54 protein-coding genes and 2 tRNA genes (1 of these 56 cut by a window edge) are annotated in these 56,674 nt (G+C 54.2%); 38 read left to right on the forward strand and 18 right to left on the reverse strand.

Annotated features, from left to right (window positions below; all coding sequences use genetic code 11):
* The first annotated feature begins 206 nt into the window (after positions 1-206).
* The 9 genes from C8N36_RS16010 (at position 207) to C8N36_RS16050 (ending at position 14,793) form a co-directional block, all read left to right on the forward strand.
* Entirely contained in the window at positions 207-1,136 is a 930-nt protein-coding gene (locus C8N36_RS16010) for a carbohydrate kinase family protein (RefSeq protein ID WP_097805955.1), read from the forward strand.
* 127 nt (positions 1,137-1,263) lie between these two features.
* Entirely contained in the window at positions 1,264-1,557 is a 294-nt protein-coding gene (locus tag C8N36_RS16015; RefSeq protein ID WP_097805954.1) for a DUF2934 domain-containing protein, read from the forward strand.
* Between the two features lie 161 nt (positions 1,558-1,718).
* Complete coding sequence (locus C8N36_RS16020; RefSeq protein WP_097805953.1) at positions 1,719-4,112, forward strand: glycogen/starch/alpha-glucan phosphorylase; 2,394 nt, start codon at positions 1,719-1,721, stop codon at positions 4,110-4,112.
* Between the two features lie 46 nt (positions 4,113-4,158).
* Entirely contained in the window at positions 4,159-6,363 is a 2,205-nt protein-coding gene (gene glgB, locus C8N36_RS16025; protein ID WP_097805952.1) for a 1,4-alpha-glucan branching protein GlgB, read from the forward strand.
* A gap of 35 nt (positions 6,364-6,398) precedes the next feature.
* The gene (glgC, locus tag C8N36_RS16030) at positions 6,399-7,658 is read left to right on the forward strand and encodes a glucose-1-phosphate adenylyltransferase (protein WP_097805951.1); all 1,260 of its coding nucleotides are present in this window, start codon (positions 6,399-6,401) and stop codon (positions 7,656-7,658) included.
* A gap of 1 nt (position 7,659) precedes the next feature.
* Positions 7,660-9,096: a glycogen synthase GlgA gene (gene glgA, locus C8N36_RS16035; protein WP_097805950.1), complete on the forward strand. Its 1,437-nt coding sequence runs from the start codon at positions 7,660-7,662 to the stop codon at positions 9,094-9,096.
* Between the two features lie 9 nt (positions 9,097-9,105).
* Complete coding sequence (gene glgX, locus C8N36_RS16040; protein ID WP_097805949.1) at positions 9,106-11,208, forward strand: glycogen debranching protein GlgX; 2,103 nt, start codon at positions 9,106-9,108, stop codon at positions 11,206-11,208.
* Positions 11,205-13,187 (forward strand): 4-alpha-glucanotransferase, encoded by a 1,983-nt coding sequence (malQ, locus tag C8N36_RS16045; RefSeq protein ID WP_097805948.1) that lies wholly within the window; start codon positions 11,205-11,207, stop codon positions 13,185-13,187. The genes glgX and malQ overlap by 4 nt, the downstream gene beginning before the upstream one ends.
* A complete protein-coding gene (locus C8N36_RS16050) occupies positions 13,177-14,793 on the forward strand; it encodes an alpha-D-glucose phosphate-specific phosphoglucomutase (protein ID WP_097805973.1) in 1,617 nt (538 codons plus the stop codon). Before malQ ends, C8N36_RS16050 begins: the two co-directional genes overlap by 11 nt.
* Positions 14,794-14,878: 85 nt before the next feature.
* Here C8N36_RS16050 and C8N36_RS16055 read toward each other — a convergent pair whose 3' ends face one another.
* Complete coding sequence (locus C8N36_RS16055; protein ID WP_097805947.1) at positions 14,879-15,937, reverse strand: LacI family transcriptional regulator; 1,059 nt, start codon at positions 15,935-15,937, stop codon at positions 14,879-14,881.
* Positions 15,938-16,125: 188 nt separating this feature from the next.
* Between C8N36_RS16055 and C8N36_RS16060 the strand changes: the two genes are divergently transcribed.
* The 6 genes from C8N36_RS16060 (at position 16,126) to C8N36_RS16085 (ending at position 22,270) form a co-directional block, all read left to right on the forward strand.
* On the forward strand, positions 16,126-17,352 hold the full coding sequence (locus C8N36_RS16060) for an ABC transporter substrate-binding protein (RefSeq protein ID WP_245910871.1): 1,227 nt from the start codon (positions 16,126-16,128) through the stop codon (positions 17,350-17,352).
* 96 nt (positions 17,353-17,448) lie between these two features.
* On the forward strand, positions 17,449-18,342 hold the full coding sequence (locus tag C8N36_RS16065; protein WP_097805945.1) for a carbohydrate ABC transporter permease: 894 nt from the start codon (positions 17,449-17,451) through the stop codon (positions 18,340-18,342).
* On the forward strand, positions 18,335-19,240 hold the full coding sequence (locus tag C8N36_RS16070) for a carbohydrate ABC transporter permease (protein WP_097805944.1): 906 nt from the start codon (positions 18,335-18,337) through the stop codon (positions 19,238-19,240). The genes C8N36_RS16065 and C8N36_RS16070 overlap by 8 nt, the downstream gene beginning before the upstream one ends.
* A 4-nt stretch (positions 19,241-19,244) precedes the next feature.
* Positions 19,245-20,327: an ABC transporter ATP-binding protein gene (locus C8N36_RS16075; RefSeq protein WP_097805943.1), complete on the forward strand. Its 1,083-nt coding sequence runs from the start codon at positions 19,245-19,247 to the stop codon at positions 20,325-20,327.
* Between the two features lie 54 nt (positions 20,328-20,381).
* Positions 20,382-21,122, forward strand: a complete 741-nt coding sequence (locus tag C8N36_RS16080; protein WP_097805972.1) for a sugar phosphate isomerase/epimerase family protein — start codon at positions 20,382-20,384, stop codon at positions 21,120-21,122.
* 11 nt (positions 21,123-21,133) lie between these two features.
* The gene (locus C8N36_RS16085) at positions 21,134-22,270 is read left to right on the forward strand and encodes a Gfo/Idh/MocA family protein (protein WP_097805942.1); all 1,137 of its coding nucleotides are present in this window, start codon (positions 21,134-21,136) and stop codon (positions 22,268-22,270) included.
* A gap of 439 nt (positions 22,271-22,709) precedes the next feature.
* On the opposite strand, the gene C8N36_RS24195 is transcribed toward C8N36_RS16085, so the two are convergent.
* Positions 22,710-22,793, reverse strand: a tRNA-Tyr gene (locus tag C8N36_RS24195).
* Positions 22,794-22,924: 131 nt separating this feature from the next.
* On the opposite strand from C8N36_RS24195, the gene rlmB reads away from it, so the two are divergent.
* From rlmB to nusB, 5 genes are all read left to right on the forward strand, one after another.
* A complete protein-coding gene (gene rlmB, locus C8N36_RS16090) occupies positions 22,925-23,704 on the forward strand; it encodes a 23S rRNA (guanosine(2251)-2'-O)-methyltransferase RlmB (RefSeq protein ID WP_097805941.1) in 780 nt (259 codons plus the stop codon).
* Positions 23,705-24,030: 326 nt separating this feature from the next.
* A complete protein-coding gene (locus C8N36_RS16095; protein WP_097805940.1) occupies positions 24,031-24,363 on the forward strand; it encodes a hypothetical protein in 333 nt (110 codons plus the stop codon).
* Between the two features lie 86 nt (positions 24,364-24,449).
* Positions 24,450-25,577: a 3,4-dihydroxy-2-butanone-4-phosphate synthase gene (ribB, locus tag C8N36_RS16100; protein ID WP_097805939.1), complete on the forward strand. Its 1,128-nt coding sequence runs from the start codon at positions 24,450-24,452 to the stop codon at positions 25,575-25,577.
* Positions 25,577-26,128: a 6,7-dimethyl-8-ribityllumazine synthase gene (locus C8N36_RS16105; protein ID WP_097805938.1), complete on the forward strand. Its 552-nt coding sequence runs from the start codon at positions 25,577-25,579 to the stop codon at positions 26,126-26,128. The genes ribB and C8N36_RS16105 overlap by 1 nt, the downstream gene beginning before the upstream one ends.
* Positions 26,125-26,610: a transcription antitermination factor NusB gene (nusB, locus tag C8N36_RS16110; protein ID WP_097805937.1), complete on the forward strand. Its 486-nt coding sequence runs from the start codon at positions 26,125-26,127 to the stop codon at positions 26,608-26,610. Before C8N36_RS16105 ends, nusB begins: the two co-directional genes overlap by 4 nt.
* Positions 26,611-26,695: 85 nt before the next feature.
* Here nusB and C8N36_RS16115 read toward each other — a convergent pair whose 3' ends face one another.
* Positions 26,696-28,336, reverse strand: a complete 1,641-nt coding sequence (locus C8N36_RS16115) for an ATP-binding protein (protein ID WP_245910873.1) — start codon at positions 28,334-28,336, stop codon at positions 26,696-26,698.
* 284 nt (positions 28,337-28,620) lie between these two features.
* On the opposite strand from C8N36_RS16115, the gene C8N36_RS16120 reads away from it, so the two are divergent.
* Positions 28,621-28,941 carry a hypothetical protein gene (locus C8N36_RS16120; protein ID WP_097805936.1) on the forward strand — a complete coding sequence of 107 codons (321 nt, stop codon included), beginning with the start codon at positions 28,621-28,623 and terminating at the stop codon, positions 28,939-28,941.
* A gap of 310 nt (positions 28,942-29,251) precedes the next feature.
* Here C8N36_RS16120 and C8N36_RS16125 read toward each other — a convergent pair whose 3' ends face one another.
* The 4 genes from C8N36_RS16125 to C8N36_RS16140 are packed head-to-tail and all read right to left on the reverse strand — an operon-like array spanning position 29,252 to position 32,525.
* Complete coding sequence (locus C8N36_RS16125) at positions 29,252-30,091, reverse strand: SRPBCC family protein (protein WP_097805935.1); 840 nt, start codon at positions 30,089-30,091, stop codon at positions 29,252-29,254.
* Complete coding sequence (locus C8N36_RS16130; protein WP_245910892.1) at positions 30,088-30,444, reverse strand: ArsR/SmtB family transcription factor; 357 nt, start codon at positions 30,442-30,444, stop codon at positions 30,088-30,090. The genes C8N36_RS16125 and C8N36_RS16130 overlap by 4 nt, the downstream gene beginning before the upstream one ends.
* 60 nt (positions 30,445-30,504) lie before the next feature.
* Positions 30,505-31,248, reverse strand: coding sequence for a COG3904 family protein (locus C8N36_RS16135; protein ID WP_097805934.1), 744 nt, complete (start codon positions 31,246-31,248; stop codon positions 30,505-30,507).
* Positions 31,245-32,525: a hypothetical protein gene (locus C8N36_RS16140; RefSeq protein WP_245910894.1), complete on the reverse strand. Its 1,281-nt coding sequence runs from the start codon at positions 32,523-32,525 to the stop codon at positions 31,245-31,247. Before C8N36_RS16140 ends, C8N36_RS16135 begins: the two co-directional genes overlap by 4 nt.
* A gap of 95 nt (positions 32,526-32,620) precedes the next feature.
* Between C8N36_RS16140 and C8N36_RS16145 the strand changes: the two genes are divergently transcribed.
* A complete protein-coding gene (locus tag C8N36_RS16145) occupies positions 32,621-33,094 on the forward strand; it encodes an MmcB family DNA repair protein (protein WP_245910896.1) in 474 nt (157 codons plus the stop codon).
* A 31-nt stretch (positions 33,095-33,125) separates the two neighbouring features.
* Here C8N36_RS16145 and C8N36_RS16150 read toward each other — a convergent pair whose 3' ends face one another.
* Positions 33,126-33,314, reverse strand: a complete 189-nt coding sequence (locus C8N36_RS16150) for a DUF6324 family protein (RefSeq protein ID WP_097805969.1) — start codon at positions 33,312-33,314, stop codon at positions 33,126-33,128.
* A gap of 223 nt (positions 33,315-33,537) precedes the next feature.
* Between C8N36_RS16150 and C8N36_RS16155 the strand changes: the two genes are divergently transcribed.
* From C8N36_RS16155 to C8N36_RS16175, 4 genes are all read left to right on the forward strand, one after another.
* Positions 33,538-33,614: transfer RNA gene (locus C8N36_RS16155), tRNA-His, on the forward strand.
* Between the two features lie 856 nt (positions 33,615-34,470).
* A complete protein-coding gene (locus C8N36_RS16165) occupies positions 34,471-34,704 on the forward strand; it encodes a hypothetical protein (RefSeq protein WP_097805933.1) in 234 nt (77 codons plus the stop codon).
* A 158-nt stretch (positions 34,705-34,862) separates the two neighbouring features.
* A complete protein-coding gene (locus tag C8N36_RS16170; protein WP_097805932.1) occupies positions 34,863-35,135 on the forward strand; it encodes a hypothetical protein in 273 nt (90 codons plus the stop codon).
* A gap of 9 nt (positions 35,136-35,144) precedes the next feature.
* Complete coding sequence (locus C8N36_RS16175; RefSeq protein ID WP_097805931.1) at positions 35,145-35,606, forward strand: phage holin family protein; 462 nt, start codon at positions 35,145-35,147, stop codon at positions 35,604-35,606.
* A gap of 13 nt (positions 35,607-35,619) precedes the next feature.
* On the opposite strand, the gene C8N36_RS16180 is transcribed toward C8N36_RS16175, so the two are convergent.
* From C8N36_RS16180 to C8N36_RS16200, 5 genes are all read right to left on the reverse strand, one after another.
* The gene (locus C8N36_RS16180) at positions 35,620-36,738 is read right to left on the reverse strand and encodes a mechanosensitive ion channel family protein (protein ID WP_097805930.1); all 1,119 of its coding nucleotides are present in this window, start codon (positions 36,736-36,738) and stop codon (positions 35,620-35,622) included.
* A 162-nt stretch (positions 36,739-36,900) separates the two neighbouring features.
* Positions 36,901-38,313, reverse strand: coding sequence for a cardiolipin synthase (gene cls, locus C8N36_RS16185; protein ID WP_097805929.1), 1,413 nt, complete (start codon positions 38,311-38,313; stop codon positions 36,901-36,903).
* Positions 38,314-38,416: 103 nt separating this feature from the next.
* The gene (locus tag C8N36_RS16190; RefSeq protein WP_097805928.1) at positions 38,417-39,166 is read right to left on the reverse strand and encodes an endonuclease/exonuclease/phosphatase family protein; all 750 of its coding nucleotides are present in this window, start codon (positions 39,164-39,166) and stop codon (positions 38,417-38,419) included.
* Positions 39,167-39,243: 77 nt separating this feature from the next.
* Positions 39,244-40,122 carry a YihY/virulence factor BrkB family protein gene (locus C8N36_RS16195; RefSeq protein ID WP_097805927.1) on the reverse strand — a complete coding sequence of 293 codons (879 nt, stop codon included), beginning with the start codon at positions 40,120-40,122 and terminating at the stop codon, positions 39,244-39,246.
* On the reverse strand, positions 40,115-41,371 hold the full coding sequence (locus C8N36_RS16200; protein WP_170125891.1) for an AI-2E family transporter: 1,257 nt from the start codon (positions 41,369-41,371) through the stop codon (positions 40,115-40,117). The genes C8N36_RS16195 and C8N36_RS16200 overlap by 8 nt, the downstream gene beginning before the upstream one ends.
* A gap of 275 nt (positions 41,372-41,646) precedes the next feature.
* On the opposite strand from C8N36_RS16200, the gene C8N36_RS16205 reads away from it, so the two are divergent.
* Both C8N36_RS16205 and C8N36_RS16210 read left to right on the forward strand, forming a co-directional pair.
* Positions 41,647-41,925 carry a DUF3302 domain-containing protein gene (locus C8N36_RS16205; RefSeq protein WP_097805925.1) on the forward strand — a complete coding sequence of 93 codons (279 nt, stop codon included), beginning with the start codon at positions 41,647-41,649 and terminating at the stop codon, positions 41,923-41,925.
* Positions 41,922-43,049 (forward strand): HlyD family secretion protein, encoded by a 1,128-nt coding sequence (locus tag C8N36_RS16210; RefSeq protein WP_097805924.1) that lies wholly within the window; start codon positions 41,922-41,924, stop codon positions 43,047-43,049. Before C8N36_RS16205 ends, C8N36_RS16210 begins: the two co-directional genes overlap by 4 nt.
* 118 nt (positions 43,050-43,167) lie before the next feature.
* On the opposite strand, the gene C8N36_RS16215 is transcribed toward C8N36_RS16210, so the two are convergent.
* Together C8N36_RS16215 and C8N36_RS16220 are read right to left on the reverse strand one after the other, a co-directional pair.
* The gene (locus C8N36_RS16215; protein WP_097805923.1) at positions 43,168-44,019 is read right to left on the reverse strand and encodes a hypothetical protein; all 852 of its coding nucleotides are present in this window, start codon (positions 44,017-44,019) and stop codon (positions 43,168-43,170) included.
* 68 nt (positions 44,020-44,087) lie between these two features.
* Positions 44,088-44,615, reverse strand: coding sequence for a hypothetical protein (locus tag C8N36_RS16220; protein ID WP_141468150.1), 528 nt, complete (start codon positions 44,613-44,615; stop codon positions 44,088-44,090).
* A 390-nt stretch (positions 44,616-45,005) separates the two neighbouring features.
* Here C8N36_RS16220 and C8N36_RS16230 point away from each other — a divergent pair, with 390 nt between their 5' ends.
* A complete protein-coding gene (locus tag C8N36_RS16230) occupies positions 45,006-45,848 on the forward strand; it encodes a 2OG-Fe(II) oxygenase (RefSeq protein ID WP_097805920.1) in 843 nt (280 codons plus the stop codon).
* 64 nt (positions 45,849-45,912) lie between these two features.
* On the opposite strand, the gene C8N36_RS16235 is transcribed toward C8N36_RS16230, so the two are convergent.
* A complete protein-coding gene (locus C8N36_RS16235; RefSeq protein ID WP_097805919.1) occupies positions 45,913-46,221 on the reverse strand; it encodes a DUF6476 family protein in 309 nt (102 codons plus the stop codon).
* On the opposite strand from C8N36_RS16235, the gene C8N36_RS16240 reads away from it, so the two are divergent.
* From C8N36_RS16240 to C8N36_RS16255, 4 genes are all read left to right on the forward strand, one after another.
* A complete protein-coding gene (locus C8N36_RS16240; protein ID WP_097805918.1) occupies positions 46,220-47,239 on the forward strand; it encodes an RluA family pseudouridine synthase in 1,020 nt (339 codons plus the stop codon). The genes C8N36_RS16235 and C8N36_RS16240 overlap by 2 nt on opposite strands.
* A gap of 84 nt (positions 47,240-47,323) precedes the next feature.
* A complete protein-coding gene (locus tag C8N36_RS24525) occupies positions 47,324-47,599 on the forward strand; it encodes a DUF6525 family protein (RefSeq protein WP_097805917.1) in 276 nt (91 codons plus the stop codon).
* 191 nt (positions 47,600-47,790) lie between these two features.
* Positions 47,791-48,687 (forward strand): RNA polymerase sigma factor RpoH, encoded by an 897-nt coding sequence (gene rpoH, locus C8N36_RS16250; RefSeq protein WP_097805916.1) that lies wholly within the window; start codon positions 47,791-47,793, stop codon positions 48,685-48,687.
* Between the two features lie 112 nt (positions 48,688-48,799).
* The gene (locus C8N36_RS16255) at positions 48,800-49,783 is read left to right on the forward strand and encodes a Gfo/Idh/MocA family protein (protein ID WP_097805915.1); all 984 of its coding nucleotides are present in this window, start codon (positions 48,800-48,802) and stop codon (positions 49,781-49,783) included.
* Between the two features lie 37 nt (positions 49,784-49,820).
* Here C8N36_RS16255 and C8N36_RS16260 read toward each other — a convergent pair whose 3' ends face one another.
* Positions 49,821-50,789: an NADPH:quinone oxidoreductase family protein gene (locus tag C8N36_RS16260; RefSeq protein WP_097805914.1), complete on the reverse strand. Its 969-nt coding sequence runs from the start codon at positions 50,787-50,789 to the stop codon at positions 49,821-49,823.
* A 289-nt stretch (positions 50,790-51,078) separates the two neighbouring features.
* Here C8N36_RS16260 and C8N36_RS16265 point away from each other — a divergent pair, with 289 nt between their 5' ends.
* The 4 genes from C8N36_RS16265 to C8N36_RS16280 all read left to right on the forward strand — a co-directional run bounded on the left by C8N36_RS16265 (position 51,079) and on the right by C8N36_RS16280 (position 54,175).
* Positions 51,079-51,450 carry a helix-turn-helix domain-containing protein gene (locus C8N36_RS16265; RefSeq protein WP_097805967.1) on the forward strand — a complete coding sequence of 124 codons (372 nt, stop codon included), beginning with the start codon at positions 51,079-51,081 and terminating at the stop codon, positions 51,448-51,450.
* A gap of 57 nt (positions 51,451-51,507) precedes the next feature.
* Positions 51,508-52,305 carry a histidinol-phosphatase gene (gene hisN / locus C8N36_RS16270; protein WP_370739166.1) on the forward strand — a complete coding sequence of 266 codons (798 nt, stop codon included), beginning with the start codon at positions 51,508-51,510 and terminating at the stop codon, positions 52,303-52,305.
* Positions 52,306-52,384: 79 nt separating this feature from the next.
* Positions 52,385-53,719, forward strand: coding sequence for an 8-oxoguanine deaminase (locus C8N36_RS16275; RefSeq protein ID WP_097805912.1), 1,335 nt, complete (start codon positions 52,385-52,387; stop codon positions 53,717-53,719).
* A gap of 27 nt (positions 53,720-53,746) precedes the next feature.
* Entirely contained in the window at positions 53,747-54,175 is a 429-nt protein-coding gene (locus C8N36_RS16280; protein ID WP_245910897.1) for a CAP domain-containing protein, read from the forward strand.
* A 16-nt stretch (positions 54,176-54,191) separates the two neighbouring features.
* On the opposite strand, the gene guaD is transcribed toward C8N36_RS16280, so the two are convergent.
* Positions 54,192-55,493, reverse strand: a complete 1,302-nt coding sequence (guaD, locus tag C8N36_RS16285; protein WP_097805911.1) for a guanine deaminase — start codon at positions 55,491-55,493, stop codon at positions 54,192-54,194.
* 134 nt (positions 55,494-55,627) lie between these two features.
* Between guaD and mgtE the strand changes: the two genes are divergently transcribed.
* On the forward strand, positions 55,628-56,674 hold the 5' portion of the coding sequence (gene mgtE, locus C8N36_RS16290; RefSeq protein ID WP_097805910.1) for a magnesium transporter. It continues 339 nt past the right edge of the window; only the first 1,047 of its 1,386 coding nucleotides appear in the window; the start codon lies at positions 55,628-55,630; the stop codon falls past the right edge of the window.

A 56,674-nucleotide genomic window follows, 5' to 3' on the forward strand; every position in this document is an offset into this window, starting at 1 on the left:
TCGCTGACGCCTTCCAAAACGCCCTAAATTCCGTCTGGGAAAAAGGCGCAACCAGCACAATACAAAACTATATCGAATGAGTTCTGAACAACGATTGGCGGGCTGCGGCTCTCAGAGGTTTCCTCAAATTCCAGTATCGCGGTTGGCGCTACGTTTCTCGCGGATGCGGGGACGGCTGTTGCGGGTAGATCGAAAAGGGCAATGAAATGATTGTTTGTTGTGGTGAAGCGTTGATTGATATGATCCCGCAGGCGGATCCAAACGGTGGCCAAAGTCTAAAGCCGCATGCAGGCGGGGCAGTGTTCAATACGGCCATTGCCTTGGGGCGTCTTGGTGTGTCGTCCTATTTCCTGTCTGGCGTGTCGACGGACATGTTCGGCAAAATGCTGTTGCAAGAGTTGCACGGCAGTCGGGTGGATACCGGTTTGGTGATCCGTTCGGACCGGCCAACGACTTTGGCATTTGTTGAGCTGACAGATGGCCATGCCAGCTATGTTTTTTATGATGAAAACACAGCAGGCCGGATGCTGGACCCCAATGAGTTGCCCGAAATTCCACAAGTTGCCCAAGCGATGTATTTTGGCGGTATCAGTCTGATCAATGAACCGGCAGCCGACTTTTACCTTGCGCTGGCTCTGCGCGAATCCAAGCGCCGGGTGATTGTTGCCGATCCCAATATCCGGGCAAACTTTGTCACGGATGAAGCGCGTTATCGTGCACGGCTTAATCAGCTGATTGCCTGTGTCGATATTCTGAAAGTGTCGGATGAAGATCTTGATTGGATTGTTCCCGGCCCTCTTACCCAAATCGAAAAAGCCGACGTGCTGCGCGAACGCGGACCAAAGGTGATTGTCTTGACCAGAGGTGGAGACGGCGCGTGCGCCTTTTTTGGCAATGACCTGATGGTCGAAGTGCCGGTCGAAAAAGTCGAGGTGGCAGACACCGTGGGGGCGGGTGACACGTTTAATGCGGGATTTCTGGCCAGCTTGTCGCAGAACGGTTTGTTGGCAAAAACGTCGATTGAAACACTTTTGCCGGCTGATCTGAAAGCGGCTCTCGAACTTGGTGCGAAAGTCGCAGCCATCACCGTGTCCAGACCGGGGGCAAATCCGCCGTGGCACAGAGAGCTGTCATGATCGATCGTGCAAATGGGCAAAGCGATGCACGAAAAGCGCAGTCGGGAACTTGTTGGGTTTGCGGCGATTGTGCAGGTGCAGCATTTGTGAAATGATAGCGCTAACCTAAGCGCCGAAAGGGCGTGAAATGAGTAACCAAGAAGAGAAAGACACGGCCATGAACACGGCAACATCCAATGAATCACAGATCCGCGAAGCAGCATATCTTTTCTGGCTGGACGAGGGACAACCACAAGGGCGCGATCAAGAACATTGGCTGCGCGCAGTCGATGCGTTGAGCCCGCCAGCCGCCACGCCCGCCGCTCCGGCGAAACCCAAACGCAAAGCGGCTGCCAAGCCGCGCGCCGCTAGTGCCGCAGCGAAAAAAGTGACCAAACCGCGGGCCAAGTCCAAGGCAAAGCCCAAGGTTGCCGCGAAATAATCCGACCTGTGGCGGGCCTCGATACCAAAAGGGCCGTTGCAGTGAAAACACGGAAAAGAAGGCTGGTTTGATCTCGCCTTCTTTTGTTTAAAGCATAGGCGCATGACGCGCCAAAACAACACGTTGAGACGGGCCAGTGGCCGGAACGGAAGAAGTTAAAGATGACAGCCCAAAACCAAACGCCCGTGACAGCCGAAAGCCTGCAAAGTGAAATCACCCGGCACTTGAAACTGTCCCTTGGCAAAGACCCCAAACATGCCAGCCTTTATGACTGGCGGATGTCTTTGTCGCTGGCCCTGCGCGATCAGGTCGTGGAACCTTGGTTTGCATCCACCCGTCAAACATATGAGGGCAAACACAAACGGGTCTATTATCTGTCTATGGAATTCCTGATTGGCCGCCTGATCGAGGACGTCACAATCAACCTTGATGTCGAAGGAGTCGCAGTCGAAGCGATGTCGGCACTTGGGCAAGATTACTACACCGTTGTTGCGAATGAACCGGACGCAGCCTTGGGCAACGGCGGCCTTGGCCGTTTGGCGGCCTGTTTCATGGACAGTCTGGCGACGCTTGCAATTCCGGCCTATGGCTATGGCATCCGCTATGAACACGGGCTGTTTGAACAGCATTTTGAAAACGGCCAGCAAACCGAAACCGCCGAAGGTTGGCTTGCCCAGCGTCACGTTTGGGAATTCGAACGCCCTGAAGTTGCTTATAACATTCACTTCGGTGGCTATGTCAGCGACGAGGGTGGCAAAGCGCATTGGCATCCCGCTGAAACGGTTCTTGCTTCGGCCTATGATACTCCGGTCGTTGGGTGGAAAGGCAAGTGGGCCAATACGTTGCGTCTGTGGGCAGCCAAGCCAGTCAAACTGTTCGATCTCGATAGCTTTAACCGTGGCGACTATGTCGGTGCAAACGCACCCGAACGTCTGGCGCGGACAATTTCGCGTGTGCTTTACCCTGATGATACCACGCAGGACGGCAAAGAGCTTCGCTTGAAGCAGGAGTACTTCTTTACCTCGGCTTCGATCAAAGACCTATTGCGCCGGTTTTTGTCCGAAGGAAACAAGATTGAAGACCTGCCCAATCATGTTGCAATTCAGCTGAACGACACACATCCGGCAATAGCTGGGCCCGAACTGGTCCGTCTTTTGATCGACAAACATGATCTGAGCGAAGAGGCGGCGATTGATACCGCGCGTCAGTGTTTGGCATATACGAACCACACTTTGTTGCCCGAAGCCCTAGAAAGCTGGCCCGAAGATCTGTTCGCCCGCATTTTGCCGCGTCACCACCGTATCATCCAGATGATTCAAGAACGGCACCTGCAGCAAACCGGATCGCATGTGCGAATTATCGAGCATGGCAATGTCAAAATGGGCGAACTGGCCTTTGTGATGGCGCACCACGTCAATGGCGTATCGGCCTTGCACTCGGAACTGGTGAAAGAGACGGTATTTTCCGATCTTCACGCCGCATATCCCGACCGGATTTTGAACCAAACCAACGGTATCACACCGCGCCGCTGGTTGTACTCATGTAACCCTGCGCTGCGCGGGTTGATCAACGACACAATCGGTACCGCTTGGCACACGGATCTGGAACAACTGCAAGATTTGAACGCGCATCTTGATGATGCATCCTTTCAGCAAGCGTTCCGCGCAGCCAAAGCAACCAACAAAGACCGCATGGCCAAATGGCTTAAGGATCGCAACGGCATCACGCTGGACACATCGGCAATGTTCGACATCCAGATCAAACGCATCCACGAATACAAACGCCAGCACATGAATATTCTAGAGACAATCGCGCTTTGGAATGAAATCCGCGACAACCCGACAGCGAACTGGACACCGCGCGTCAAGATTTTTGGCGGCAAAGCGGCACCCGGCTATGCATTGGCAAAATCGATCATCCATTTGATCAATGACGTCGCCGCGACCATCAACAATGATCCTGTGACCAAGGATTTGCTGCAAGTGGTCTATCCCGAGAACTACAATGTTTCGATGGCCGAGATTTTGATCCCTGCCTCTGATTTGTCCGAACAGATTTCCACAGCAGGCAAGGAAGCCTCCGGCACCGGCAACATGAAGCTGTCTTTGAACGGAAGCCCGACCATTGGCACGCTAGACGGCGCAAACGTCGAAATTCGCGAACATGTCGGGGCCGAGAACTTCTTTCTCTTTGGTTTGACGGCCCAAGAAGCTGACGCAAAACGCGGCGAGCATGGCTATTCGCGCCGCGCCATTGAATCCAGCCCTGTTTTGTCGCGGGTGCTGGGCCAGATTGCGGCTGGGGTCTTTTCAGCCGGTGATCGCTATCGCTATTCCGACATTTTGCACAACTTGTATGAGCATGACTATTTCCTCCTAAGTTGCGATTTTGATGAATACTTTGCCAAACAGCGCGAAGTTGATGCAGTGTATCAAGATGTGCCGCGTTGGACGCGTATGGCGGCAGCAAACACAGCCGGGATGGGGTGGTTTTCATCAGACCGGACCATTCGGGGCTACGCCAAGGATATCTGGGGCACCGCTTCGGTGATTTAATCTGTCCCAAGGTTTCGGGGTTTCTCTGACATAGGCGAATGAAAAGATGATTGAAGTGATCAACAATGAAGACGCCGGGCGCATTGTGGCGGGCAACCATGGAGACCCGTTTTCGGTGCTTGGGCAACACGTGGTGGATGCCAAAGTCACGTTCAGAGCCTATCATCCCGAAGCGGATACGATAGAGGTCTTGGACGCCAAGACGGGGCGCAAAGTAGTCTCGCTTGACGCGGTTGGTGGCGGCTTGTTCACAAGTCAGCCTGCCAGCCGAAAATCACCGATTGCCTATCGTCTGCGGATCACCAAAGGCGCGCATGTCTGGGAAGCCGAAGATCCGTATCGCTTTGGTCCTGTGCTGGGCGAGTTGGATGAACATCTAATTGCCGAGGGCGCACATCTGGACCTTTGGAAGGTTCTTGGCGCGCATGTCATGCAGCACGGCGGCGTTCAAGGGACGCATTTCGCGGTCTGGGCCCCCAACGCACAGCGGGTTTCAGTCGTTGGTGATTTCAACGCGTGGGACGGCCGGCGTAATCCGATGCGCCAACGCGGGCAGACCGGCGTTTGGGAAATCTTCATGCCGGGCCTTGGTGAGGGCGAATCCTATAAATACGAACTGCTGGGGCCGGATGGCAATCTCTTGCCTCAAAAGGCCGACCCGTTTGGCTTCGGGGCTGAACATCCGCCCAAGACAGCATCGGTTGTGCGCAAGTTGGATGGCCATACTTGGGCCGATGATAAATGGATGACCAAACGCGAGGCGTTGCACCGTATTGATCAACCCATTTCGATCTACGAAGTCCATCTCGGATCATGGAGACGTGTCCCCGAGGAAGACAACCGTCCATTGTCGTACAAAGAACATGCCGAGCAACTTGTCAGCTATGCCAAGGACATGGGCTTTACCCATCTTGAACTGATGCCGGTGTCAGAATTCCCGTTTGACGGATCGTGGGGCTACCAACCTGTCGGGCTTTATGCGCCGACGATCCGGCACGGAACGCTTGAAGAATTCCGCGCCTTTGTTGAGGCGTGCCACGCCGCCGACTTGGGTTTGATCCTCGATTGGGTTCCGGGCCATTTTCCCGAAGACGAACACGGGCTGGGCAAGTTTGACGGTACGCCGCTTTATGAGCATGCGGACCGCAAAGAAGGGTTCCATCCCGATTGGAATACGCTTGTCTACAACTACGGACGGGCAGAGGTGTCAAACTACCTTGTTGCCAACGCCCTGTATTGGCTGCGCGAACACCACATTGACGGGCTGCGTGTCGATGCCGTTGCCTCGATGCTGTACCGCGATTATTCGCGCAAGGAAGGTGAGTGGATCCCGAACAAAGACGGCGGGCGCGAAAATCTCGAAGCCATTGATTTCTTGCGCCGCACCAATACGGTTGCTTATGGCGAAGTGCCCGGAGTGGTCACAATTGCCGAGGAATCCACAGCCTTTCCAGGCGTTAGCGCGCCGGTTGACCACAGCGGGCTGGGCTTTGGGTTCAAGTGGAATATGGGCTGGATGAATGACACCCTATCCTACATCGAACAGGACCCGATTCACCGCAAATACCACCATCACAAGATGACATTCGGCCTGCATTACGCGTTTTCCGAGAACTTTGTTTTGCCCATCAGCCATGACGAAGTGGTGCATGGCAAAGGATCGATGATCGAAAAAATGCCCGGTTCCGGAGACGAAAAATTCGCCAATCTGCGCGCGTATTACGGATATATGTGGGGCCATCCGGGCAAAAAGCTGCTCTTCATGGGCTGCGAGTTTGCGCAAGGCGTAGAATGGAACCACAACACAAGCCTTGATTGGCATCTGACAGAGCATCCGCAGCACGGCGGGGTTCAAAACCTCATTCGCGATTTGAATAACCTGTTCCAGGGTACTCCGGCGCTACATCAACTGGATTGTAAACCGGCTGGCTTTGAGTGGATCGAAGAAGGTGCGTCCGAAGAATCTATTTTTGCTTGGGTGCGGTATGGAACCGATGGCACAACACCGGTTTTGGTGGTCAGCAATTTCACCCCGATAGAACGGTCCGCGCGCCGTATCGGTGTGCCGGAAGCGGGCCGTTGGATTGAAAAGCTGAATACAGATGGCGCGGTTTATGGCGGCGGCGATCGCGGAAATATGGGATTTGTCGATAGCGAACAGGTTGCGGCCTCTGGGCGGGCAAATTCGGTGTCATTGACACTTCCGCCGCTCTCGACACTATTTTTTGAATTGGAACGGGCGTCCAAATAGGGCGGACGCATTGCAGGACTTGGGAGGGAAAATTGATGGACACGGATTCACAGCGCTTGGCGCAGCAAACAATGGCATTTGTTTTGGCAGGGGGACGCGGCAGCCGGCTGTACGAGCTGACGGACATTCGCGCGAAACCCGCAATGTATTTTGGCGGCAAGAGCCGGATCATTGATTTCGCCCTGTCCAATGCGGTCAATTCCGGGATCAAACGCATCGGTGTCGCCACCCAGTACAAAGCGCATTCGCTGATCCGCCACCTGCAACGCGGTTGGAGCTTTTTTCGTGCGGAGCGGAATGAGAGTCTGGATATTTTGCCCGCTTCCCAGCAAATGGGCAATGAAAACTGGTACAAGGGAACGGCAGACGCGGTGGCCCAGAATATCGAGGTCATTCGCGGCTACGGCCCAAAATACATTGTGATTTTGGCGGGCGATCACATCTACAAGCAAGACTATTCGCTGATGCTGAAACAGCATGTTGAAAGCGGCGCGGATGTGACCGTCGGCTGTATCGAAGTGCCTTTGCAAGAGGCGAAGGGTTTTGGCGTGATGAAAGTCGGGGATGACGACCGTATCCTTGATTTCATTGAAAAGCCCGCCGATCCGCCATCGATGCCGGGCCATCCCGATCTGGCGCTGGCCAGCATGGGGATCTATGTTTTCGAAACCGAATACCTGTGTGATTTGCTGCAAAAAGATGCCGAAGATCCAAATTCCAGCCATGATTTCGGCGGTGATATCATTCCCGATATCGTTAAGAACGGCAAAGCTGTAGCGCATCCCTTCAGCCGCTCTTGTGTACGCTCGGGACTGGAGGAAAAGCCATATTGGCGTGATGTCGGGACGGTTGATGCCTTTTGGCAAGCCAATGTCGATTTGACCAACTTTAAACCCGAACTCGATCTATACGACAACACTTGGCCCATTTGGACGTATTCCGAACTGACTGCTCCGGCAAAATTCATCCACAATGAAAATGGTCGCCGCGGCCATGCGGTGTCGTCCATGGTGTCCGGAGGGTGCATTATCTCAGGCTCGACGCTTGATCGCTGCTTCTTGTTTACCGGCGTTCGCACCCACTCCTATTCGCAGCTCGAAGGCGTTGTTGCGATGCCCTATGCGGAAATCAACCGCCGCGCGCGGTTGACCAATGTGATCTTGGACCGCGGTGTCCAGATTCCCGAAGGGTTGGTGGTTGGTGAAAATGCCAAAGAAGATGCGGAGCGTTTCCGGCGGACCGAAAATGGTATTTGCCTCATCACCCAACCAATGATCGACAGGCTGGACAAGTAAAATGAACCTGCTTTTTGTTGCCTCTGAATGCACGCCTTTTGTTAAAACCGGCGGCTTGGCGGATGTCATCGGGGCTGTGCCCAAATCACTGGCAGCAACCGGCACGCAGGTTCGTGTTCTGATACCGTGTTATCCTGCGCTCGCCGCTGTTGCGGCGGGTGGGAAAAGCGTGATGGAGTTTGACGATTTGTTCGGCGGCCCCGCCCGTATCATAGCGGCGCAGGCTGACGGATTAGAAATGTTACTGCTTGAAGCTCCGCATCTTTATGACAGGCCCGGCAGTATTTATCTGGGGCCGGATGGCCGGGATTGGCATGACAATGATCTGCGCTTTGCGGCCCTGTCATTTGCGGGTGCGCAAATTGGGATCGGATGCCTTGGGGATTGGGTGCCAGATGTGATCAATGCGCATGACTGGCAGGCCGGTCTGGTGCCAGCCTATTTGCGCCAGCACGATGGGCTGACACCGCCGGTTGTGATGACTATTCACAACATTGCCTTTCAGGGGGTTTTCGATGCAACCCGCCTATCCGCGCTGCGGTTGAACGCGGATATGTTTACCCCCGAAGGCGTAGAGTATTATGGAAAGATCAGCTTTCTAAAAGCAGGATTGGCGCTGGCCAGCAAAATCACAACGGTGAGCCCGACCTATGCTGCCGAGTTGTTGACCCCAGAGTTTGGCATGGGACTTGATGGTTTGCTGCGCGCACGCCAAGCGGATCTGCATGGCATCTTGAACGGCATTGATCTGGATGTCTGGAACCCTGAGACAGACGCTGCGATTGTGTCGACCTATTCCGCCCGCGCTCTCAAAGGCAAAGCGAAAAACAAAGCCGAAATTGAAGCCAGATTTGGTTTGACCAGCGGCACCGGCCCGTTGTTTTGCGTTGTCAGCAGAATGACCTCGCAAAAAGGGCTGGATCTTTTGTTGGAATGTTTGCCCGATCTCGTCGGGCAGGGGGCTAAGTTGGCTCTGCTGGGCTCTGGCGATCCGGATCTTGAGCGCGCCTATATTGATGCTTCGAACAGCTACTCAGGCTCTGTTGGAACCATCATAGGTTATGACGAAGACCTCTCTCATTTGATGCAAGCCGGCTGTGACGCCATTTTGATCCCGTCCCGGTTTGAACCCTGCGGGCTGACGCAGCTCTACGGATTGCGCTACGGCACCCTGCCTGTTGTTGCCCGAACCGGCGGATTGGCGGATACAGTGATCGACGCAAACGAAGCCGCGCGGCTTGCCGATTGTGCAACCGGTTTTCAATTTGCACCGGTGACCGCGCATGGGTTGGCACATGCGATTTCGCGTTGCTGTAACCTGTACCAAAACCCGAAGGCATGGACTGCAACCATGCGCCGTGCCATGCGGCATCCGGTAGGCTGGGATTTATCAGCCGCCGCTTATCTGGACGTCTACAGATCCGCGCAGGAGCGCTAAGAAACCAACATGACCCCATACGTACTTTCTGGCGGCACAGCGAACACGCTTGGCGCGCATCATGACGGGGAAGGCGTGAATTTTGCCGTGTTTTCCGAGAACGCAACGCGGGTTGAGCTGTGCCTGTTTTCGGCAGATGGCAGCACAGAGCAGGCGCGTATTGCCTTGCCTGAACGCACGGGGCCGGTGTGGCATGGATATTTGTCGGATTTGCCCGTTGGGACGCTCTATGGATACCGTGTCCACGGCAGCTATGCGCCTGAATTGGGGCATCGGTTTAACCCGAACAAACTGCTGCTTGACCCCTACACCCGTGAATTAAAAGGCGAATGGGGCAATCATCCGGCGACCTTGGGGTATGACGATTCATCCTCGGCGCAAGATTTGTCGTTTGATGCGCGCGACAGTGCGCCTTATGTGCCCAAATCGGTGGTCAGTGATCCCAGTTTGTTTGCGGGAATGGCCGCCGGTTTACATAAGAAATCAAGCAAAGACCTGATCTACGAAGCCCATCCTAAAGGGGCGACCATGATCAATTACAAGGTGCCCGAAGCCGTGCGCGGCACCTACGAAGCTTTTGGCTCGGACGCTATGTTGGAGCACTTTAAGACGCTGGGTGTACAAGCAGTCGAACTGCTGCCAGTCCACAGCTTTGTTGACGACAAATTTCTGGTTGAGCGCGGTCTGACGAATTATTGGGGCTACAACTCAATCGGGTTTTTCGCGCTCGAACCACGCTACTTGGGGCCGGATGGCCTTAAGGGGTTTCGCCAAATGGTGGACAGCCTTCATGCCGATGGTATCGAAGTGATTTTGGATGTGGTTTTCAACCATACCGCCGAAGGGGATCAACGTGGGCCGACGCTCAGTTTTCGCGGGCTCGACAATGCATCCTACTACCGGCTTACAGCCGGACAGGCGCGCTATTACGTGAACGATACAGGGTGCGGCAATACTTTGAAGGTCTCGCACCCTTATGTTTTGCGCATGGTGCTTGATAGTCTGCGGTTCTGGGTCGAAAATATGGGCATCGACGGGTTCCGTTTCGATCTGGCCACGACACTGGGGCGCGAAGATCACGGGTTTGAACCACATGGCGGATTCTTTGATGCATTGCGCCAAGATCCGGTTTTATCGCAGGTGCGGATGATTGCAGAACCTTGGGATATTGGGCCCGGTGGCTATCAGCTTGGCGGCTTTCCGCATGAGTTTTTGGAATGGAACGACAGCTACCGTGACACTGTCCGCCGGTATTGGCGCGGTGATGCTCATAGTGCGCAGGAACTTGGGGCGCGGCTATTGGGATCTGCGGATACCTTTGATCAACGCGGGCGGCGCAGCGATGCATCGGTGAATTTTCTGGCCTCCCATGACGGGTTCACGCTGGCAGATACCACGCGCTATTCCAGACGTCACAATGAGGCGAACACCGAAAACAATCGCGACGGCCATCATTCCAACTTTAGCGACAATGCAGGCGTCGAAGGCGATAGCGACGACGCCGAGGTGCGTGACATTCGCGCAAGACGCCAACGCAATATGTTGGCGACGCTCTTTTTGTCGCAAGGGACGCCGATGCTTTTGGCAGGGGATGAATTCGCCAATTCCCAACAGGGCAACAACAACGCCTATTGTCAGGACAATGACATTGGTTGGCTGAACTGGGATCAGGCGGACACAGGCCTGCAGTCGTTTGTCGCCAGTCTGTCGGCGTTTCGTCAGGATCATGTTTGTCTACGCCAAAGCCGGTTTTTGCACGGCGCTGCGCGCCCAAATGACGGGTTGCCGGATGCTGTGTGGATGGACTTTCACGGCCAAGCGCTTGAATGGCGCGATCCGAGGTTGGCCAATCTATGTTTGTTGCTAAGGTGCTCGGCCGAAATGCCGGATTATGCGCCGGACGGGGACGCCGTGTTCATTGTTTTCAACCGAAAAGACGTCGTGGGGCAGGTTACTTTGCCGGTGCCGCGGGACGGGCATCAATGGGTGCGCTGCATTGATACCGATCAGACACTGCAAGACGGGATTTGTACTCTAGAACAAGCACATACCAAGGTCGCAAGCCAATCCGTTACGGCGTTTGTGCAAAAGCATGTTGGATCAGCGACATGAATGTGAACCATGATCTTTGGGAGCTGGCAAACCTAACCGGAATCTTGCCGGACTTTTTCGATTTGCAGGGTAATCAACGGCCTACCTCGCCTGAAACTCAGCGGGCTTTGCTTGCAGCCAATGGCATAGATGTGTCTTCTGACGCCGCCATTCATTCATCTTTGGCACATCTGCGCCATGAGATTGATGATCGTTGGTTCCCTTTTGAAATCATCGTCGAAAGCCATTGTTCTGCGCCGCAGGACTTTGGGCTGGGTGCCGCGTGGCAGCTGCGTCTGGACGGCTCGGACTATATCGTCGCTGAAGGGCTGCCGCAGGATTTCATCACGGTGCCGCCCTTGCCGTCAGGTGTCTATACCTTGACCGCAACCGCCTCTGGCCGGACCGAAATTGTGACGGTGCTGGCCGCGCCAAAGCGGCTGCAATCCATTGAAAAACTGACCGGCGCAAGCAAGCTTTGGGGGCTTAATCTGGCGCTCTATGGCGTGCGGTCCAAACGCAATTCAGGTGTCGGAGATTTTGAGGATCTGGCGGCCGTCGCCGAGGCGGCCGGCGCACAGGGCGCGGACTTTTTGGGCATAAACCCTCTGCATACTATGGGGTATTGCGATCTTAAGGCCATCAGCCCCTATTCACCCTCGCACCGCGGTTTTTTGAACACAGCCTGCATTGCTCTGGACCTCATTCCGGGGCTGGAAACCACGCCGGATTTAACGCCCTTTGAGACTGTTCGCAGCGCAGATAACGTTGACTATTACGGCCATAAAACCGCACACGCCCGTGTGCTTGAAACTTTGTTCGTGCGTTTCAGCACAGAGGCGACGGACAGCGCAAAGACCGGTTTCGAAGCCTTCAAAGCGGCAGGTGGCAATGATCTGACCGGTTTTGCCACGTTCGAAGCGCTTAGCGAAAGCTACGGGCCGGATTGGCGTGTTTGGCCAGAGGACCGGAATGCACCCGCCCAACACCGAATAGACTTTCATATATGGTTGCAGTGGGTTGCAGCATCTCAGCTGGCATCGATTCAAAATCGGGCAAAAGCGTCCGGCATGGCGCTTGGCCTATATTTGGACCTTGCTGTCGGATCGCGCCGTGACGGAGCCGAAAGCTGGTGCGACCAGTCTGTCATTGCGCAGGGCGTATCCATTGGCGCACCGCCTGATCACCTAAGCCCTGCCGGTCAAAACTGGGATCTTGCGGCCTTTTCTCCGCGCAAACTGCAGGCCGAACGTTATCGGCCATTGCGCCGCATTCTGGCGCAAACCTTCCGCCATGCGGGGATCATCCGAATTGACCATGTCTTGGGCCTGAATCGCAGTTTTTGGTTGCCCGATGATGGCAGTCCGGGTGGATATATCAAACAACCGTTTGAGAGCCTGCTGGCGATCATCAAGATCGAAGCCGAACGGTACAATTGCGCGGTGATCGGCGAAGACCTTGGCCTCGTACCAGATGGTTTTCGCGAAACTATGCGCGGTCACGGTTTCTATGGCTACTCTGTGATGCAATATGAGAAAGATCATTCAGGCGCATTTCGCAATTCTGATGAAAACTCGCCGCAGGTCCTGTCGTGTTTTGCCACCCATGACACGCCCACGGTCCGCGGCTATGAGACCGGGCGCGACATTGATTGGTGGGAAACGCTTGCTTGGGTCGATGCGCCGACCGCGCAAGAGATGCGTGGCCAAAGAGCCGCCGAAGTGGCGTTGTTCAAAGACGGCCATGATTTCCAAGCCGGTGTCCACGGGCTGCTCGCACATTCAAATGCCAGCCTGGTTGCGGTGCAGCTTGACGATGTTTTAGGCAATATTGAGGCCCAAAACCTGCCCGGCACGATAGATGAACATCCCAATTGGCGCCGTAAATATGATGTTGCGCTAGAAGCGCTGCCGCAAGATGCTGGACTAGAAACAACTGCTGCGATGATGGCTGATGCAGGCCGAGGCCGCTCAAACAAAGGACGACCCGATGAAAGTTGAGACAACACCGATCGAGGGGCAAAAGCCCGGCACCTCTGGCCTGCGTAAAAAGACACGCGTCTTTATGCAGCCCGGCTATCTTGAGAATTTTATCCAAGCGACTTTTGACGCAATTGGCGGCGGTGCAGGAAAAAAACTGGTCGTTGGCGGCGATGGCCGGTTTTTCAACAAACAAGCAATCCAGATTATCCTGAAGATGGCAGCAGCCAATGGCGTGTCCGAAGCGATTGTTGGCCAAGACGGGATTTTGTCGACGCCTGCTGCGTCTCATCTGATCCGGCTCAACAAGGCGGATGGCGGCTTTATCTTGTCGGCGAGCCACAATCCAGGCGGCATTGACGAAGATTTCGGCGTCAAATTCAACGGTCAAAATGGTGGTCCCGCACCAGAGAACCTGACCGCAAAAATCTTTGAAGCCACCTGCGCAATCAATGAATACCATGTCATCGAAAGCGATGACATCGATCTGAATTCGGTTGGGACAACCCGGCAAGGTGATATGCAGGTTCATGTTGTTGATCCGGTCAACAGCTACCAAGATTTGATGGAAAGCCTGTTTGATTTTGACGCGATCCGCACAATGTTCGCGGGCGGTTTTACCATGTGCTTTGACGCCATGCATGCGGTCACCGGCCCTTATGCTACCGCCATTCTAGAGGGCGCGCTGGGTGCGAAATCGGGCACTGTGATCAACGGTGTTCCGCTTGAGGATTTTGGCAAGGGTCATCCGGACCCGAACCCGATTTGGGCCAAAACCTTGATGGACTTGATGATGTCCGACGCCTCTCCGGACATCGGTGCCGCGTCGGACGGCGACGGCGATCGCAACATGATTGTGGGGCGGGGTGCGTATGTGACGCCTTCGGACAGCCTCGCGATTTTGGCGGCCAACGCGCATCTTGCACCGGCTTACGCAGGCGGCTTGACCGGTATTGCGCGATCCATGCCGACCAGTGCAGCCAGCGACCGGGTCGCTGAAAAGCTGGGGATTGGATCGTTTGAAACGCCCACCGGTTGGAAATTCTTTGGCAACCTGCTTGATGCTGACAAAGTGACAATTTGCGGCGAGGAAAGTGCCGGTACGGGGTCAAACCACGTCCGCGAAAAAGACGGTTTGTGGGCGGTGCTCTTGTGGCTCAATATTCTGGCCGTGCGCAAACAGTCTGTTCTTGAGATCGTCAAGGATCACTGGGAAACATACGGGCGTGACTACTATTCGCGCTATGATTTTGAGGCCGTGGAAACGGATAAAGCGAACACATTGGTCGACGGGCTGCGGGCGCAATTGCCTGATCTTTCAGGTCAAAAATTTTCAAGCTTGACGGTTACCCATGCGGACGAGTTTTCCTATCTGGATCCGGTTGACGGGTCGATTAGCAAGAACCAAGGGATTCGTATTTCCTTTGAAGGGGGAGGCCGGGCGGTGTTCCGTCTGTCGGGCACAGGCACCCAAGGGGCCACCTTGCGCCTGTATCTGGAGCAGTTTTCGGGCGATGACCTAAGCCGCGAGACACAAGACTCGCTCAGTGACGTACTGTCTGCGGCGCTCACGATCAGCGACATGAAAAACATCATCGGCCGGACGGAGCCTGATGTTATCACCTAACGAAGTGAGTGTTGTTGCATTGTGACTTATTGACCAGTGGTACAACGGGGCGTTTTTCGTCTTGGTGGCCACTGGTGATCGGGCGTCATTCAGATGTGTCCACGGGGATCTCCAGATGCTGCATCAAGGGCAGATCCGGATCCTGAAGTTGTTGGATAGCGGCCTTTGCCAAAAAGCGCCCGGCCGGACCGATGTCCTCCATCTCGACGATGATGTTTTCGCGAAACATATTGAGAATCGGAATCACTTCCTTGCCGTAAACGTCGATGTCCTGACCCAGCTTGCGCCCGTGTTTTTCGATTGCAACAATGGCTGCAATCGCGGCCTTTGAGGATGTGCACAAAACGGCGTCGATCTCGGGCGATTGGTCCAGTCTGCGCGTCACCCAGTGCTGGATTTCATCGGAGTGTTTGTCACTGTCTACGTTCTTGGAGATGCGGTACTGGATGGCGAGAATTTCGCTCTCTTGTTCGAGACCGCGCACCATATCTTGTGAATAATTCTGATTTCGCGGCGGCAGGATAGCGAGAATGTTTTTCCGCCCGCGTTTGGCCAGTCTTCTCAATGCAACACGAATAAAGGCCGTGTTGTCATAGTCATAATAGGCGTGTTGGTCGGCCCATTTTGTGCGCCCGTGAGTCACGAACGGAAACTTTTTCTTCAATAGGTAAGCGACGCGTTCATCATCGGGCTCTGTCATGTTGAAAATGACCGCATCTGCGGATCCGGTTTCGACGATATATTTGATCGGACGCAGCGGGTCTTCGTCCGGAAACCATGGCAAAACGTTCAAATGAAACTGTGTGCCGCGCATTTCCTTGGCAATCGAACTGGTCAATTTGGACAGGTTATTCAACAGGTCGCTTTCGGCGGGGACAACCAAAGTAATCACATTGGTCCGGCCAGTGCGCAGCCGCAATCCTGCCCTGTTTGGCACATAGCCAATCGCATCCGCTATGCGCGCCACAAGTTCCTTTGTATCGGTTCCAATATCCGCACCGTTACGCATTGCTCGCGATACTGTCGTGATGGCTAGGCCGCTGATACGCGCGATTGTTTTTAGGGTCGGTCTTTCGCCGGCTGTGAGCAAGCTGCGCAACTCATCGTCGCTCAATTTTGAAACTTCGGTCGCGATGCGTTTCATCTTGCTTGTCCCTTTTGCCGCTCTGCAAACCACCTAGCTGACACACCCCCGAAATGACAACCAGTAGCGGGCCCCCGGCACCGCCCCGTCTGCGGGACCTCTTTTATCGAAGATGAAAAATAATCTTGCAAGGATAAACTGTAACGATGTAGTGATTACTGTATCGTTACAGATTGGGAGGAATCATCGTGACACTGACAACCAAACTAATGACCGCCACTGCGATCATCGCAGCGACCAGCGTATCGGCTGAGGATCTTGAAGTGATGCACTGGTGGACGTCCGGCGGCGAAGCTGCCGCTGTCGGTGAATTGGCCAAGGCGTTTGATGCGACCGGAAACACATGGGTCGACGCGGCGATTGCGGGCGGGGACGCGGCGCGCGCCGTTATGGTCAGCCGTTTGACCGGCGGCGATCCGATGGGCGCTTTCCAGTTCAACCACGGCCGTCAGGCGGAGGAGCTGATCGAAGCAGGGCTATTGCGCGACATCACCGATATCGCCGAAGCAGAGGGCTGGAAGGACATCGTTAACCCGCCATCCTTGTTGGAATCCTGCACGGTAGATGGGCGCATTTATTGCGCGCCCGTGAATATCCATTCCTGGCAGTGGCTCTGGTTGTCACACAAAGCATACGAAGACGCGGGCCTAGATGTGCCGACCAATTGGGATGAATTTGTTGCCTCTTCGGCGTCGTTAAACGCGGCAGGCAAGCTCCCACTCGCATTGGGTCAGCAAGGGTGGCAGCAGCGCGGAATGTTCAACGTGTTGTTCGCAGCCTTGGTTCCCAATGACGTATTCCTTGCCGTCTACGATGAAAAAGACGCGGATGTGGCCGCAGGTGCAGACGTAAGCCGTGTTTTCGCGGCTGCTGCGGATGCCCGCGATATGGCGGTTAAATCCACCGTACAAAACTGGAACGATGCGACCAACCTTGTGATCACCGGCCAAGCAGGCGGTCAGATTATGGGTGACTGGGCGCAGGGTGAATTCGCCGTGGCTGGGCAAGTTGCTGGCACCGATTATAGCTGTCTTCCCGGTCTTGGTGTCACCGAAGTTCTGAGCACAGGCGGCGACGCGTTCTACTTTCCTGTGATGAAGGATGACACCAAAACAGCAGCCCAATCTGAACTGGCGGCGTTGATGCTGCGCCCCGCAACGCAGGTTTCCTTCAACCTTGCAAAAGGATCTTTGCCTGTGCGCGGCGACATCGACATGTCGACTGCCAATGACTGTATGCAAAAGGGTCTTGGCCTTTTGGCCAATGGCGCAATTTTGCCCGATACTGCCCAGCTGGTCACACCTGACACGGCCGAACAGATCAGCACCTTGTTCATCGAGTTCTTTGCCGACACGTCAATCACGGTCGAAGATGCGCAAGCCCAGTTTGTGAAGATCATCGCAACGGCTGAATAATCTGCAACCTAGGCTGGCCCGCAAAGATGTGGGCCAGCTCCATTCAGATGGTCGGCCAAGCATTTGGTATGCGGGCCGACAAGGGGGGGAAAGATCATGGCATCAACACGCCCGAACCAACTGTTCCGCAACAAATCCGCAAAAATTGCAGCGATCCCGATGATCGTGACCGCCCTGTTCGTTTTTGTTGGGGGCACGATCTGGACTGTTGTTTACAGTTTCACCAAATCCGGCCTGCTGCCCCGTTTGAAATGGGTTGGCCTTGATCAGTATGAACGCTTGTGGGCGACGCGAAAATGGCTGGTTTCAATCGAAAATCTGGCGATCTACGGGCTTTGCATGCTGGTGTTGGTCTTTGTGATCGGCTTCATACTTGCAGCTCTGATCGATCAGAAAATCCGGTTCGAAGATACAATCCGCACGGTCATTCTATATCCCTACGCGCTTAGCTTTGTCGTGACAGGATTGGTGTGGCAATGGATTTTGAACCCCGATTTCGGCGTGCAAAATGTTGTGCGTGGATGGGGGTGGGAAAGCTTTACCTTCGATCCGCTTTATAACGCGGACATTGCGATTTACGGCGTCCTGATTGCAGGGCTTTGGCAGGGCAGTGGCCTTGTGATGGTTTTGATGCTCGCGGGGTTGCGGGGCATAGACCAAGACGTCTGGAAAGCGTCGCGCGTTGACGGCATTCCGGCTTGGAAAGCGTATATTTTCATCATCATCCCCATGATGCGCCCTGTGTTTGTCACAACGCTGGTGATTGTCGTCACGGGGATCGTCAAGATTTACGACCTGATCGTTGCACAAACCGGAGGTGGTCCCGGCATCGCCACCGAAGTTCCCGCAAAATACGTCTACGACATGATGTTTCAGGCCAACAATCTGGGCCAAGGCTTTGCCGCGTCAACAATGATGCTGGTGACCGTGGCGCTGATTGTCATCCCTTGGGCAATTCTCGAATTTGGAGGCTCGAAGCGCCATGATTGATACGCCGTCGACACCTCTTACGGGGCCCCAAGGGCCAAAGCCGCGCAAGTCCTTTTCGCGCCGCAACATCTTCCTCTACGGTACGCTGTTAACCATCGCATTGTTCTACGCCTTGCCGCTTTATGTGATGTTCGTGACATCCCTCAAAGGGATGCCGGAGATCCGGCTTGGAAATGTCTTTTCGCCGCCGCTCGAAGTGACGTTTGAGCCGTGGGTCAAGGCGTGGTCAGAAGCCTGTACTGGCCTGACTTGTAACGGGTTGAGCACCGGGTTCTGGAATTCTGTGCAAATCACAATTCCTTCGGTGATTTTGTCGATCATCATTGCGTCGGTGAATGGTTATGCGCTGTCCAACTGGAAGTTCAAAGGTGCGGATGCGTTCTTCACAATCTTGATTTTCGGGGCGTTCATTCCCTATCAGGTGATGCTCTATCCGATCGTTATCATGCTGCGCGAAATCGGGCTTTACGGCTCCCTCGGTGGCTTGGTCCTTGTACACACCGTCTTTGGCATGCCGATCCTGACCTTGTTGTTTCGGAATTATTTCACGTCGCTGCCCGAGGAGCTTTTCAAGGCTGCGCGTGTGGATGGTGCCGGTTTTTGGCGGATATACACGCAGGTTATGGTGCCGATGTCGCTGCCGATCTTCACCGTTGCGGTGATCTTGCAAGTGACCGGTATCTGGAACGATTTCCTGTTTGGTGTCGTCTACACGAGCCCGGACAATTATCCGATGACTGTGTCGCTCAATAATATCGTGAACTCTACGCAGGGCGTGAAGGAATACAATGTTAACATGGCGGCGACCATCCTGACGGGTCTTGTGCCACTCTCCATCTATTTCGTTTCCGGACGGCTGTTTGTACGCGGCATTGCCGCTGGCGCAGTAAAGGGTTGAAAACATGAAAAACTCAGTTGAAATCAAAAACCTCGATCTTCAGTTCGGCGCGGTTAAGGTGCTTCAAAATCTCAACCTAGAGATTGGAAAAGGTGAATTTCTGGTGCTCTTGGGGTCATCGGGCTGTGGAAAATCGACATTGCTGAACTGTATCGCGGGGCTGCTTGATGTATCCGGCGGCCAGATCCACATCAACGACCGCAATGTCACTTGGGCAGAGCCATCCGAGCGCGGCATCGGAATGGTGTTTCAGTCCTACGCGCTCTATCCGCAAATGACCGTTGAGGGGAACCTGTCGTTCGGCTTGAAAAACGCAAAGCTCCCCAAGTCCGAGATCGAAACACGGATCAAGCACGCATCAGAAGTCTTGCAAATCGAGCCGCTGTTGAAACGCAAACCTGCCGCGCTTTCGGGCGGGCAGCGTCAGCGGGTGGCCATTGGCCGCGCTCTGGTACGCGATGTGGATGTCTTTCTGTTTGACGAACCGCTGTCTAACTTGGACGCCAAATTGCGCGCCGATCTGCGGGTTGAGATCAAGCGGCTGCATCACAAGCTGCAAAACACGATGATCTATGTGACCCATGACCAGATCGAAGCGATGACACTGGCGGACCGCATTGCCATCATGCGCGGCGGCCAAATCATGCAGCTTGGCTCGCCAGATGAAATCTACGGCCGGCCAGTCAACAAATACGTTGCTGACTTTATCGGCTCGCCTTCGATGAACTTTTTGGATGGGCAGGTCAAAAATGGTGCCTTCCAAGTCGGTGATTTGACAATACCTCTGGATGGGTATGACTTTGCGGACAGTTCGGGATCAGCTGAGGGACCAGCCACAATTGGTATTCGCCCCGAACATGTGGTGACTGGCGAATTGGTCGAAAACACACCGTTTCAGATTGAAGTCGAAATCAACCTCATCGAACCCACCGGCTCAGACACACTGGTCGATTGCGAAGTCGCGGGTCACCACTTTCGGGTCCGCATGGACGGTCAATCGAAGGTATCCGTCGGAGAAAAACTGCGCTTGGGCCTCGCACCGTCCAAGGCATCGCTTTTCGACGCCAAGACCGAGTTGCGTCTTTGAACGGTGCGCAAAGCACCACCTGCGCCCCCCAAACACACCCATGAGGGACTAAAAATGCCTAGTATTTCTTATCAACTCTATTCCTCGCGCAATTGGGATGCGGGTGAAACCTTCGCGATGCTTGCAAAAACAGGCTACAAAGAAGTCGAAGGGGTCGGCCCGCACTATGAGGATCTGACCAAAACGAAAGCCCGTCTCGAGAGCTACGGGATGACGATGCCAACCGGTCATTTCGCGCCTGATTTGATCGAAAGTGATCCTGAAAAGGTCATTGAGATCGCGAAAACCCTTGGCATCACCTGTGTGATCGCCCCATTCATTCCGCCAGAGCAGCGGCCCACCACCCTTGCGGGGTGGACCGAGTTTGCGGCCCGTTTGGCCAAAATGAGCCAACCAATCATGGCGGCGGGCTTGGATTTTGCTTGGCACAACCATGACTTCGAATTTGTTCCGGTCGAAGGCCAATTCCCCCTCGATGTGATTGCTGCCGCTTCTCCGGATATCAAGTTTGAACTGGATCTGGCCTGGGTTCAGGTCAGCGGACAAGATCCTGTTGCATGGCTGGGAAAATACCAAGGCCGCATCATCGCGGCCCATGTAAAAGACGTGGCCCCTAAGGGAGACTGCGCCGACGAAGGTGGCTGGGCTGACGTCGGCCACGGCACGCTGGACTGGAAAGCGATCAAACCCGCGATGGATGCTGCTGGCGTGACCCGCTACGTCGTCGAACATGATAACCCCAGCGATCACACCCGTATGGCGACACGTTCTTTGGCAAGTGTTCAGGCGTTCTGAGGATAAACAGCATGAAAAAATTCGGTGTAGGCATTATCGGTTGCGGTAATATTTCGGCGTCCTATCTCGGTCTGGCCCCTTTGTTTGAGGGGATCGAGGTCCGCGCCGTTGCGGACTTGAACTTAGAGACGGCGCAGGCCCGAGCTGCCGAGTTTTCGGTACGCGCGGGGACGATCGAAGAGCTGCTGACGGCCGAGGACATCGACATCGTCATCAACCTGACGGTTCCGGCAGCCCATTTTGAGGTGACCAAGCGGATACTTGAGGCGGGCAAACACGCCTATTCGGAAAAGCCCTATGTGCTGACTTTGGAGGAAGGCGAAGCCTTGCGTTCCTTGGCGGCCAAAGAAGGGCTGCGTGTCGGGTCTGCGCCGGATACTTTTCTAGGCGGCGCACATCAGCTTGCCCGGGCGGCCATAGACGAAGGTTTGGTCGGCGAAATCATCGGCGGCACCTGTCACGTCATGTCGCGCGGGATGGAGGCTTGGCACCCCAATCCGGATTTCTTCTTTCTTCCCGGTGGGGGCCCTGTTCTTGACCTCGGGCCTTACTATATCACCAATCTTGTGCAGTTGATCGGGCCAGTCAAATCCGTGTCCGCCATGGCTTCGGCTAGTTTCAATACCCGCACCATCGGTATTGGTCCACGGACGGGCGAAACCGTGCCGGTGGAAACACCCACCAATATTCACGCCGTTTTGGAATTTCAGAACGGTGCCTTGATTACCTTGGGGGCAAGTTGGGATGTGTGTGCGCACCGCCATGAAAATATGGAGCTGTATGGCAGCGGTGCCTCGCTTTACTTGCCGGATCCGAACTTCTTCGGAGGCGAGGTTTTGCTGGCCGAACAAGACGGCGACGTGGCCAGGGTGGCAGGGCGCGATCATCCCTTCTCAATCCCCAATGCCAAGGATGGGCAGGGTGCGGAGCGCGCCAATTATCGCTGCGCTGGCCTTGCGGATATGGCGGCGGGCATTGCATCGGGCAGGCCGCATCGCTGCAGTCTCGAACTTGCAACCCATGTCGTAGAAGTAATGACCGCGATTTTGAAATCAGCAGAGCAACGTCGTTGGGTTGATATGGTTACAACCTGCGAACGGCCGGACGCGCTGACACCTGATCAAGCCCGCGCTTTGCTTGTGTCGTAGAAACAGGCACTACCTCCTGTGTCCCTCGAATGGGATGTTCAAATGAGGGCGGGAAATGAAACAAGCGGGCGGTGTTTTCTCAAGCGCTGGCCGTGTGTAAGGCCGCGTTGGGCAAGAGCGAAAGTTCTTTGTCAAACCATTTTCCGGTTCATAGTCACAAGCTGGGGCGTCCAATTTTTGCCCCTGTAGATTGTGCTTTCAATCCCGCACGTGACTGAACATTGGCAATCTCCATGCACAGCCTTTTGCGCAGCCGGGTTTGTAAGGAATTGGGCCAGTTCCGTGCCACTTGGTGAACTTCCCACACAGGGGTTTTTTGACAAAAACCTTCTCACCCGCGCTGACGCAGTGCTTCACTTTCTGGCAATTGGAAACGTGGGAAATACCAAACTTACCCGCCGCGTTCGCGGGGGTTTATTGGTACTCATATATTTAAAAATGGTGGGCGACCCTGGAATCGAACCAGGCGTGAGTCGCCTCGAGGGAGTTACAGTCCCCTGCCACACCTTGCGGCCTGTCGCCCACCGTTGCGCCAACCAAAGTCGGCGTGAGGGGTGAATTACAGTCGGCTCTTGGCGGCGTCAACAGGAAAATTGCTTGGCAAGCGCGCAACATGGGTGCATGGAGTCCGGCAAGGCATAAAAGGCGCGTGATATGGTAGAAAAACCGAAGTGGGTGATTGAAAAAGAGCAGGCCAAGCGGGCCGCTGCGGCGGCAACTGTATGGCTGTTTGGGTTGCATGCGGTGCGAGATGCGCTGGTGAACCCCAAACGCGAACGGGTGCGGTTGATTCTGACCCCGAATGCTGCCGCGAAATTGGCTGATGCAATTGAGGCGTCCGGCATGGAACCCGAAATTCAAGATCCGCGCCGGTTCAAAGCGCCGCTCGATCCACAGTCAGTGCATCAAGGCGCGGCACTCGAAGTGAAGCCGTTGAATTGGGGGTCACTAGAAGAAATTGCAATTCCCGGTGGTGACGCCCCACTGCGTTTGGTGTTGCTGGACCGTGTGACCGATCCGCATAACGTTGGGGCGGTATTGCGCTCTGCCGAGGTCTTCGGCGCGCAGGCCGTTATTGGCACGCGTCATCATTCCGCACCTGAAACCGGGGCCTTGGCCAAAACGGCATCGGGGGCTTTGGAACGGCAACCGTATTTGCGGATGCGCAACCTGTCAGACACGATCATCGACCTGCAAAAAATGGGGTTTCTGGTTCTGGGTCTTGATGGCGAAGCGGATCAAACCATTGAACAAGCCTTGGAGGGGCGTCGCGATCAGCCTGTGGCTTTGGTTCTTGGGGCCGAAGGCCCGGGCCTGCGTGAAAAAACCAAAGAGACCGTTGATAAACTCGTGAAAATCGATTTCACCGGTGAATTCGGCTCACTCAATGTTTCTAACGCGGCGGCTGTGGCGCTCTACGCTGCACGCGGCTAACTGATCCGGAAAAACAAGCGAGCGCCTCGGCAGGGGCCTCGCCTTGCCGCGCGAGGGGCGAAAGCACTCTCTTTTGGGTGGCGAACACAGTCTCAAAGCCCTCAAATCAGATTTTTCAATCCACAAGCGGTAGTTCGTTTGACGCCAATTGATTGGTTTGATTTGATTGTGGCCGGGCCTGACGGTTTGTCCCAACGCACAGCGTCAGCCGCCCCTGAGCCTACTTTGTCAAAGCCGCAGGGCGCTTGATGAGATTCTCTTGGTATCCGGGGCTGTAGAAATGAAATTTCGCCCCATATACAGTGAGAGAGAAAAACAGGACGCTTATGGACCCGAAAATCGCAACTTGTTGTTATTGCGGCACCCGCGCAGCTTTGGTGATGGATAAATCCCACCATGAACTGGTTTGCAGCTCGTGCGGCGCACCTTTGCACAATTTGAAACGCATGCGGACCGATGCGGTCGAAGGCCACCCTTATGCGCCGTCTCATATGACTGGCCCTGCGCGACCTGCAACCCACCCGTATGGGGCGGTCGATCATCGCAAACCGCCGAAAGGCGACTATTCGCGCAAGCGCAAAAAATCAAAAAAACGCAAAAGTCTGGGCCGAAAGATCTTCAAGGAGGCGTTTGATTTGATCGAGGATATCTTTGACTAGACGAATGGCCCCTATGCGCCGTGACGTTTCCTCTGGTCAAAATCCGCTCTGCGGGGTATTTGCGCCTTTAATATTCAGGAGGCGACATGGCTGATTACGAGACACCCGGACCGGTTGAAGAAAACTGGAAAGACGCCATTTCTTCGGTCGAAGAAATCATCGATGACGCCCGCAACGGGCGTATGTTCATCCTTGTGGATCACGAAGACCGTGAAAACGAAGGTGATCTTGTGATTCCGGCGCAATGGGCAACGCCCGATGCAATCAACTTTATGGCGCTCTATGGGCGCGGGTTGATTTGCCTTGCCATGACACCGACTCGGGTCGAAGAATTGGGTTTGTCATTAATGTCGACGAACAATTCATCGCGCCACGAAACAGCGTTCACGACCTCGATCGAAGCGCGTGAAGGGGTGACCACGGGCATCTCGGCCGCTGATCGTGCCCGTACTGTGGCAGTTGCTATCGACGCGTCCAAGGGGCAGACCGATATCGCGACGCCGGGCCATGTCTTTCCACTGCGCGCCAAAGCAGGCGGTGTTCTGGTGCGCGCGGGCCATACCGAAGCCGCGGTTGACGTCAGCCGCTTGGCAGGCCTGAACCCCGCTGGTGTGATTTGTGAGATCATGAATGACGACGGCACAATGTCTCGTTTGCCGGAATTGGTGGCCTTTTCGCAGCGCCACGGCATCAAGATAGGCACAATTTCCGACTTGATTTCGTACCGTCGCCGCCATGACAACCTTGTCAAAGTGCGCACCGAAGAAGTCATCCAAAGTGAATTTGGTGGCGATTGGAACATGCGTGTCTACACGGACGAAACCCACGGCGACGAGCACATCGTTCTGACCAAAGGTGACATTTCCGGAGACGATCCGGTTTTGGTGCGCATGCACGCACTCGACCCGATGTTGGACGTTGTTGGCACCGGCCCAAAAGGCCGTGCCCATGAGTTTGAACATGCGATGGCCGAAGTTGCAAAAGAAGGGCGCGGTGTCGTCGTTTTGCTGCGGGATACTTCGATGAAGCTGGATCCGGTGGAGGGCGTATCGCCCAAGACCCTGCGCCAATACGGTTTGGGCGCGCAAATCCTGTCGTCTCTGGGGCTTTCGAAGCTGACATTGCTGACCAATTCCCCGACGCCCAAAATTGTTGGCCTTGACGCCTACGGTTTGGAAATTGTTGGTACGCGTAAGATTTCGGAGCTGGGGTAATGGCATCTTCCATCAATCACCATGTTATGGAGCGGGCAGAATTTGACAGACCTGTCAAAATTCTGATCGTAACATCGCCGTATTACAAAGACATCGCCGATGAACAGGTTGTCGGTGCCAAGGCCGAAATCGAGGCCGCTGGCGGTACATGGGACGTGGCCGAAGTGCCCGGTGCGTTGGAAATTCCAACAGCCATCGGCATTGCGGAACGGATGAGCAATTTCGACGGTTATGTTGCGTTGGGCTGCGTGATCCGCGGCGAAACCACCCACTATGACACCGTGTGTAACGACAGTTCTCGCGCGATCACTTTGTTGGGCTTGCAGGGGCTTTGCATCGGCAACGGCATCTTGACTGTCGAGAATTACGAACAGGCGCGCGTTCGCGCAGAAGTGGCCGAACAAAACAAGGGCGGCGGGGCAGCTGCGGCGGCCTTGCATCTTGTGGCGCTTGCTCGTAAGTGGGGCGGTCCGCGCAAGGGGGTTGGTTTCAAACCGGCCTCTGATGAAATTCAGATCGCGGGCGCTGCCAAAGGACCGAACCTCGCATGACTGAACTATCCGGCAAGATTTCTGGTAACCAGAAACGCAAAATGAAATCCGCATCTCGGTTTTTTGCCGTGCAAGCGCTGTTTCAGATGGAACAGTCTGAACAAGGCTTGGATAAAGTCCGGCAGGAATTCATCGATCATCGCTTTGGCGCAATGGTCGATGATGGTGTTGAAATGCTTGAGGGCGACGTTGTCCTGTTTTCCAGCATTTTGGAAAGCGCGATTAGCTATCAGGCCAAAATTGACCAGATGACAGATCGCGCGTTGGTCGCGAAATGGCCTATCAACCGCATCGACACGACTATGCGGGCGTTGTTCCGCGCCGCCGGTGCGGAACTGCAGTCGCAAGACACCCCGCCTAAAGTTGTGATTTCGGAATTTGTCAGTGTGGCCGAGGCATTTTTTCCTGATGGCAAAGAAACCAAATTTGTGAATGCCGTGCTTGACCATATGGCACGCGAAGCCAAGCCGGAGGCATTCTAAAACACTGCACGTCGCAGAGCCGGTTTTAGCAATTTGGACGTATCTGCCATCGCAGTGACACAGGCCCGGTGCAGTGGTGCACCGGCTAATCGTATCCATGTTCTATCAGTACCGAGCAAGACGATTTGATGAGCGTCAAAAGCTCTTTCTTGCGAAACGGCTTGGTCAAAAAGTCGTTCATGCCCGCCGCAAGACAGGCTTCCACGTCGCTTGGTTGAGCATTTGCAGTCAAAGCGATGATCGTACACGCAGGCCAATCAGCCTTTTTTTCGAACGCGCGTATAACGTGAGTGGCCTCTATCCCACCTAGTTTAGGCATCGACAAGTCCATCAAGATGAGATCGCATCGGCTCGATTTGTAGGCCTCAACCACTTGTTGGCCATTGTTTGCAAAACGCAGGTTTGCCCCGGTCGGTGCAAGTATTTTTTCGACCAATAGCTGGTTGGTCTTATTGTCATCCGCGACAATGATCCTGAGCCCATTCATCATTTGGATCGGCTGGGTTGACAAAGCGTCAGTCCGCGACGCCGATTGGATCGTTTTTTTGTTCCGGAATGATGTAAGCGGGGCCTGTGGCGGACGCGACAAGACTTTGGTGTCCCGTGCAATTTGCAGGTTCAAGTCGATTGAAAAAGTGGAGCCTTGACCCAAAGTAGAGGCCACTGTGATCTTGCCGCCCATGCGCTCAACCAAGGCTTTGGTGATCGCAAGGCCAAGTCCAGTGCCTTCGACCCGTCTCGTGGCCGTGCTATCCACTTGTTCAAAAGCTGAAAAAATGATGTTTTGCTGATCGTCTCCAATGCCCGGACCAGTGTCCGACACCGATATCCGCAAGGGTAGGCATGCGTCACGGCGATAGGACACACCAAGGGCGATATGTCCCCGTTCGGTGAACTTGATCGCATTGCCTAGTAGATTCAGAATGATTTGCCGAATTTTGTGCGCGTCGCCAATAAATGTGTCTGGGATTGTTTCCGGATATTCAGTTCGTAGATCGATGCCTTTGTTGTCCGCTCTGGACCAAAGCAGGGCACCGACGTCTTCGACCTGATCCCGCAGGGAAAATGCCTGATCTTGCAAGGAAATTTTGTCCGCTTGAATCTTTGAAAAATCCAGGACGTCGTTGATTATTTTGAGAAGGGCAGTCGCAGACTTATAAATTGTGTTTGAAAAAAGCGCTTGTTGATCGTCCAGTTCCGTTTCGTTCAACAGTTCAGAGATCCCTAGAATGCCGTTCATCGGGGTTCTGATTTCATGGCTCATATTGGCCAAAAAGCGCTCTTTGGCCTGATTCGCTTCCTCAGCTTTTTCTTTTGCGATCTTGGTCAGCTCAAGCGCCATATCAAGTTCACGTTCGGATGTGACGTCGTTAGACGTGCCGACCAGATGCGTTAAGATGCCAGCATCATTAAAGATGGGCTCCAACGTGGTGTTCAGGTAAATGGTTCTTTGAACATAGGGCAGCGTCACTTCGTAGGTTTGGGTGACCCGCGCCTCCAACACTCTTTTATGTAGTGCAAAGGCATGCTCCCCCACAGCTCCCCCGAATAATTCCAGTGCGGTCTTGCCTTCATATTCTCCGGGCGAAAAACCGGTCAAAGAACGGCCTTTTCTATTCATTAAAGCATACCGAGGCAGGCCATCGTCTCCGACTTCCAGAACAAACAGCGCTTGCCCCACTGCGTCTAAAACAGCTTTCTGGAACGTGGAACCGCCTTGAAACACCAATTCTTCCTGCAAAACTCAAGCGCCCTTGATTGGGTTGCTCTGTGAACACTGACCCTTTTCTAAGGTGTAGGGGTTATCATTTTATGTAGTTGACCGCCCCGGGGGGCTGAATTCAAACCGCGTATCAAGTCGTCTTGCGCGGCTTGCGCTCAGGCACATAGGCTGTTGTTCGCTGAATTAATGGGCCGTGATTACAGATTTGAACCGGTAGCGGCACTGCGGGCTTGTTTTTTGCAATTTTAAATCTATTCTAAAAGCAGAATGCATTGGAGGTCAGGAAAATGCCGGCTTTGGTGAAACTCTATATCCGTCAGGTTGTGGTCGGGTTTGGTTTGGCAGCGTTGTTTGTGGGCATGCTGCTTTGGATGAATGTCGCCAATCTAGGGACTTTGGTGGCCGCGTCGGACATTGGCTTTGTCGCAGTTATCATGCTGTGGGTGTTCAACGGAATCGTTTTTGCTGGCGTTCAGTTTTCAATTGTTATCATGCGGATGGGCAGTGATGGCCCGCGTGGTGGCAAACGTGAACCACGTGTGACTGGCGAACGGGCGCGGGTACATGTGATCGAGCAAAAACCACCTCATATTCTTGGGCGGCGCTAAACGTCTCATTGATAACGCAGTTTGTAACCGGTTCCGCCATGGGACCGGTTTTTTTTGGATTAATGGCCCCATGAGGTGCGACCAACCGACCTATGCGACAAAGGTCCATGGGGAAGGGAATTAGGTGGCGGGAACCGCAGCATCCGTGCGGGCAGTGCATTCCCGGGGACCTGTATGTACAGGTGGGCGCCAGGTAACGAAGCCAGGGCTACGACAGAGCCAGCTCCCGAAGGTTTGCTTAAGGCCACTGGAATGTACCCGTGATACGAGAAGAGCAGAACCCGCCACCGCTTGACATAGGGTACGCAGGCTAAACCGACAAGGGTTCACGGCTCTCGGGGGAAGCAGTTTCACCAGAAAGATGCGCCAAGAGGGACGTTTCGAAGAAATGCTGCCAGCCGCGGGTGCAAACGTCATGGCATTCTAGCGTAGGTGACAGTCCGATATGGGACAAGGTGATGCGCGCGCCGGCACCTTCGGGCAAAATTTGCCAAACAAGCGATGTGCCAATCCATTCGGTGGTATCGGAAAGACCTTCGGCAATCATGTTGGCGTCTGTACAGGTCCAGACATAGGTTCCGTCACGTTCGGAAAACACAAATGTTGCATGGGAATTGCCAAACCGAAGAGTTGCCCCACCGTCGGTTTTTTCAACGCGTGTCGACCACCAATCTTGCATCTGGTTGAAAATTGCAGTTTTGGCACTTTCGGCAGAGGCCGGGGTGTGAATGGTCGCGGTGTAGTCATCGCCCATGGCGTGCAGATTGCCGACAAAGCCATGCCAGCCTTTGTCCAGCGCCAGCACAAGGCCATAACCCTCGCCGCCTTCGGGTAGACCTGAGTGTTCCAAGGTCAACTGTGTGCCGCCGGGGGCAGGGGCCAGCCGCCAATCGACGGTGGACATCATCCCGTTCATCGGAGCGACGGTAAAAGACCACCGCATATGTTGGGTTGGCGTGGCTTTTTCGACCATACCCCAACACATGTTGTCGCCGTCTTTGGCGGAAAGAAGCGTATAGGGATGACCTTCGCGCATGTCCTCTTTGGCGGGATGAAACCATTTTCCCAACAGATCAGCGCGGGTCAAATGTGCCCACACGGTTTCGGGGCTGGCAGGCAAGAAAACGGATTTTTGAATGGTCAGAGTCATTGGTTTTCCTCGGAATTGGATAAAACGTCATGCAGGTTGGTCAAATGGGTGTCCCAGAAGGCTTCGAAATAGCTCAGCCAATCCACCACAGGTTTCAGGGCATCGGGATTGAGGCTGCTGAGCGTTTCACGGCCCGCGCGGCGCATGTGGATCAGGTTGCCTTGTTGCAAAACAACGAGATGCTTTTTGACGGCAGCGCGGGTCATATCACATTGCGCAGTGACTTCCGCCAAGGTCATTTCGCGGGCGCTTAACCGCCTTAAAATGTCGCGGCGGGTCGGGTCAGATAGGGCGCGAAAGGCGGGTTGCAGATCAAGGGCGGCGCTCATATTGGCTCCTAAATAGGGTTCCATTTGGTATCCTATTTATGGAAACCTTTTGGTATCCTGTCAAGGGGGCCGAGATTGCCCGGCCTATTGCTTGTCTTCGGTGCTCAAGCGGTAGGTTTGAATTTGTTCGGGCAACAGTATGTAAATTTCGCTGGCCGGGGTCGCCAAGGCATGCCGCATAATCAAGGGATCAACGCCCATGTCATTGAGATAGCTCATGACTTCGCCTTGACCGCGCTGAATATCTTCGATGGCGACAAAGGCGGGCAGATAGGTGTTTTTGTCAAAGTCATGTTGATGCACACCGACGGAGGCCGTCGGGTCCACCAACCGCGCCGCGCCACCTGCAAAAAGATAGGGGCAGGCGGAATAACAGATCTCGCCGCTTAGAATGCGGGTGTTGATTCCCGAAGTGCGCAAATGGCGCCCCAGTTCCAATGCATCATGTACCGAGCCGCCGGGGCTTTGCACAATCAGGTCTTGTACGGGTGGGTCGGCTTGGACAATTTGGGTGATGATACGCGGTGCATCGTCCGGGCTGATGGCCCCTTCGAGCCGGTATTGGCTGTCTTCAAAGGTTAGTGTCAGCCGGTCGGGAAGGGTGCCGGGCGCACGCGCTGGCCGCACCTGCGGTGCATCCCGGTCAGGGCGGTAGATGCGGCGCTGATCGCCGGGGCGCACCGGTTGGTTCAGGCGGGGGGCATCGGGGGTGAAACGCGGGAGGCTAAGGGAGCTGCCCTTGATGTCCCCCATAACCAAAAGGGCACCGATCCCAAGTTGAAAGACGAAAATGCCCATCATTGCCCTTGCGGCAGAACGGGGTTTCATACTGTGTCCTTCGTGTCGCTTTCGCCAGCAGCAGGGGCAGCCTGCTCCTGTTCTGCATTCAATACGCCTTCGACATCTCGCAGCGCTGTGACAGCGGCACGCAATTCTGCAAGGGTTAGTGTGTCTTCGACCCCCGCACCTTCGCGGCCGGACCGGATGGCGCTTTGGGTGACGGCAAGGATAAAGACCAACACAGCCGGCAGTAGATCAATGGCAATCGCACCGGCCCATGACGGGATGAAATTTCCGGCATACAAAATGACTGCATCCGCTGCCGAGAGCGGGGCATAGGTGACATTCAGGGGAGGTGTCAGGGCTTGGACCGACTGAGCGGCCTTTTCCAAAGTGGCGGCGCGTGAGGCCAAAACATCCAAAACCGATGTGATGGTCGCCGCTTGGTCACTACGGGTTGCGGCGGTTTTGCCATCCAGTTCCGGCAGGACCACTGAGGCGGCCAAATCCTGGGCGGCACGTTCAACAAGGGTGGCAACAGAGAGCTGGCGCAGTTGCGTGATGAGTCCTTGCAAGCGCACGGCGGCCTCTGAAAACTCGACGGATCGGACTTCGACGCTGCCCGGTTCGACGGTTAAGGCTCGCATGCGTGACAAGATCGTATTGCCTTCAAAAAATGCGGTTTCAACCAGCGGAGTTTGGGCCGCGATCTGATTTTCCAATGCGGCCAGTTCTGCGGATTTTTGCCGCAACACGCGAAAGACTGCTCCGCGTCCCGCAAGGCCGGACAATGTGCCTTCGGCTTCTTGTTCGGACAGATCATCAAACCCTTGACGAGTGCGGGACACATCACGCTCCAAAGCCTGTGCAGACAGTGCAATTTCATGCGCTCGTTCAAGCGAGGATTGGTAATCTTGAACCGTTTCCGCCAGATGCTGTTCAACGGCCGCCGATCCGGCCAAGGCTGCGGCGTTGAGCCAAGACGACATGGCTACAATGGCCAAACTCCCAAGGGCCATTGCGGCCAACAGCCCCGTGCGTGCACGAGCGGTGCGCACTGCCGGAAAGAGTCGCATCAGATAGGACCAAAAGACAAAAATCCCGACCGAAACGGCCACGGAATAGGCAATCGCCGCAAAGACTGACATGGCACCGTTTTCATCCAACAAGGATGAGACGCCGAGATAGGTGTAGATCCCCGACGCAACAGCCAAAACGCCAAGGGCCGTGCCCGAGAATGATTCAAGCCACGTGAGATGCCCTTCAAGTTCGCGCGCATAGCGCACACCGCGTGCCTCGGCGCGGCTAAGATGCTTGTCTGTCATGGCTGGTTCCTTCCTCACTTGGCGTGACTGTAGCGCTGCAATGCGGGTTTGAAAGCAGGCTTGCGTTTGTTCACGTATTGTTCATAAATGTGAGCATGGAATTGCCCGAAACAGACAAATTGACCGATATGATGCCGGGGCAGATTTTGGCCCGCGGTGTCAGCCGCCACCTTGCAAGCCATGGTTTTGCAACGATCGAAGAATTTGTACCCAGCCGCGGCCTGCGCGTTGACGTCATGGCACTGGGGGCAAAAGGCGAATTGTGGGTGGTGGAATGCAAATCCAGCCGCGCCGATTTTATGGGCGATGGCAAATGGCAAGGTTATCTGGAATGGTGCGATCGGTATTTTTGGGCGGTCGATCAGGATTTTCCGGTCGAGCTGCTGCCTGATGGGACCGGATTGATCATTGCAGACGGGTATGATGCCGAAATTGTCCGGATGGGTCCGGAATCAAAGCTGCCGGGGGCACGCCGCACCAAACTAGTGCGCAGCTTCGCCTTCCATGCGGCGCGCAGGCTGCAATGCCTGCGAGACCCGCGGCTGTCGGGTTTGCTGAACACGGACTAGCGCAGCGTGGTCTGGGATACAAATCGTGAAGTTACTTTTTTACGTCTCGGGCTGTTGTCAAAGCAGAGCGCAATTCTTCAATGATTTCTTCGACCTCTTCGGGCTCGAAATCCATCGGAATTTCCAGATCACCGGCAAAAACATAGACACGGACCATACCTTGATCGGTTGGGCCGATTTGTAGATTTGCTTCGATCTCACGTTCGGTGTTGATACCCATTGGGGCGCCCCTTGTGTTTGTGACGTCGTAGGAAGCCATTGGCGTACTGCCAAGTAGTAGGAGTTGCAAGTATCCTGAGCGTAGTGCGGGGCCGGCGGACCAACAAAGAGCATCAAGGTTGGACTGGATAAGCCCCTTCGAAGCGAAGGCAAATCCATCATATGAAAATTCTCTTAGATTCGGTCTTGCAATCGTGATGCGGTCTAGGTATTTCACCGCCAGTGCCGCCTTAGCTCAGTTGGTTAGAGCGCCTGATTGTGGATCAGGAGGTCCTTGGTTCGAGACCAAGAGGTGGTACCATTATCTCCCCGCAAGTCACCGACTAATCGGAAATTCCAGTTATGTGGACCTCTGTGACCCCTTTGTCTTAGGTCCGGCTACCCTTTGGTGTTTGGGGCAGGCCTCAACCGCAGTCTCCATTTGGCGGCGATGGGCGAGCGATGCAAACCGGCACGAAAAGCAGTTGGCCGTCGTGCCTTTTTTTCACACACAAACCTCTTCGTCAGCCTGAATGGTTTCTTATGTTGCTCCAATATTCGGCAGCCCGATCAAACTCAGCCGCGTAAAAATCCCTGTCTTTTGCGTCGGAAGGCATGCCTTCCAGGAATCCAACCTTTCGCGCGCAATCGAAAAAACCGGGTGCCGGCAATCCGCCTCTCGCCCTGCTTACAACGAGTGCGGCGATCAAGGGTTGAGTGGCAGAGGCGTCCTCCTCGGTCAGACGCTCCAAAGCCTCAGTGAGCTGGTGGATCGTATTCGGGGGCGAAAGGTTCAAGGCTTTTGCCAAAACCTGATAGGTGACAGGGAGCGCTGTTCTGGGGAGTTCGCAAAGATGCACCCGAACGCGCCGCGCCAGATCATTTGCAGCATTGGTGTTTCCGGTTGATCCAACATGTTTCAAATAATTGCTCCCAATTTGTGTTACCCTGCGATGCCCAACCGATTTGGTCAAACGGGTTCAAAGACAGGCCCGGTGGGGAGGCGCATATTTGCAGGTTTTGTAGAAAGTCGTGCCAGAAACGCTGATGTCCCACGCAGGTCTTAATAGCCTGTAGGATCGGTTTGCTTGGAAAATCATCATCCTTGGTTGTGTTTGCCTGCCAATAGATGCCTAATATGGAATGAGTCTTTGCTAAAAGCAGTCAAAGGAGAGGTCATGACCGATATCGCAAAAATGATAGCCGACTTACAGCAAACCCGTGACGAACTGCGGGTGCAATTGCATCTCGGCTCCAAGGAAGCCGAAGAAGAATGGCATGAATTAACCAGCGAATGGGACAAATTCCTTTCGCGGACCCAATTTGATAAAAGCGCAGAAGAAGTTGGAGAAGCCGCCAAAGAGGTGGGCCTGAAAATGAAGGCGGCTTATGATCGCATGAAAAAAGCTTAACCTTACTAGAAGACCAGGTTGAAAATGGTCTTAGGTGTCTGGCGTCTGGCCTGAACTTTAAGGGATTGTTCCAGTGCAGGTTCAAGCAAAAAAGCGGAGACGCAGGCACCTGAAACTGTGGGCACCGCGTCAGTAACAACGGGAGAAAGATAGGATTTATGGCCACCAAAGCTGAACTTGAATCCGAGCTGGCCGACCTGAAACGGCAGTTGGCGGAAAGACCTGTCGTGGTCGCGGAACCCGAAGGTGACAGCGTTGTAGAAGATGCTGTAAACGACAATCCGGAAACGGATCCTGATTCAAAGCCCGTAGATTGTGAAACCGAAATTACAGATCTGATCGCGCAGCTGGATGACATATCCCACAAAAAGCCGCTGTTGCTGGCACTTGGCGCGCTCACAGTCGGCTATCTGCTTGGCCGTTCGAAATAGGATACAGACATGAGCCGCATTTCCCGAAATATCTCAATTATCATCCGGTCCGAGCGACTGATCGCGCAGCGTCATTTGGCAGTGCTGCGGCAACAAACCATCATGATCGCGGCCGCCGGAATCGCCGCGGGCGTCGGTCTGATTATGTTGAATGTGTCTGCCTATCTGGCTTTGTCAGACATTGTTTCGCAATCCGCCGCAGCACTGATCGTCGCGGTGGTGAATGTTGTCCTGGCCGGAATCCTGATCGCGGTTGCAGGGAAATCCAATGTCGAGCAGGAGACCGCACCGGTTGCCGAAGTGCGCGACATGGCGCTGGAAGACCTTGAGGCCGAAATTCTGTCGGCTGCCGCTGAAGCTAAGGCTGCAACAGATGCGCTGCGCCAAATGGCGAAAAATCCACTTGGAACCATTGCACCGGGCTTGGCAGGAACAGTTGTGAGCGCCGTGGTCAAAAACCTCAAAAACTAGGCGTCACGCATCCCTAGTTTGAGCCGCGCAAAAGATCCTGATCCGGACTGTTTTTTAGCTCCACAGTCTGGGTAGGATAGGCGAGTGTTGCGCCAAACTGCCTGGAAATTTCCAGAATTTTGAGTGTCAGGCGCTCATCAATATCCAGATAGTTTTGATAGTCGGCATTTAGCGTGCGGGCATAGAACATGATCGAGATTGCGCTGTTGGACAGGCCCTCGACATTGACATATTGGGGTGCCCCATCGGACAAATCAAAGTCGCCACTGCTTTGAAGGTGGTCTTTTAACGCAGCCAACACGTCGCGAATTTGTTCGGCCGAGCAGGATAGAACAAAGCCAATGCTTCTTTTGACCCGCCGGTTGCGCAGCTGGGAATAATTGAGCACCACGGCATTGGACAAATCTGAATTTGGAATATAGCGCGGGATCTGATCAAAGCCGCGCAATATGGTTGATCGCAGGTCAACCTGCTCAACGACACCAATAAAGTTGCCTTCGATTTCGATGACATCACCGGCGGCAAACCGCTTCTCGCTTTGGTTGTTCATGCCCGCAACCAGATTGCGGATCAAATCTTGGGCGGCAATTGCGACGCCGGCCCCCAATACGCCAACGCCTGTCATCGCCCCGCTGATGTCGACGTGCCAAATCTTGAGCAAGGCCGCGATGCCAAAGAGAATGACCCCAAAACGCGCCGCACTTTTCATCCAGGTCGTTTCAATTTTGATGCCCAATCGTTTGCTACCACCAAGCAGCGAAACCATTGGTCCGCACAAATTGTACCATCCCGAAAAAACAGCGATCAGCGCAATGGATGCCAAAACCCGACGGACAAATCCGTCGGCGAAATCAGGCAAGGAAACCAATTCGATCGCCACATAGGCCGCGCCTACAACCAGTAGAATGGACACAGTGTTTTTTAGGTCAATGCGCGCATTTTCGGGCAATCCGCCTGTAAGGCCCGAAATCATTTTGTTCAGACCGCTGATCACCATCCCCGCCAGAGCCTTGCGCACTGAAAACACCGCCAAAACAACAAGGGTCGCCAAAATTACATCTTCACGGTCGGCAAAAGAGAACCACGTCTCTAGTCGGGAGATAATGCCGTTCCATGTGTTGTCGTCGGTCATTCGGATAGTTCCTGAAATTTGGTGAACGTCGAAAGAGCAGGCACACTAGCATCGTTGTTTGTATTTGCCCGCTCCGTGTGTATTTGCGAACCGCATTGTTTGTCCAGTTAGGACGCAGCGCAGCTTAGTCAGTCTGACGCCGGCGTTGGGTCACAAAACAGGTCAAAGTAGTGGGCTAAACAAACGTGCGACGGGGGCCCCAATCCGTTCGATCAATCGCCGATCCCCAAGCTTTTTCGTTAACAAAAAGGAACGCGCGAAGTCTGCTTCGAACATCGCTGCCGTCTGCGCGGCAGTTTCTTGGTCAAAGACCACAACGGTTTCTTCGAAATTCAACCGACAAGACCGATTGTCCAGATTGGTTGTCCCGACGGAGGAGATTAAATCATCCACAAGCACTACCTTTTGGTGCATAAAGCCCTCGTTGTAGCGCCATATTTCAATGTCTGCTTCGATCAATTCGTCCAAATAAGCCAGTGCTGCGAGCCAGGTAATTTTGTGGTCGGCCACTTCGGGGACCAAAACCCTGACGTCAACACCGCGCATGGCAGCAAGTTTTAGTGCGGTCAGAATATCGTTTTCCGGTACAAAATATGGCGATGCGATCCACAACCTATCAGTTGCCGCATTGATCAGCGCGCAGAAATACAAACTGCCGGTGTCAAATGTGTCGCCCGGCCCTGTGGCGACAAGAACCGCATCCTTGTTTGGTTCGGCGATATGGACTTCCCAGTTCAAAGTCTCCGAGATGTTTTTCTGCGTCGCCCAATGCCAGTCTTCCACAAAAATCAATTGCAGTTGCAAGACAACCGGCCCTGAAAGGCGGGCATGGGTATCGCGCCACAGGCCGAATTTTGGATCTTCACCCATGTATTCATCGCCCATGTTTAATCCACCGGTGAAGCCGACCACTCCATCAACCACAACCGTTTTGCGGTGGTTGCGAAAGTTGATCTGAAAGCGACTTTTGGGACCACCCATAGCATGGGCATTGACCACGCTCACGCCGCCATTGGACAGGGTTTCAAGATAGCTTTTGGGCAGTTTTGCACAGCCGACGGCATCATAGATCAGACGAACATCGACACCATTTTGTGCCCGTTCGATCAGCGCATCGCGCAAGCGGCCACCGATCTTGTCGTCATTGATTATGTATGACTGAACCAAAACATAGCTTTTGGCGGCAGAAATTGCCTCAAAGATCGCGCCAAAGGTTTCTTCACCATCAATCAGCAGATCAAGGTCACTTCCTGATCCAACAGGAATGTCACCGATTTTTTCCAATGCTTCGTAAATGCCTTTGTTTTCCGTCAGTTTGGCCGGGTGGTCGATTTTGAACGTTTTTAATCCGCCAATCACATCGTCACTGTCGCGCCGGCCTGTCACATAGCCATCGAAGTTAAAGCTGCCCAAGAACAGATATACCGGCACCGCGAGGTATGGGGCCGCAAGCAGGAACACGGTCCAAGCTGCAGACCCTTGCGGCGTTCGCGAATCGCGGATTGCCAAAAAGGCGCAGTAAATTCCTGCGATTTGGAATGCGAGAAGAGTTATGACCTCAAACTGAAAGTGCATTTTAGTGTCCTAACATGTATCCGGTGTTCCCAAAGAGTATTGCTATCTTCACGGCACTATAAACCAAGTGTCAGATCCCGGCTTGCTGCAAAACAACCCTGCGTCAGGGTTTGCCCCTGTTTACCCGAATGTCGCCCCAAATAGGGAGATGATCCGACGCGATTTTGGCGGAAGAGCTTTGATCTACACCTGCGTCCAGCAATTCCAGCCGATGCCCAAGCGCAAACCGATCAAGTCCTGCCAAAGGTCGGGCGCTATGAAACGATTTGCCCGGACTGATGATCTCGAACCCATCCGCCAGAGGTTCAAGTCCGACACTTGATGACCATTCGTTGAAGTCGCCCATGATAACGGCATCGTCGACATCACTGTCGTCTAGATGCGCCCTTATCTTTTCAAGTTGTGCGCGGCGAAACGGACGCAAAAGCCCCAGATGAACCCCGACGACAGACAAAAGCTTGCCCTTGTCGCCAAGGTTGACCTGAACCGCGCCCCGCGGCTCCAACCCTGGTAGTGTCAGGTGATCTACTGAATGGATGGTCAACCCCTTGCGCACCAGCACGGCGTTGCCGTGCCAGCCCATGCTGACAGAATTTTGCGCAAGCTCGGCGATTTGGAAATCTGTGCTGTTCTCGACCAATTCGCGCGCAATGGATGACGGGCGATCTCCGAGCCGTTTGTCGACTTCTTGAAGTGCAATAACATCGGCGTCCAGGCGATTGATGATATCGACGATCCGGCCGGGATCACGGCGAAAGTCCAGCCCGACGGACTTTTGAATGTTGTAGCTTGCCAGTCTGAGTCGTCCTTGACTGTTCACAATGTCGACCAACTTTTCTGTGGGGCATTCCATCCAAGCCTTGGCCCGGATCGGTTTTAATCTATGTGAGCGGCCTGTTGTTGTCTAGCTTCAGCGGCTTGGATCCGCCGTCAGGCGGTTTTGGCCTTGGCTTTGAGTTCTGCCAGCCGGCCATTGAATTCTGCGCCATAAACAAAAATCACGGCCATCAAATACATGAACAGCTGCGTGGCAACGATCCCTGCCAATCCAGCATAGGTGACGCTATAGGTCGAAAAATGGACCAAGTAGGTTTCGAAAATTTTGGCAATCAAAAACCATAATAGAACGGTCAGCAACACACCCGGAAGCAGATCCTTGACTGGCCTGTGCACGCCGGGCAGCCACTTGTGACAGGCGACAAGCGCGATGATCAATAAAACCAATGCACCCAGCCAGGGTGTTTTCCAGTCGCGAAATCCCAAAGGAACCAAATTCATCTTAGTCGCGTCGAGCAGATCCAGATACAGCGGGATCGCAAACAAAAAGGCGGCAACTGCGATCAATATGCCGCCACCAGCTACAACGAAACTGATACATAAAAGGCGGGTTTTCCAAAAGGGGCGCGTGTCTACTTCGCGGTAGGCGTCTGTGATGGATACCCGGATTGCATCCACGCCGTTCGACGCGAAAAACACGGCCAGTAGACCGCTGAACGTAAGAGTTTTCCCATCGCTTTGGTGCAATACCGCAGAGAGTTCTTTCACGATGGGGGCGGCAAAAACATCGGGCCATGCACCGAAAACCAGATTGATTACCTTTTGCGAATCCAAACCGCTGCTGCTGACACCGGCCAGAGCCAGTACGAAAATGCAAAAGGGAAACAATGCAAACATCATAGACAACGCAATATGGCTGCTGCGTTGCCATCCCTTTTTATCGTCAAACCGGACAATCGCGTCTTTGAAGGCTCGAAGATAGAGATTTACCGCAATCGATCTTCGGACATCAAAATTTGCGGATTTAGTCATGGTCTGGACCGGTTGCCTTTTTCGGTCCGGTGCCCAGTTCACGTCTTAGCGCTTCCACTTCGGCCTCAAGATCAGCTTTGGTTGCGGTCATTTTAAAGGATTGATGGCTTGCTTTGTTGTCATCGGGGGTGGGGGCGGGCTCTTGCGTGTCCGGGGTTTGCACAACGAATTTGCCATCGGATGCAGCCTGCCAAATGGTGATGAAAAGCCCTGCTGTGACCGGCCCAAGCACCAATCCCACTGCGCCGAAACTCGCCAATCCGCCCAGGGTGCTGACAAAAATCCAAAGGTCAGACATGGCTGCCTCGCGGCCGACAAGCTTGGGACGCAATACGTTGTCGATGGAGCCTACAACCAGCATCCCCCAAAGGGCCAAACCTACTGCTTGAAGATGATCGCCGGTAAAACCCAAATAGATGGCGCCGCAAATCACAACCGGTGTTGCACCGACCGCCGGAATTGCGGCCAAGACCATCATCACAACCCCCCAGAAAATAGCATCGCCTATGCCTGCGGCCCAAAACCCGAGACCACCCAACGCACCTTGGATCATACCAATGGTCAAGGTCCCTTTGATGGTCGCGCGGCTTACCGCGGCAATTCTACCATCCAGACTGGCCTGCAACTCTGGTGGCAAACCTGAATACTGCAAAGTTTGCGCAAACACCGATTTTTTCATCGGCAAAAAGAAGAACAGCGCATAGAGGAAGGCAAATAACTGCAAAATAAAGGCAGAAGTGCCGCTGGTGAAATGGGTCAAAGCCGAGACCAGATAGGACGCCAAATTGCCCAAAAGCTCTGATCCCTTTTCGGCTATCTTTGGTTGAAGTGTGCTGAGATCATCGTGGTAGGGAAACCAGCTCGGAAGTTTCATCTCACCACTTTGCAAAGCGGCGAGATCGTCACTCAGCTCTGATGCAAAACTGGCGGTGCCTTGTATCGTTGTCGATGCTTGGGAAACAGCAAGTGAAGCAATTAGCAGGGTTGGCAGGACAACAATAATCAATCCGACCACCAGAGTAATTCCGCTGGCGGCGTTTTCACGGTTGCCGACTTTCCCTAAAATCCAACGATAAAATGGCTGTGACAGGACGGCGCAAATGCCAGCCAAAATCAGCGCGGTAAGGAATGGAAGCGCGATTTGGAAAAAAATGACCGAAACCAGAAGCGTTGCCAAAACAATTGCTATTGTCTGCGTGGTGGGGCGTTTTGTTCCCGTGCTACCATCTTCTGGCGTTGTATCTGTCATTCTTTGTTCCTCGTGTCTCCGGGAAAGAACCGCTTGTGCGCCGTCTCTGAAACTGTTGTTGCTCATTTACGGTTGTTTTGGCAACGCAAGAAGGTGGATTGCCTGGAGCCGCCTCAAAGGCCCGAGTGCTTTGTATTGGCTGAACCGGACTGACAATCTGGGGGCTTGTTGTGCATCATCGCTGTTTTAAAAGTGCAAATCTTCCGAAAACGGCAAATTAAAATTCCACTCACCCAAGCGTTTTAGAAGGCTCGGATAAAGCAAAGGAATTGCAGATGAGCGGATTGGATATTTTTGCCTGGATCGTTCTGGTCGTTTTGATCATCACGGTTATTGCCGGATTTCTTGTTTTGGCGATTCTGCCCGGAAAAATCGCGAATCAACGCGGTCATCCGCAACATGAGGCAATCAATGTCGCAGGCTGGCTGGGGGCCATCCTTGGTGGTGTGTTTTGGCCATTTGCGTTGATATGGGCCTTTACCAAATCGCCGTTTTTGAACAGCGTACAGCCCGAGGCCCAATCTGCGGATAGCAAAGCGAAGACCGGCGCATGATCGTATTCCTGACCCTGATTTATGTTGCGGTTCTTTTCGTGCTCGTGAAAAGGAAAGTCCTGCCCAACACAAACGCCACTTGGATGTCGACCATCGTTTGGATGGCGGTATTGTTCCTGTTTTTGTTCATTCCGATGCAATGGGGTGCCCCGTCGGGGCCTGTCAAAGTCTTGACGCGCGTTGTTCAGATTATTCCGAACGTAAGTGGTCAGGTGGTCGAAGTCGCTGTGGAGGCAAACGAGCCTTTGACCCAAGGCGATTTGCTGTTCCAACTGGATCCGGAGCCGTTCCAGATCGCGGTTGCCTTGGCAGAGGCGTCTTTGGCGCGTGTCGAGGCACAGGTCAAACAGGACCAAGATAGCCTCGCATCAGCGAATGCCTCGCTGTTTCAGGCAGAATCCCGTGCGTCTCTTGCTCAACAACGGTTTGACGACGACGCGAAACTGGTCCAATCGGGCACCATTTCGCAAAACCGTTTGGAACAGCGGCAGACAGATCTGGATACCGCTGTCGGAGCCGTTGATCAGGCCCGCGCTGCCGTTTCAGCAGCGGAGATCGAAATCGGAGCCGTGACCAAAGGCGGTGTTATTGCCAAGCTGGCCGAAGCAGTGGCAAGGTTGGAGCAAGCACAATGGAACCTCGACCAAACGTCCGTTCGGGCCCCGTCTGATGGCTATGTTACCAACTTGGCATTGGGCTTGGGGCAGCGGGTTACCACCTTGCCTCTGGCTCCGGCTATGGTTTTTGTCGACACTTCTGAAAAGGTAATTCAGACAGACATCCACCAGATCTATCTGCGCCATCTGGAACCGGGACAGACTGTCGAACTGGCATTCAAGTCTATGCCAGGGAAAATTTTATTTGGAACCATTGATCAGATTTTGGATGTGTCATCGCAGGGGCAGGCAAGCACGTCCGGCGCGGTTTTCCAAACGGGGCAAATTGTCAGCGAACCGTTTGCGGTCAAGATCGTTTTGGACAACCCGGAAGACTACGACCATCTGTCGCCCGGCACGGCCGGCAACAGTGCGATTTATACGAACAGCATGGCCGCAACCCACGTCATTCGAAAGGTCATGATCCGTATGACGTCCAACCTCAACTTTTTGAACCCTGCATTGTAGGCGAAACCTTGTGGTGGGCGTTCGCACAGCAGCGCAGATTTGGTTTCACAAACGCCGCCGGGAAACAATATGAACTGTATCTGTCCTGACAGGTGCAGTTTTCTTTTTAAATGGGCAGCTAATCCTGTGCCGGGCAAGCCGTTAGATCGAATTGCGCGACGCCGTTGCCAATCATCCAAACGGGCCTTTTGATGGCCAGATTTTGATCGGAAGCGGTTAAATATCCCCTAAGGCCAAGATCTTGGTCACACATAAGGACAAGCGTTCGCGCGGCTCCATCGCCCATATTGAATGAGCCAGAGTACGTGCGGCTTTGCAAATCGCCGGACATCAGAATGTTTTGCCCTCGTATTGTGACGGATAACGAACGGCCGCAGTCCAAGGCTTCTACCCGCGCTTTCACCTCAAGGTTTTTGCCGACGGGCATGGCGAACCCCACTGCAGTTCCTTGGCCGCGACCGAAGAAGGCTGCGTAGTCACCATGGCACATAGGGTAATACCCCAGTGTTGCCTCTTGCTGCGGTGGTTGATCAGAGGCGGATGGATCACGCGCCAACGGAACAATGCCGATATCGGTCAACCGGCTGGTCTCTTGGGGTTTGGCTTCTTCCTGGTCTTCATCTTGGGCAATGATTACAAAATCCGGCACATGAATGACCACGTCCTCCAAAGGGTCTCTTCCTACAATGGTGAACTCTGGCACCTCGATGATGAGCAAGTTGTCACTGCGCTGGCCCAAAACGTCGCGTGCTTGGACGCCAAAGCCGTCTGTATCGGGCGGTTCATTGATGACCAACTCTGGGGCGTTGATGTTGACTTGCGGGCGTTCGGACTGCGTCAGCGGCTGAGGGGGGAGGGCACCTGTATCGGCATTTTGAGCTGCACCGCTACTGGCCACCGACGATAGGAACACAGCCAGAATATGCGGCCCAAATCGGAGTAAGCTGGTAAACCTAACATTGTCAAACATGGGCAACCGTCCCAAATGCGAGTTGATTTGCTTGAATATCCACGATTTTATTTATGATTGGAAACGCGTCATAGGGGCGGACACCTACGGATAATGTCCTTTTGGGAACCGTCCGAACTGACAACACCTGTCGCACGCGTGCAGGTTCCGGCGTCGGCTGGTGCGATGGCTGTATAGGGAGGGTTTGCTACGGTGAAACCCGGTGATGCGCCTTGCTCTGTCGGAAAGACATCGCAATACCACGGGTGTTCTACGCGCGTTCCGTCACTACGATGTTCCCAATAAGCCCAATCTTTTAGCGTGACGTCCAGTTCGATGAACCCATCCGGTGTCTGGGGCGAAAACACCTGTCCGGGGGGAAGGATATTCACGGTTTGAACCCGAGAGATATCTCCATGGACCGCGCTAACTGTGTGGATCGAACAGCGAACGTCTATCCCTGAGTTGATTGCGGCGACATTGCCTTCAACCTTAACCCTTATCTGAAAAGTCAAATCCGCCAACCCGTAATTTTGGGCCTGCACTGGTTCTGCCGAAGCGAACAAAAATGTCCCCACGGCCGCATACAAAAGTGATTTAGAAATAGGAAAATTCATCAAATACTCCTCAAACGCGGTAGACATTAAATAATATTTGCAGCGGCGGGGGCGTATAAGCACCCAAAGCCCGTGCTACGGTCAAAACATCAAATATGCGGTCATTTTGGTTATCTGATTCCTATTTTGCAACGCTGAAACAGATTTTCCAATGTCCGGATTTTCTGGCGTGCAGGCCCCGCTCGGGGCGGGGGGGCAAAAATATTGGGGTGCTGCGCCGAAAGAGCAAGGCCAGACACCGTTTTGCAAAACGCGCTTCTGAGGGCGGCGGGTGAGGGGGCAAATGGCTTGCATCCCAAAACAAAACTGTTTCCGCCTTAAAAAAGCTGCAAAACTATCGGAAAAATTGCGGTCAAATCACCTTAACTCCAATGTAATTATGAGGGTCTTATGTCATCTTTCGTTCCAATGGATCCAGAAACACTTGAGATTTCGCATCAAGATGCCAAAGCAATTGGGGCATCGCTTGCGGCCGATTATCAATCCAAGACCCCCTATCACTATGGGTGCGTGGACAACTTTCTTCCGATTGAGGTACTGACCCGCGTCCGTGAAGAAGCGCTGGCCATGGGCGATCAAAGCGCCGAGCATTCCAGTGGGAATGAACGGTTGAAAACCTCTTTCAATCCAGACCGTATGCCAGCCTATTCAAAGGCGGTTTTTCGGTCTTTGAATTCACGCGCTTTCATCCAGTTTTTGGAAAACATGTCCGGTATTAAAGGGTTGATCCCTGATCCCTATTTTCTAGGCGGCGGGCTTCACCGCACCAACACCACCGGCTTTCTCGATATTCATGCGGATTTCAACCATCACTCGATTATGAATCTTGAGCGCCGAATGAACGTGCTGATCTATCTCAACCCGAATTGGAAAGAGGAGTATGGCGGCTCTTTCGAGATCTGGACCGATGACATGAAGGAAAAGGTCGACGGGTTTGCTCCGGTGATGAACCGGATGTGTTGTTTTTCAACGGGGTCGGATACCATGCATGGCAACCCTGAACCGGTAAACCATCCAGATGGGGAGCCAAGGCTGTCGATTGCACTGTATTACTATACGGCCACATGGGAAGATGGCCGCGTTGAGCAATCCACAGTGTTTAAGCAACGCCCGGGGTCCAACGATGTCGCCAGCAGTGAGGCGACATTGCGCATCGTTCGCGAAATTGTGCCACCTATTCTTTACCGCAAATCGATGGGTCTTATTCGTAGACTAAAGAATTTGGGTAGCTAAAACGGGCTTTGAAGACGGCGAGACAGACATAGTTTGAGCGTTAAAGCGACCGCGGCCCCGCCTTTTACTTGGCGGGGGCGATCAGAATAGTTTGACGCAGATCCCCGGTTCCACGGTCAAAAATCAGGATTTGATTGCCATCGGTCACAACCGCATACCAGTCCGGCCCTTGTGTGTAGGCCGTTGCAATCGCACCACCGGGTAGGGTGATCACCTCTGGCAGTGGCGCGCGCGCATTGTTATAGCGGTGCCAAATCAATCCCAGGATCATGACGATTCCGGCAATCATAACTGCTGTCAGGACCGTGACCAACACTCGCAAAAAGCGCAGGTTGGGCGGTTCGGGCAAATTTTCGCTCTCTGGGGTGTCCATGACAAACCTATGTATCACCATCTCGGCCAATCCGCCGTCCCGTCTTGATAAAGCTTTGGCGCGCGATGTGCCAGAGGAGGCAGCTCTTTCGCGCACCCGCTTGGTGCGACTGATTGCCGAAGGGGCGGTTTCGCGGCGGGGCACCGTGCTGGATAGTCCCAAATTAGCGGTCGCTGAAGGGGACGTGATTGAAATCAATGTCCCCGAAGCCGTCAGCTATGATGTGGTGGCCCAAGACATCCCGCTCGAGATTGTTTGGGAGGACGATGATTTATGCGTGGTGAACAAGCCTGCGGGAATGGTGGTTCATCCGGCCCCCGGCACACCTGATGGCACATTGGTCAATGCGCTTTTGCACCACTTTGGCGGTAATCTGTCCGGCATCGGCGGCGAATTGCGTCCGGGCATTGTGCACCGTATTGATAAAGACACCAGCGGGCTTTTGGTTGTGGCAAAGTCGGATCGGGCCCATCACGGATTGGCCAAACAGTTCGAGAAACATACAGCGCAGCGTGCTTATCTGGCACTGGTGCATGGGGTCCCTGATCCTGCTGATCCGCGGTTGCGCGGCACTCGTGGCGTGTCTGCTGGTGGCAGCAGCGACATCACGATCACCAGCGGACTGGCGCGGCACAAAACCGAACGCCAGCGTCAGGCTGTGTATTTTGACGGGCAGGGGCGCCATGCGATCACCCATGCCCGTGTGCTGGAGCGTTTTGGCAATCCTGAAACATTGTCCTTGGTGGAATGCCGTCTGGAAACCGGGCGGACCCATCAGATTCGGGTTCATATGACCCACGCGGGGCATTCCCTTGTCGGGGATCCCGTCTATGGCGGACGGCGCAAAGTGTCAGCCAAGGCAATCTCACCCGACGCGTTTCAGGCTGTGACCAAATTTGACCGTCAGGCGCTTCATGCTCGTGAATTAGGGTTCGTTCACCCTGTCACGAACGAAGAGATGTTGTTCCAAGCGGACATCCCTGAGGACATGAACAAGCTGTTGCGCGCCTTGCGATAACACGCAGCCACCACAAGTTGATGGTTTTCACCGTGAAAGTGTGATGATATAACATATCAAATATCATTCCCAACACGGCTCGTTATGAAACTGAACAATCTGGGCGCTTCTTCCTTGCGCAGGCGCAATCGCAAGGCCAATCCAATGAAAACATACGATTCCTTGCCCAAACCCTTGCGAAACTGGATGGCGCAAGCTGCCTTGCCATGGTCCCCAGCGTCTTGTTTGCGGATATGGCGGGCAGCGTTTGCAGCCGGTGGATCAGAAGCCGATGCTTTGGTCCGCTTACAAGACGCAGAAAGGGTCTGCTTGTCCAAAGACCGATGCATATTTCAAAATGGCGGGATTCCTGACTGTTGAGAGTGAGCGCATGCAGGTTAGTACGCTGTAACACAGAGCACCTGTGCGTGAGCGCAGGGTTACACGGGTTACATAGCCGGTTAGCAGGATTACATTAGTATCAACAAACCGGAGCGCGCCTCTTGCAATTGGTGTTAGCGCTCCCCATCTGAATGTTAACGGTCATAACATTGATTGGAGGAACAGGGATAATGAGCAATTACGCAAACCTTCCAGCCCCAACGCCTGAAGGCGGGCTGAACCGCTATTTACAAGAAATCCGCAAGTTTCCCTTGCTGGAGCCTGAAGAAGAATTCATGGCCGCCAAAGCTTGGGTCGAAAAAGAAGACAGCCGCGCCGCGCATAAACTGGTGACCAGTCACCTGCGTTTGGCTGCCAAGATCGCAATGGGCTATCGTGGCTATGGTCTGCCGCAAGCCGAAGTTGTGTCCGAAGCAAACGTTGGTCTGATGCAGGCGGTGAAACGCTTTGATCCCGACAAAGGGTTTCGTCTGTCGACCTATGCCATGTGGTGGATCCGCGCCTCGATTCAGGAATATATCCTGCGGTCGTGGTCGCTGGTGAAAATGGGCACGACCTCGGCGCAAAAGAAGTTGTTCTTTAACCTGCGCAAAGCCAAATCCCGTATTGGCGCGTTGGAAGAGGGCGATCTACGCCCCGAGCACCTGACCAAAATCGCCACAGATCTGGGCGTGTCTGAAAAGGACGTTATCTCGATGAACCGGCGGATGTCGGGCGGGGATGCGTCGCTGAACGCCACGGTTGGATCCGAAGGCGAAGGCACCATGCAATGGCAAGACTGGCTTGAGGACGAAGATGCCGATCAAGCCGGCGACTACGCTGAACGCGATGAGCTGGAAGCACGCCGCGCCTTGCTGGCTGAATCGATGGATGTGTTGAACGACCGGGAAAAGGATATTCTAACGCAGCGCCGTCTGGCCGAAAACGCTGTCACGCTCGAAGATCTGTCCGGACAGTATGACGTCAGTCGCGAACGCATTCGCCAGATCGAAGTGCGTGCTTTTGAAAAGCTGCAAAAGCGCATGCGTGAATTGGCCCGCGACCAAGGCATGTTGGTTCGCACTTAAACCCGAAGATCACTTCTTCCCCGACAAAGGCCTCTTTCCTCCTTCCGGAAAGGGGCCTTTGTTTTTGCGCTAAGCTGGCATAGGTTTCGCGCTAACATGAGGGGGATTGATTATGACATATGTTCGTTGGGGAATTTTGGGCGCGTCTAAGTTTGCGCGGGAACATATGGGGCCAGCCCTGAATGCGGGTGGCCGTGGACGGTTGGCGGCTTTGGCGACCTCGTCGGAAGACAAGGCCAGGCCGTTTCAAAACCTGGCCCCCGGCATCACAGTGCATGACAGTTACGATGCGCTGATACATGATCCTCAAATCGATGCGGTCTATATACCGCTGCCAAATCACTTGCATGTCGAATGGGCGTGCAAGGCGCTCAAGGCCGGAAAACATGTGCTGGTGGAAAAACCGCTGGCGATGTCTGCACCGGATTTTGATCGGGTGATTGCACTGCGTGATCAGACAGGGTTGGTGGCCGCAGAGGCCTATATGATCGTGCATCACCCTCAATGGATTCGGGCCAAAGCGCTTGTTGAAGAAGGGGCGATTGGCAAATTGCTGCGTGTGTCAGCGGCGTTTTCCTACAACAATGCCGAAGAAACCAAAAATATCCGCAATGACCCGACCAAAGGCGGCGGGGCAATTCCTGACATCGGTGTCTATATCTACGGTGCCGCCCGCTTTGTCACCGGCGAAGAGCCGGAGCAAATCCTGACAACGGAAATCAAACGCGAGCACGGGGTCGATGTCTGGAGCCATATCACAGCCCAGTTTCCGTCCTTTCATTACACGGGTGTTGTGTCGATGCGCATGGCCCCTTGGCAAGAAATGGTGTTCCACGGTGACACAGGCGTCATGCGCCTAAGTGCGCCGTTCAATGCCAATTCCTATGGCGAAGCGCGGATTGAGCTCCAAACCCAAGGTCGCGCTGGGCTGGAAGTACAGGTCATTCGCTACCCTGCAGATAATCATTACGTGCTTCAGGTCGAAGCATTTAATGCTTCGGTTCTGGATGGAACTGAGTATCCGTGTCCTTTGGAGTTTAGCAAAGGCACACAGCAGATGATTGATATGGTTTGGGAAAAAGAGAGCGGGGAATAACCCCCGCCCATTTGGTCGTCTTTGGTATTATGGCTTGTCAAATATCCTGAATGGTGATGACCACTTTTCCGGTAGATTTGCGCGTCCGCAAAAGCTCCATTCCTTCTGCTGCACGCTCCATCGGAAGGATATTGCTGACATGCGGCGTGATCCGGCCCTGGCTGTGCCACTCCATCAGTTGCGACAATGATCCTGTCAAAACTTCGGGGCGGAATGACAAGTAGCCGCCCCAATAGACACCCAGAACCGAGATATTCTTGACCAGAAGATGATTGGCCTTGATTTGCGGGACGTCGCCGCTTGCAAAGCCGATGGTCAGGATGCGGGCTTCGGGGTTGCATGACCGGAAGGCAGCCGTAAACTGATCTCCACCGACGGGGTCATAGACCACATCCGCACCGCCCAGTTTTTTCATTTCGGCGCGAATGTCTTGAGTGCTGGCATCAATCAAATGATCTGCACCGGCCTGTTTTGCGGCTTGCAGTTTATCGGCACCGCGGGCGCACGCGACAACAGTGGCCCCCATCAACTTACCAATTTCGACAGCTGTAAGACCGACGCCGCCAGCGGCCCCGAGAACCAAAAGAGTTTCGTCAGGCTGCAAGCGGGCCCTATGATCCAGCGCCACATGCGATGTTCCATAGGCGATTTGCAGGGCGGCAGCGTCTGTCCAACCCATACTGTCCGGAATTTTGACTGCGCGCGCTGCGTCAAAGCACCCGAATTCGGCCAGACCACCCTGACCACCAAAGACGGCAACACGATCCCCGATGTTGAAGCCAGTCACCCCGGCACCAACCTTATCAACGATGCCTGCAACCTCCATCCCCAAGGTGAACGGCAGTGCAGGTGTTTCTTGATATGTCCCCTTCATCATCAAGAGATCGGCGAAATTCAGCCCGCAGGTCGCGATCTTCAATCGCAGCTCTTGGTGTTTTGGCTCGGGTGCTTCACAATCTATGATTGAAGGTGGGGATTCGTGACTGATGAGTCGATAGGCGCGCATAGCTGTCTCCGGTTGTTATGCGCATCAGTGCAAAATCCAGCTATGCCTGTCAAACAGTGCAGGGGCACAAAGTGGGGCAATTATGAACGAGGAGATAACAGATGGATTGCAACTTTGTGTTGATTTGCGAGCAATTTTACCATCTTTAAGGCTGCATATGCCTTGATTTTAACCTCATTTTTGCTGTATCAATTTACGTTATGAAGCGCACAGGTTCGGGTTGAGTAATCAAAAAGCGCTTGGCGCGCTTTATTGGCCCGCCCAAGAAACAATGAACGGGAATCGAAAAATGGCGCATCCGGTAGATGTACATGTCGGCAAACGAATTCGTCACCGCCGGTGGTTGGTGGGAATGACGCAGCAGCAGCTGGCCGAAAAAGTTGGAATCAAGTTCCAACAGATCCAAAAATACGAAACCGGTGCCAACCGCGTCAGCGCGTCCCGGCTTTGGGATATTGCTGAAGCTTTGGAGGTGCCAGTCAGCTTCTTCTTCGAAGGCATTGAAGCCGAGGGGACCCAGTCCAGCACATCTGACAACGTTCCGGCCGATATTTTGGGTGACAAAGAAGCACTTGATCTGGTGCGGTCCTATTATGCAATTCCAGAAAACCAACGTCGTCGCTTGTTCGAATTGGCACGGGTTTTGTCCGACGTTGCTTGAGCCAAACGCGGCCCTGCGGTAACAGGTCTTTGAACTGTACCGGAGGGCGCGCAATTGCTGCCACTAAACCTACAATCAGACCTGATTCAAACTGCTGAGGCATTGGCTGACGCGGCGCGACTGGCGATTTTGCCTCACTTTCGATCGGCGAATTTGCAGGCAGATAACAAGCTGAGCCAAGGGTTCGATCCGGTAACCCAAGCCGACCGCGCTGCCGAAATCGCCATGCGGGATGTTCTGGCCGAACGCCGTCCGATGGATGCGATTTTTGGCGAAGAATTTGGTGTTACTTCTGGCGAAAGCGGGCTCACTTGGGTTTTGGATCCCATTGATGGCACCCGAGGCTTTCTTTCCGGAACGCCCACTTGGGGGGTGTTGATTGCACTGTCTGATGAAAGCGGCCCCCAAATGGGGATCATCGACCAACCCTACACAGGTGAGCGGTTTATCGGAGGATTTGGACGCGCAGATTGGACCGGTCCGCATGGCGGCGGTACTATGCAAGTGCGGACAACCCAAACTATTCAAGATGCGATCGTTTTTACCACATTTCCTGAGGTTGGCACACCTGAACAAGCCGCTGCATTCGGCCGGGTGGCGGCCCGCGCCAAGCTGGCTCGTTATGGTATGGATTGCTATGCCTATGCTCTTTTGGCGGCAGGTCACATTGACTTGGTCATCGAGGCGGGATTGCAAGCCTATGACATTCAGGCCCCAATTGCGGTAATTGAGGCTGCTGGTGGTATTGTCACGGATTGGGAAGGCAACCCGGCGCACAATGGCGGCACGGCGCTGGCCGCGTCGACACCGGAACTTCATGCTCAGGCCTTGGCTTTGCTGAAAAAAACTGGATAAATAACCTAAGCTGCACGGTGTGTCCTTCCCTTTTCTGGCACCGTTTGGCTTCGAAACACCGAAAAGGGCGGAGATCGTGATGAAGGAATTCCTCATCCGCAACGCCCTTACTGTCCTGACGATGGATGATTTGGGCCGCGAGTTGACCAAAACTGATATTCGTCTAAAGGGCGGAGTCATTGCGGAAATTGGCCAAAATCTGCACAGCACTGGCGAGGTGATTGATGCATCTCACTGCGTTGTGACGCCTGGGTTGGTCAATACCCACCACCACTTGTACCAAACTCTGACCCGTGCCGTTCCGGGGGGGCAGGATGCCCTTTTGTTCGGCTGGCTCCAGACGCTCTACCCGATCTGGTCGCGGTTTGGCCCGGAAGAAATGTTTATCTCCGCTCAAATAGGGCTGGCAGAGCTGGCGCTGTCGGGGTGTACGCTGAGCTCGGACCACTTGTATTTGTATCCCAACGGATCGCGACTTGAGGATACGATCCATGCCGCAACAGAGCTGGGGATTCGTTTTCACCCGACGCGTGGAGCCATGAGCATCGGCGAAAGCGCAGGCGGCTTGCCGCCTGACAGTCTGGTTGAGGACGAGGGGAGCATTCTTGAAGATTGCATCCGGGTTATTGACAGTTTTCACGACAGTTCTGACGGGGCGATGGTTCGGGTTGGTGTTGCGCCATGTTCGCCGTTTTCGGTGAGTCGCGAATTGATGCGCGATGCTGCGCTTCTCGCACGCGACAAAGGGGTGATGATGCACACTCACCTTGCGGAAAACGAAGAAGATATAGCCTATAGCGAGGCGCAATTTGGCTGCCGACCTGGGCAATATGCCGAAGATCTTGGTTGGACCGGGTCCGATGTCTGGCATGCGCATTGTGTGAGACTGGACGGGCAAGAGATTGATCTTTTCGCAAAATCCAAGACTGGTGTCGCCCATTGCCCTTGCTCGAACTGCCGGCTTGGATCCGGGATTGCTCCGGTGCGTGCAATGCGCGACGCAGGGGTTCCGGTCGGGCTTGGGGTGGATGGATCTGCCAGCAATGATTCAAGCAATCTGATGCTAGAAGCCCGGCAAACCATGCTTTTACAACGCGTGTCACAGGGGGCTGATGCTATGAGCGCCCGGGAGGCATTGCGTATCGCAACCCGTGGCGGTGCCGAAGTCTTGGGCCGGTTTGATTGCGGTCAAGTTGCGGTCGGGAAACGGGCGGATCTGGCGCTTTGGAACGTCAGTGGCATTGAAAGCGCTGGCAGTTGGGATCCGGCTGCTTTGGTCCTTGCCGGGCCGACACGGGCCCAACACCTTTTCGTTGAGGGGCGGCAAGTGGTGCGCGACGGTCACGTTGTCACAATTGACCTCGAGAAGGCCATTGTTAAACAGAATCGGCTAGCACAGGGTTTGTCACAATAGGGTGCTCCTGAAATGTAAGGAATTGCGATGACGCGCTTGGTTTTGGTTTTGATGATGGTGTTTGGTCTTTCAACAGCTGTTTATGCACAACAAGCGCGTCAAATGATCAACGGTCTAAGGGCTGAACAAGGGCTGGGCCCTGTGAAACCATCCAGTCGATTGGAACAGGCAGCCATGGCCCATGCCATGGACATGTCGCGCAACACATTCTTTGCACATCAAGGGTCTGACGGTTCCAGCCTCATGCAACGGGTGCGGCGCACAGGCTATGGCCCCTGTGTCGTTGCCGAAAATATCGCACAAGGGCAGGGCAGCCTGACCGAGGTCATGACCGGTTGGGCCGCCTCTGACGGGCATCGCAAAAACCTGCTGAACAGCAAAATCACCGAATACGGTCTGGTCAAAGCACCAGGAGACTATTGGGTGATGGTGCTGGGAAGCTCGGGATGTTCTTGAATTTGCGACGAACTCTTTAAGGTGCAGCCGGTTTCATTTGTTTGCCTGCGACATAGGTGGATGCAATTGCCCGGTCATCGCCCATCATAATTGTGGGGAATAGAGCCTCCCAAATGTCTTGGGCGCGGGTGCTGCGCTGCGCAATTGCCGGTGTTGACGCCAGATCGAGCACGACAAAATCTGCCTCCATTCCCGCGCCCAGATTTCCTATGCGGTTGTGTTGATGGAGTGCCCGCGCAGATCCGGAAGTGGCAAGCCAGATCAATTGTGCAGCATGAAGCGGCGTACCGCGCAATTGCCCGATCTCATAAGCGGCAGCCATACTGCGGAGCATCGAAAATGAAGAACCGCCGCCAGTATCTGTCGCTAAGCCAACGATCTGGCCATCAGACTTCAACCCGCCCATGTCGAACAGGCCCGACCCGATAAAGGTGTTTGAGGTTGGGCAATGAACAAGAGCGGCCCCATGTTCCAACAATTTGGCCTTTTCGCGGTCCTCAAGATGGATGGCGTGGCCATACAGGCCCCTTTCTCCGAGCAGGCCAAAAGCCTCATAGGTATCCAGATAATCGCGCGCTTGCGGATATAGCGATTTAACCCAAGCGATTTCATCGGTCTGCTCGCTCAGATGGGTTTGCATCAGGCAATCTGGGTGCTCGGTCCACAGCGCGCCAAGCGCTTCAAGTTGCTCCGGCGTAGATGTCGGAGAAAACCGCGGCGTTATGACATAAGAGGCACGCGCTTTTCCGTGCCATTTGTTCAAAAGTCTTGCGCTGTCATCGTAAGCGGATTTTGGCGTGTCGCGCAGCCCGTCCGGTGCATTGCGGTCCATACAGGTTTTACCGGCAGCAATTCGCATACCACGCGCCCGCGCTGCGGTGAACAAAGCGTCGACTGATTCCGGATGGATCGTGCAAAACGAACAAACGCTGGTTGTCCCGTTTGTCAGCAAAAAATCCAGATACCGTTCGGCAATTTCTGCCGCATAGTCTGCATCGCCAAACCGCATTTCTTCTGGGAAGGTATAGCTGTTCAGCCAATCTATCAGTCGTTTTCCCCAACTGGCGATGATTCCGGTTTGCGGATAGTGGGCATGGGCATCCACGAATCCTGCGACGATCAAGCCATCCCCGTGATCCACGGTCGGTGCCCAAGGATACGCAGCGCGCAAATCTGCAGCCGGTCCGACAGCATGAATTATCCCGTCTTCGACCAGAATGGCACCACGGGTTTCATGCTTGGCCGCATCGAGCCCATCGGCAAACGGATCGCCCTCAAAGCGCAGCGTTTGACCAAGGTGTAGCGTGGGTTGGGTCATGACATCTCCTGTCCTGGCAGCATACCTTATGCTCAAGAGTGCTAAGGGTAAATTACTGCGCCAGCTAAGTGCAAGTGGTCTGTTCCCCAACGCGGCCATCCTCTACAGTCAGGGCGAATTGACCGGGGGCGCAAATGGCCGAAATCAACCAGCAGCAAATATCCGATTCTGATACAGAATACGCCTTGGATCGCAAAAACGTCGCCCGGATCTTGTTTGCGGTGGATCGTGCTGATCGGGACGCATTGGTTCAGCTGATGGAGCCGCTGCACGCGGCCGATATCGCCGACTTGTTGGAGCAGATCAACGGTGCCGACCGGGCGGCGCTGGTGCGTCTGTACGGGCAGGATTTCGACGGTGATATCCTCTCCGAGCTGGATGAAACTATCCGTGAAAGTGTGATTAGCATCTTGCACCCCGAGGTTTTGGCCGAGGCGGTGCGAGACCTTGAAACCGATGATGTTGTTGACCTGCTAGAGGATCTGGACGAACCGCAACACGAAGCGATTCTTGATGCTCTTGAAGACAGTGACCGGGCCGCTGTTGAACAGTCGATGACCTATCCGGAATTCTCGGCAGGCCGTTTGATGCAGCGCGAAGTCGTTATGGCTCCGGATCATTGGAACGTAGGCGAGACCATCGATTTTCTGCGCAATGCAGAGAGTTTACCAGAACAGTTTTATCACGTTGTTTTGGTTGATCCCCGGATGCGTCCGCTTGGCAATGTCACTTTGGGGCGGCTGATGTCGTCCGGTCGCGCAACGCTGTTGGCTTCGATTCTGGAAGAAAGTTTCCAAACCATTCCGGTCACACAAGATGAGGGCGATGTGGCCTATGCGTTCAACCAATATCATCTTATTTCAGCGCCGGTTGTGGATGAAAACGACCGTTTGGTTGGCGTGATTACCATTGATGATGCCATGGCGGTTTTAGACGAAGAAAACGAAGAGGACATCTTGCGATTGGCCGGTGTGGACAGCGAAAGCCGACTGTCTGATCGCGTCGCTGATACCATCAAACGGAGGCTGCCTTGGCTTGCGGTCAACTTGCTGACGGCGGTGTTGGCATCCTTGGTCATCGCCCAGTTCGAAGCTGCGATTGGTCAACTGGTGGCATTGGCGGTTTTGATGCCCATTGTGGCGTCTATGGGGGGCAATGCAGGGACACAATCGCTGACAGTT

The sequence above is a fragment of the Pelagimonas varians genome, from assembly GCF_003208435.1.
Lineage (GTDB): Bacteria > Pseudomonadota > Alphaproteobacteria > Rhodobacterales > Rhodobacteraceae > Pelagimonas > Pelagimonas varians.

Bases quoted from the DNA above. Each gene is read 5' to 3' on its own strand.
- C8N36_RS16010 (WP_097805955.1), top strand. From the start codon at position 207: ATGATTGTTTGTTGTGGTGAAGCGTTGATTGATATGATCCCGCAGGCG.
- C8N36_RS16015 (WP_097805954.1), top strand. From the start codon at position 1,264: ATGAGTAACCAAGAAGAGAAAGACACGGCCATGAACACGGCAACATCC.
- C8N36_RS16020 (WP_097805953.1), top strand. From the start codon at position 1,719: ATGACAGCCCAAAACCAAACGCCCGTGACAGCCGAAAGCCTGCAAAGT.
- glgB (WP_097805952.1), top strand. From the start codon at position 4,159: ATGATTGAAGTGATCAACAATGAAGACGCCGGGCGCATTGTGGCGGGC.
- glgC (WP_097805951.1), top strand. From the start codon at position 6,399: ATGGACACGGATTCACAGCGCTTGGCGCAGCAAACAATGGCATTTGTT.
- glgA (WP_097805950.1), top strand. From the start codon at position 7,660: ATGAACCTGCTTTTTGTTGCCTCTGAATGCACGCCTTTTGTTAAAACC.
- glgX (WP_097805949.1), top strand. From the start codon at position 9,106: ATGACCCCATACGTACTTTCTGGCGGCACAGCGAACACGCTTGGCGCG.
- malQ (WP_097805948.1), top strand. From the start codon at position 11,205: ATGAATGTGAACCATGATCTTTGGGAGCTGGCAAACCTAACCGGAATC.
- C8N36_RS16050 (WP_097805973.1), top strand. From the start codon at position 13,177: ATGAAAGTTGAGACAACACCGATCGAGGGGCAAAAGCCCGGCACCTCT.
- C8N36_RS16055 (WP_097805947.1), bottom strand. From the start codon at position 15,937: ATGAAACGCATCGCGACCGAAGTTTCAAAATTGAGCGACGATGAGTTG.
- C8N36_RS16065 (WP_097805945.1), top strand. From the start codon at position 17,449: ATGGCATCAACACGCCCGAACCAACTGTTCCGCAACAAATCCGCAAAA.
- C8N36_RS16070 (WP_097805944.1), top strand. From the start codon at position 18,335: ATGATTGATACGCCGTCGACACCTCTTACGGGGCCCCAAGGGCCAAAG.
- C8N36_RS16075 (WP_097805943.1), top strand. From the start codon at position 19,245: ATGAAAAACTCAGTTGAAATCAAAAACCTCGATCTTCAGTTCGGCGCG.
- C8N36_RS16080 (WP_097805972.1), top strand. From the start codon at position 20,382: ATGCCTAGTATTTCTTATCAACTCTATTCCTCGCGCAATTGGGATGCG.
- C8N36_RS16085 (WP_097805942.1), top strand. From the start codon at position 21,134: ATGAAAAAATTCGGTGTAGGCATTATCGGTTGCGGTAATATTTCGGCG.
- rlmB (WP_097805941.1), top strand. From the start codon at position 22,925: ATGGTAGAAAAACCGAAGTGGGTGATTGAAAAAGAGCAGGCCAAGCGG.
- C8N36_RS16095 (WP_097805940.1), top strand. From the start codon at position 24,031: ATGGACCCGAAAATCGCAACTTGTTGTTATTGCGGCACCCGCGCAGCT.
- ribB (WP_097805939.1), top strand. From the start codon at position 24,450: ATGGCTGATTACGAGACACCCGGACCGGTTGAAGAAAACTGGAAAGAC.
- C8N36_RS16105 (WP_097805938.1), top strand. From the start codon at position 25,577: ATGGCATCTTCCATCAATCACCATGTTATGGAGCGGGCAGAATTTGAC.
- nusB (WP_097805937.1), top strand. From the start codon at position 26,125: ATGACTGAACTATCCGGCAAGATTTCTGGTAACCAGAAACGCAAAATG.
- C8N36_RS16120 (WP_097805936.1), top strand. From the start codon at position 28,621: ATGCCGGCTTTGGTGAAACTCTATATCCGTCAGGTTGTGGTCGGGTTT.
- C8N36_RS16125 (WP_097805935.1), bottom strand. From the start codon at position 30,091: ATGACTCTGACCATTCAAAAATCCGTTTTCTTGCCTGCCAGCCCCGAA.
- C8N36_RS16130 (WP_245910892.1), bottom strand. From the start codon at position 30,444: ATGGAACCCTATTTAGGAGCCAATATGAGCGCCGCCCTTGATCTGCAA.
- C8N36_RS16135 (WP_097805934.1), bottom strand. From the start codon at position 31,248: ATGAAACCCCGTTCTGCCGCAAGGGCAATGATGGGCATTTTCGTCTTT.
- C8N36_RS16140 (WP_245910894.1), bottom strand. From the start codon at position 32,525: ATGACAGACAAGCATCTTAGCCGCGCCGAGGCACGCGGTGTGCGCTAT.
- C8N36_RS16145 (WP_245910896.1), top strand. From the start codon at position 32,621: ATGGAATTGCCCGAAACAGACAAATTGACCGATATGATGCCGGGGCAG.
- C8N36_RS16150 (WP_097805969.1), bottom strand. From the start codon at position 33,314: ATGGGTATCAACACCGAACGTGAGATCGAAGCAAATCTACAAATCGGC.
- C8N36_RS16165 (WP_097805933.1), top strand. From the start codon at position 34,471: ATGACCGATATCGCAAAAATGATAGCCGACTTACAGCAAACCCGTGAC.
- C8N36_RS16170 (WP_097805932.1), top strand. From the start codon at position 34,863: ATGGCCACCAAAGCTGAACTTGAATCCGAGCTGGCCGACCTGAAACGG.
- C8N36_RS16175 (WP_097805931.1), top strand. From the start codon at position 35,145: ATGAGCCGCATTTCCCGAAATATCTCAATTATCATCCGGTCCGAGCGA.
- C8N36_RS16180 (WP_097805930.1), bottom strand. From the start codon at position 36,738: ATGACCGACGACAACACATGGAACGGCATTATCTCCCGACTAGAGACG.
- cls (WP_097805929.1), bottom strand. From the start codon at position 38,313: ATGCACTTTCAGTTTGAGGTCATAACTCTTCTCGCATTCCAAATCGCA.
- C8N36_RS16190 (WP_097805928.1), bottom strand. From the start codon at position 39,166: ATGGAATGCCCCACAGAAAAGTTGGTCGACATTGTGAACAGTCAAGGA.
- C8N36_RS16195 (WP_097805927.1), bottom strand. From the start codon at position 40,122: ATGACTAAATCCGCAAATTTTGATGTCCGAAGATCGATTGCGGTAAAT.
- C8N36_RS16200 (WP_170125891.1), bottom strand. From the start codon at position 41,371: ATGACAGATACAACGCCAGAAGATGGTAGCACGGGAACAAAACGCCCC.
- C8N36_RS16205 (WP_097805925.1), top strand. From the start codon at position 41,647: ATGAGCGGATTGGATATTTTTGCCTGGATCGTTCTGGTCGTTTTGATC.
- C8N36_RS16210 (WP_097805924.1), top strand. From the start codon at position 41,922: ATGATCGTATTCCTGACCCTGATTTATGTTGCGGTTCTTTTCGTGCTC.
- C8N36_RS16215 (WP_097805923.1), bottom strand. From the start codon at position 44,019: ATGTTTGACAATGTTAGGTTTACCAGCTTACTCCGATTTGGGCCGCAT.
- C8N36_RS16220 (WP_141468150.1), bottom strand. From the start codon at position 44,615: ATGAATTTTCCTATTTCTAAATCACTTTTGTATGCGGCCGTGGGGACA.
- C8N36_RS16230 (WP_097805920.1), top strand. From the start codon at position 45,006: ATGTCATCTTTCGTTCCAATGGATCCAGAAACACTTGAGATTTCGCAT.
- C8N36_RS16240 (WP_097805918.1), top strand. From the start codon at position 46,220: ATGACAAACCTATGTATCACCATCTCGGCCAATCCGCCGTCCCGTCTT.
- C8N36_RS16235 (WP_097805919.1), bottom strand. From the start codon at position 46,221: ATGGACACCCCAGAGAGCGAAAATTTGCCCGAACCGCCCAACCTGCGC.
- C8N36_RS24525 (WP_097805917.1), top strand. From the start codon at position 47,324: ATGAAACTGAACAATCTGGGCGCTTCTTCCTTGCGCAGGCGCAATCGC.
- rpoH (WP_097805916.1), top strand. From the start codon at position 47,791: ATGAGCAATTACGCAAACCTTCCAGCCCCAACGCCTGAAGGCGGGCTG.
- C8N36_RS16255 (WP_097805915.1), top strand. From the start codon at position 48,800: ATGACATATGTTCGTTGGGGAATTTTGGGCGCGTCTAAGTTTGCGCGG.
- C8N36_RS16260 (WP_097805914.1), bottom strand. From the start codon at position 50,789: ATGCGCGCCTATCGACTCATCAGTCACGAATCCCCACCTTCAATCATA.
- C8N36_RS16265 (WP_097805967.1), top strand. From the start codon at position 51,079: ATGGCGCATCCGGTAGATGTACATGTCGGCAAACGAATTCGTCACCGC.
- C8N36_RS16275 (WP_097805912.1), top strand. From the start codon at position 52,385: ATGAAGGAATTCCTCATCCGCAACGCCCTTACTGTCCTGACGATGGAT.
- C8N36_RS16280 (WP_245910897.1), top strand. From the start codon at position 53,747: ATGACGCGCTTGGTTTTGGTTTTGATGATGGTGTTTGGTCTTTCAACA.
- guaD (WP_097805911.1), bottom strand. From the start codon at position 55,493: ATGACCCAACCCACGCTACACCTTGGTCAAACGCTGCGCTTTGAGGGC.